Source organism: Acinetobacter venetianus RAG-1 = CIP 110063 (assembly GCF_000368585.1).
Lineage (GTDB): Bacteria > Pseudomonadota > Gammaproteobacteria > Pseudomonadales > Moraxellaceae > Acinetobacter > Acinetobacter venetianus.
Genome location: NZ_KB849556.1, coordinates 258,928 through 313,597, shown reverse-complemented (window position 1 = coordinate 313,597; position 54,670 = coordinate 258,928). Strand labels below are relative to the sequence as shown.

Sequence of the window (54,670 nt, the reverse complement as noted above, 5' to 3'; positions counted from 1 at the left end):
CCCGTCCGCCGCTAGGTCCAGTAGCAAGCTACCTTTCCCCGCTCGACTTGCATGTGTTAAGCCTGCCGCCAGCGTTCAATCTGAGCCATGATCAAACTCTTCAGTTAAAATCATTTTGCACCTTAGTTAAGACAAGGTGCTAATTCTGGCTCATCAATTACTGACAAAAAATTTGCTCAAATAAACTTCGAGAAATTTCTACCAATTATCAATGATAATATATATCGATTGATCAACTAGTAAAAATCCACACAAGTTGTTCTTCTATTCTCTTAATGATCTTCTCAATGGTTCATCACCATCAAGCTAGGTCGGCTATATTACTCTAAATTTCTTCAAAGTCAACAGGTAATTTAGATATTTTATAAACTTATCAACCAACCCAAGAATCTAACCAATCTAGCCAAATCCTTGTTTATCAACAAGTTTTTATCTGCATCACCGCCGATGGATGTGCATTCTACAGCATTCCTCAACGCTTGCAATACCTTTTCCAAAAACAATGTGACGAGCGTCTATTTTTTACACAAAAAAGGCTGTAAATGTGGAGTTTGGTCTATAATTTGATCTGTTTTATCTTTTTCTTGCCAATGCAAAGGACGACAATCGACATATTCACAGTACCCCGTGCCTTGATATGTTTCATTATCCCAAAGCAACTCATAAGTAAAACTTCCTACATACCCTGCTGCCAATCCAAATTTATAATCCCCTCTACTCTGTGCTTGAAGTTGGAAAATGATTTGATCATCTTCGTGATATTGCCAGACAAATACGCGAGGTAAATACATTTCACGTCCATTAGGTGTTTGTATTTTTGGATAAACTCGAGTTACATCAAAAATCACATTATCTTGATAAAGTCGTGTTTCTTTTTCTTTTGACTGAATTTCAATTCTTGAAAAAACAATATTGTTCCATTGGTTTCTTAATTCAGAAAGAATGATTTGCAAATCATTATTAATTTGAATGATTTGATAAGTAAAAAAATGAAATGCAATAAAAGGCAAGTAGATTGCTCTCGCATGCTTCAAAATACCTGAAGCATTTATTTCATACTTTTGTTTTTTATAAGTAACCTCACCCTCACAATGACAATTCACATACCAATAATCCGCTACTCCCCACTGTAAAGCAGAATGACTTTCAATTTCGGTAGAAGTTGTGACTTTAAGCTGACAACTGAGTTCATCATCTTTACGATTAAAATAATAATTCGGAAAATCAACTTGAATATGATCCACATCTAAAAACTGGTAATGATCAATCTCTAATTGACATTGTTCTTTGGCACTATAACTTTTGAGATGTCCAACCGTAGACGGACTAGTTGTAACAAGCACTGTCGCAGTATCAATTGCTGTCGTCGTTATTGCACTCGCGTTATAACAAATTGGAATACGAGGCTGCCCGATAAGGCTGATGAAATTAAGATAATGAAAGGGTTCAGGTAGGTTTGGCAGAATCAGTGCCTGATAAACGATTTTAAATAAGCCTTTAGGTGGATAAAAGGTTAAAGCATCTGATTTATCGAGGTTCAGTTGCTTTAATTGATTGTTACTCATCAATATTGGCATACTGAACCTCCGATTTTTTAACTTATTATTTTAGAATCATTTTTGTGGGCAAGCAGTGTTGTTACGAAACCTGAAAGCACATAGAGAATACAAACTGTCAGTATTCCTACTGGAATGTTGTACGTGATTGCAGCAAAAATCAAGACCACTGGTAACATCACAACAAAAGGTACACGTTTGCGGTCCATCTGTTTAAATGAATAGTATTTGATATTGGAAATCATTAATAAACCAACACCTACCATAATCGCAGCATTGATTATCTGAATCGTAATATCTTGCAAATCAAAAATGAATGGAAAATCACGTCCAACCCAAACAATTGAAATCACAGTGACTGCAGCAAGTGGACTTGCAATACCAATAAAGTAGCGTTTATCAACAACACCAATTTGGACATTAAAGCGAGCCAAACGGAATGCAGCACAAGCCGTGTAAATGAAGCTACAAGCTAGTCCGATACGACCTAAATCGTGCAAGCTCCAGCTGTACATCAATATTGCTGGCGCAACACCAAATGCCAATAAATCAGACAATGAATCATATTGCTCACCAAATGCACTTTGAGCACCAATTGCACGAGCTACACGACCATCTAAACCATCCAATAATGCAGCCAAGAAAATCGCATAAATTGCCTGATTAAAATTACCATTCATACTGGCAATAATTGAGTAAAAACCAGATAAAAGCGCAGCTGTTGTAATCAGGTTCGGCCATAGATAAATACCACGGCGTTTAACTTTTTGCCCTTCGTGCGTGTGCTCTTCTTCTTCTACTTCAAATGTGATTCCATCAAAAGAATGATCCTTTGTATTCAAATCAGAATCTGTTTTTGGAGAATTTGTCATTATTTTCAATTCCTCGAGAATATCTTGAGGTAGATGGGTTACTCACCCACCAACCAACGCACAGCAGCATGACCACCATTTTCACTCATGCGTAAATGAGGGAAAAGCCATTGTAAGGCTTGATCTGCATCTTCTGAAAATTTCCAAGGTGGGTTAATCACGAGTAAACCACAACCATTTAAACCAACTGGAGTATCATCTGGCCATACGCAAATTTCACAAATAAGCTGACGGCGAATACCCGTTTTAAACATTTTCTTTTCAAAACGTTCAATCATGGCACGGTCTTTAATTGGATACCAAACTGCAAAAACGCCAGTCGGCCATTTTTTATAAGCAGCTTGCAACAACTCAACGAGCTGAGGAAAATCTTTACGTTCAATTTCATATGGCGGGTCAATCATGACTAAGCCACGTTTTTCTTTCGGAGGAATTACACCAAGTAATCCTTCATATGCATCACGTTCGTGTAAACCCGCACGTTTATCACGAATGTTAAAATACAATTGCTGAAACACATCACGCTGCATTTCAAAAATAGTCGCTTTGTCAATATCACGCATGCCTTCGAGTGCAAACCAAGGTGAACCTGGATAAGCACCTTTACCTGAAACTGCACGCATATCTTCAACTATTTTAAGATATTGTTTTACGCCTTCAGGCGCATTACGCTTAATCGAATCATCAAGCTTAACCAAACGATGGATACCCGTTAAGAATTCACCTGATTTTTGTGCTTGAGATGTAGATAAATCATATTTACCTGCACCACCATGGGTATCGATATATCGATAAGGTTTATCTTTGGCATTTAAACGAGCGAGCAGTTGAAGCAAAAGTACATGCTTCATAACATCGGCAAAGTTACCCGCATGGAAATGGTGACGGTAATTCATGTTGACAATTATTCCTCAATTCAGAAGATAGTTTAACATGAAAGAAAAAAGTATTCTTTAGCGTTGATGTGATCGTCTAAAATAGTAATGTGAATCAAACAGCTGTTTGATAGGAGCTATATGCAACAAACTTCTTTCTCCCTGGCCTTAAATGCAACCTCATGGAATTTAGATCGCGTCCTAGATGATTTAAATGAGTTTGGCTTTGCTTTTATTGATCATGTCTATTCACCCGAATATGTCACAGCCTTAGCTGATGAATGCATATCGCATCTTGCCGAGTTTAGAGCAGCAGGTATACAAAATGGCGTTGTAAGTCATATTCGTAGCGATCATATTTTATGGATTGATGGACAGCTTCCTATCGCTCAGCAGCACATCCAAACGCTACACAATCTATCTCAAGCATTAAATCAAGCATTTTATCTTGGCATTAAAGAGGTTGAAGCACATTTTGCTTGTTATAACGCTGGCGAGTTTTATGCTTTACACCGCGATAATCCGCAGCAAAAAAATGATCGTATGATTTCAACTGTATTTTATTTACATGAAAGTTGGGAAGACAATTTGGGTGGTGAACTTCGCCTACAAGATAAAAAGGGAAACTGGCACATCATTCAACCTTTGCCAAATCGTCTTGCGATTTTTCAAAGCGATGTATTACATGAAGTCTTGCTTTCAAAACAACAGCGCTTATCGATTACGGCTTGGTTACGCAGTGGCAACTCGATTTGGAACCCTTAAACCCTTTAAATCACTAAAAATAGCCTTATATAGTTAGGCATAACTGATGATTTTGGATCAATACATGTCGAATGAAACTAAACAAGTGATTGCTCGGATTGGTGAAACTGACCAACTGTATTTAGAAAATAATACGCCTGAACTTGCTTTAGAGCGAGCTGACTTGCGCTTGCAATTGGTCATGTTGAGTCATGTTCGTCAGGAACAGCTCCATTTCTTGCAAGAAGCAATTGTATTGCTAGAACAAGCGCGTATTGAATATGACGAGATGCCGCTAAGTTTATATTTAAACTTATCGTTGTATCTAGCCAAAGCATATATGATCTATTTTGAACTAACTAAAGAACAGCGCTTTGCTTTAATTACACAACAAATCTTAAAACCTTTGGCACACTATAACCATTTAGACATTTATTTTTTCCTTGCGTATGCGTCAGCAGCTAAGCAAGAACAAGCAATGACACGCCACTGGTTACAGAAATATGTGTCATGTTTTGAATATGATCTAGAGTTATTACAAGTTCACCCTGCTTTCAAATCAGTACGAATGGAAGACTGGTTTAAAGCCTTAATTCAAAATAAAGCTCACTAATGTGAGCTTTATTTTTTATAAATTATTATTTGGTGCTATCTAAATGTAGTTGTTGATTTAGCTCATCAACTACAATCGCCCATTCATCATCTTTATCTAAATGACTTTTAAGAAAATCACGTTGTCCCGCACTCCAAAACGCTGCTTCATGTAATTTTTGATCTGCACTAAGTTGATGTGCTTTGACAAAATTTTCAATACTCGCCTCATCAGAATCAAGGCCTAACTGTTCAAATAAAAGTTCTAGTGTAGGTTGTTGCTCAAACATTTTTTATTCTCCAAACTCATGCTTTAATTAAATTAATCTAAACATAAACACTTATTCAATACATCTGTATGCCTATATTTTCTTGTAGTTTTTATGTGCACATACATAAAAAAAGCGCCCGAATTCAGGCGCTTTTTCAATTTATCAAAAAAGATAAATTAGTTCACCATGTCAGCAACTGCTGCACGCTCTTCTTCTAACTCGTTAAGAGTGAAGTTGATACGCTCACGGCTAAATTCGTCAATTTCTAAACCTTGAACGATTTTGTATTCACCGTTTTCAGTTGTTACAGGGAAACCGAACATTACGCCTTCAGGAATACCATAAGAACCGTCTGAAGGAATACCCATCGTTACCCATTTGCCGTTTGTACCAAGCGCCCAGTCACGCATATGGTCGATTGCAGCATTTGCAGCAGAAGCAGCAGAAGAAAGACCACGCGCTTCGATAATCGCAGCACCACGCTTACCAACTGTTGGAAGGAATACATCTTTGTTCCAAGCAGCATCGTTGATTTTGTCTTTCAAGCTTTCGCCATTTACATTTGCAAAGCGATAATCAGCATACATTGTTGGAGAGTGGTTGCCCCAAACAGTCATGTTTTCGATATCAGAAACAGCTACACCCGCTTTTTGAGCAAGTTGAGTTAACGCACGGTTGTGGTCAAGACGTAACATTGCTGTAAAGTTCTTCGATGGAAGATCTGGAGCAGATTTCATCGCGATGTAAGCATTTGTATTTGCAGGGTTACCTACAACCAATACTTTAACGTCACGGCTAGCAACTTCGTTTAATGCTTGACCTTGACCAATGAAGATTTCGCCATTTACTTTTAATAAGTCAGCACGTTCCATACCTGGACCACGTGGACGAGAACCTACCAATAAAGCATAGTCAGCATCTTTAAATGCAACTTTAGGATCATCAGTCCCGATCATGCCAGCCAATAAAGGGAAAGCACAGTCATCAAGTTCCATCATCACGCCTTTAAGCGCTTGTTGAGCTTTCTCAAATGGAACTTCAAGCAATTGTAAAATTACAGGTTGATCTTTACCTAACATTTCACCGCTTGCGATACGGAATAATAAGCTATAACCAATTTGACCAGCAGCGCCTGTAACGGCAACACGAACGGGTTGCTTCATGTGATATTCTCCAATGAGATGCGTTAGCACGATTGAAACATATTGTTATTCAATCGAATTATCATAAACGGCAAAGATTGTACTCTAAAGCGAACGCAGATGCATGTAAAAGAGAATGGATTTCAACAAAAGTCTGATAGAAAATACAAATAAAGGGCTAAAAAAGCCTAGTAACTACCTTTAATTGTAAAGTCATTTGGGCAACCCGTCACAATATGACTTGAACATTGCTTGTACTGACCATTCTTCTGATAACACACTCGAATTTCGGTTAAAACTGATTCAAACCGTGAAGACTGGCAAGTAAAACGAATGCCATTTGGTGGTAACGAAGGATTTAATTTTGTGAACTGTTGTCTAAGATTTTCTTTTTGAACATCAATCGTATTGGGACTTGTTAAATCTGATGGAACTTTTAAACGCTCAGCAAAATTAATTATTTTTCTAAAATATTGACTTGCATTCATGGGGACACATCCGCCAACCCCCTGCCAAAGCTGTACGCGAGCATTTTCATCAGGCATCACACGCGCCACGACTTTAGCTTGTAGCGGTGAAAGTTTCGCAGAACTTTTTGTTTCACACTCACGCCCTACTGGAACTTCAGGTAGCAAACTAGAAATGGTAAGCGAGTAACCTTCTAAACACTTACGTTGTTTTTGTCTTGTTGAATCAAACGAACAAACCGCAGGCGTCATTTGAATATGCATGACATAACCTGCTATATCGGCATTGTCGGCTGCATATAATGGCGCACCAAATGAGAGAACGAGATAACAGATCAATGTCTGTAACATGCTACGCATTTGAAACTTGAATGTGTTTATCGCTTTCATCAAATACAAAAACTTCATTGTTTTAAATTCAACATCTTTGTGCCTTAAGGTGTATTACGCACAGGAATTGTGCTCATACGTTTTTCAAGGGATTGCGGCCCCTGCCCAAGTAGCACTCCATAATGTGTTGCATTGGTCATGACATGTTTAACGTAATCACGCGTTTCAAGCAAAGGAATAGACTCTGTGTACTGATCAGCAGCCATCGTTTGAAAATCAGGCTGCCAACGGCGTGCTCGGTTTGGGCCAGCGTTATAGCCTGCTGTTGCAAGTACCGCATTGCCACTTAGCTGACTTTGAATCATTGAAAGATAATATGTTCCATAACGGATATTGGTGTTCATTTCACTTAATGCCGCAGGGTTATAAGTTTCACCCATCTGACGCGCAACAAGTTTTGCCGTATTTGGCATGATTTGCATCAAGCCACCTGCACCTACATGCGAACGTGCAGAAGTAACAAATCGACTTTCTTGGCGCATTAAACCATAAGCCCAAGCGGGATCAATACCCGCATTGTAACTATGACTCGTCACATTACTACGGTGAGGCATCGCGTAGCGATAAGTATCGTTATGCTTTGATGTCGTACGATCCGCAGCATAAATAGCACGATCATACCATCCCATATCATGCGCGCGTTTGGCTGCTGCTAATAGTAGACCATCGTCATGTTGCAAATACGCCTGACGAACAGCCCAGTTCCATTCACGATTGGTATAACTTGCAGGCGCATTAATATCCCTTAATGCAAACGCACGTCTAAAATGGATATTTTGATTTAAGCGCTGAGCATCCTGAGCAGAAGGCTGCTCATTGTAAGGCTGATGGTTATAACGCTCACCAATACGATCTTTGGCAAGTAAGTTATGATAATCATCGCCACTTTGCGCTAGTTTGCGATAAATCTGTTGCGCGGCTTGCTTAGAAGCTGCGTCAGAACGTTGCTCAGATGCACGTGCTAGCCAATATTGCCAACGATCTTCTTGCTTTTGCGTTACCGACATCGCATCAATCGCTCGAATCAGACTTTCCCATGCACCAAAACGAATGGATTGACGAGCATAAATCTCAGCTTCTTCAGGGCTAAATGGATAACCATAACTTTGATCAAATGCATTCAGCACTTCACGATTAAAATTATTCTTCATTACCGTCGTACCACCAACATAACCAACGGTACGATATAAATATTTTTGAACAGCTTGTGGCGTATCTTGTGCTGCTCGCTGCACATTGCCAAGCGCATTGGTTAAGTCGTTATCAGCTATACGACCTAATGCAAAAATCAAATACGCATAATCAGCATCATTAGACTTAGGTGCATTCCAAATATATTCCAATGGATTGGATTGGATCTGATTGAGTTGAGCTAAAGATAAACTCAACCCCATAGTTTGTGCGGTTGCAATTGCTTGTCCAGACTGCCCAGCACGCAATAAAACCCACAAGCGCTGTTGACGATCTTGCGCTGTCATCAACGGACTCGACAACATCATTCGACCTAAACCTGTACAAGATTCTGGCTGTGAGTCAGTCGCTAACCATACATCTTTATATTCAGCATAAACTAAAGCATCACCTGTTTGAGCGCGGACTTGAGCAACGGCACAACTTTCCGCCTGATCAGGATTAGTGACATAAGATAATACGGGCTTTGCTTCACTGAAATTTGCTTGTTTTACTTTTTCCTCAACATAATCAGCCGATAATTTTTCTGCCATTGCTGATTGAGGGTAACGTTGTGCAAAACTAATAATTGAAGCAGCAGGTTGAAATCCAAGATTACTATTCAGTTTCCAATATTCTGGATAATATCCCAACACGTCATTTTGCATTTCATATTGATATTGATCGAGCAATGCCATATTGCTTGAATTTGCTGCACGCAGAGCATCATTGAATTGTTCGTCCAAGGCATAAACAGATGAACATGCAATCACACCACTCGCCGCCAACATACGACGGAAGCTTTTCTTATTATTCAATTTACGGGTAACGCTACTTATAAAATTATGTTGCTTGTTCATCTTCATCAATACATTTGCCTAATTTCGCCCTGCGATTATAGTTTAATAAGTCTAGCTTCTTACAATTGTTGTGTTATGTAACTTGCTGATTCATATTCATTAAAATTCACGTAATTTCATCCACAAAGTGTCCATTTTTGTCAGTTTTTTATTCTCTGCGCACATCAAAAAATACTGCTATAATCCGCGGTTTGTCTCAACCCACCTTGTTTAGGAGCCTGCATGACGGTTCAAACATTCATTCCAAGTGCTACACAAGCTGCCTCAGAAAACACTGTCACCCAGCCAACGCACACCACTGATGTTTCAATGAAAAAGCTATATATTGAAACGCAAGGGTGTCAGATGAATGAGTATGACAGTCATCGTATGGCAGATTTATTAGGCGATTCTCATGGTTACGTACTTACCACGAATCCTAATGAGGCCGACATTTTATTGATGAACACTTGCTCGATCCGTGAGAAAGCACAAGAGAAAGTGTTTAGTGAACTCGGTCGCTGGCGTAAATTAAAAGAACAAAATCCAGAATTAGTCATCGGTGTCGGTGGCTGTGTTGCATCACAAGAAGGTGACAACATTCAAAAACGTGCGCCTTACGTGGATATGGTTTTTGGCCCACAGACTTTGCACCGCTTGCCGCAAATGTTAGATCAACATCATTCACAGGTTGAGAAGCCCAAGAAAGAAAAAATCAAATTAGTTGATATTTCATTCCCTGATATTGAGAAGTTTGACTTCTTACCTGAACCTCGTGTTGAAGGTTTTAAAGCATTCGTTTCGATTATGGAAGGTTGCTCTAAATACTGTTCATTCTGTGTTGTTCCTTACACTCGTGGTGAAGAGGTTTCTCGCCCATTAGATGATGTATTGGCAGAAATCGCGGGTCTTGCTGAAAAAGGTGTTCGTGAAATCAGCTTACTTGGTCAAAACGTAAATGGTTATCGTGGCGAAACTTTTGAAGGTGGTATCTGTACATTCCCTGAATTATTACGTTTAGTTTCGGAAATTCCGGGGATTGGTCGCTTACGTTACACCACATCTCACCCGCTCGAATTTTCTGATGACCTGATTCAATGCTACCGTGATTTGCCACAAATGGTTTCTCACTTGCATTTACCTGTACAAAGTGGTTCAAACGATGTGTTACAGGCAATGAAACGCAACCATACTATTGATGTTTATATTGATAAAATTGCCAAGTTACGCAAAGTACGCCCAGATATGCATTTATCGAGTGACTTTATTATTGGATTCCCAGGTGAAACTGATGCACATTTTGCTGAAACATTACAGTTCATCAAAGATTTAGATTTCGATCATTCTTATAGTTTTGTTTATTCAAAGCGTCCGGGTACACCTGCTTCTGAACTTCCAGATGACACGCCTGAGCAAGTGAAAAAAGACCGCTTAGCTCAAGTACAACAAGTCATTAAACAGTCAAGTATTGATAAAACTGATGCGATGCTTGGTAAGATTGAACGTGTGCTGATTGAGAAAGTATCGGATAAAGATCCGAACGTTTTAATGGGTACAGCTGACAATACACGTTTAGTTACGTTTATCGGTGATGCAGCGTGGGTCGGACGTTTCGCAGAGATTGAGATTACTGAAATCAAAACTTTAAATTTAGTTTATGGAGAACTCTTGAATCTTGAACCTGACGTGGCGTAATGTAAGGGTATTCTTACAAGTCAACAAAAAGGGTTTCTCTTGACTGCAGCGATTCGACGTACAGTAACGTTCCCTGAGATTTCAATGGAACGTTTAAAAAGCATGCTCGGTGCGTATAACGGGCATTTAAAACAAATCGAACAACGTTTAGATGTCAAAATTACTCACCGAGGCGATGCTTTTTATCTAGACGGTGATATGGAAGCGGTCGAAAGAGCCGAAGCTTTGCTGCAGCGGCTCTATCAAGAATCAGAAATTTCATCACAAATCAGTGCGGACTTACTGCACCTAATGATTCAGTCTTCGCAAACTGAACGTAACTTCGAATTGGTTGGCGAAGAAATGGATGAATATGATGCGCCAATTGATGTCTACTTTCAGACGCGCAAAGGGCGCATCAATCCACGCGGCGCAAATCAAAAGCGCTATGTCCAGCGTATTTTGCAAAGTGATATTTCCTTTGGCGTCGGCCCTGCTGGGACAGGTAAAACTTATCTAGCTGTTGCTGCAGCTGTCGATATGTTAGAACGCAATGAAATCCAACGTATTCTACTGGTACGCCCTGCAGTTGAAGCGGGTGAAAAGCTTGGCTTTTTACCAGGTGACTTAACTCAAAAAATTGACCCTTATTTACGTCCTCTCTACGATGCACTCTACGAAATGCTTGGTTTTGAAAAAGTTGCAAAACTGATTGAACGCCAAGTGATCGAGGTTGCACCTCTTGCCTATATGCGTGGTCGTACGTTGAATCATTCTTTCGTTATTCTGGATGAAGCACAAAATACTACACCAGAACAAATGAAAATGTTCCTCACTCGATTGGGCTTTGGCTCACGTGCGGTCATTACTGGAGATGTAACACAAGTCGATTTACCTCGCGGACAACAATCGGGTTTAGCCCATGCGCTACGTGTACTTGAAAACGTACATGAAATTCACATCACACGTTTCCATTCCCGAGATGTTGTACGTCATCAACTGGTTCAAAAAATTGTTGAAGCTTATGAAGGCTGGGATAGCGAGCAGCAACGTATGTCTGCTGAAGCTCGAGCTGAACGTAAAGCAAAACAAGAAGCATTGGTTGCAGAAAATGATTCTGCTGCTGATGCCCAACACTCTTAGAAAACCTCCTCACCCCCCTTTTATGGTGATGCTTTAGTCGCATTTTAGGGGGAAGATTTTAAGGATCTATTTTGAAAATCAATTTAAGTCTACAACAGGACTTTCAAGCATCTGAACTGCCACTCAAACGTGGTCAAATCAAAAAAAATATTGAAACTGCATTACGCCATGTTGGTTTCGATGTGGATTGTGAAATCGGCATTGCTTGTGTTGATCTTGCTGAAAGTCATGAACTCAACTTGCAGTATCGTGAAAAAGATAAACCAACAAATGTATTATCCTTTCCAAGTGATATTCCCGAGGAAATGTTATCGCTGCTTGATGCTGAACCACTGGGTGATTTAGTGATTTGTATTCCTGTTGTCTTACAAGAAGCAATTGAACAGCAAAAAACAGCAACTGATCATTTTACCCATTTATTGGTTCACGGTATTTTGCATCTCTTAGGTTATGACCATGAGACTGGTGAAGCTGATGCAGAAGAAATGGAAGCTTTAGAAATCGAAATCTTAAAGAAACTTGGTGTTGCAAATCCATACCAAGCGGATGAGATCTAGTGGGAATACTATGTATATCGTTATTTTCAAAGCTGAAATCAAAAAATTAGATTCTGATTACATAGAGATGGCTCAGAAATTAAGAGATAAAGCTTTAAATGAATACAATTGTATAAAGTTTGAAGCGTGTAGTGAAAATGGTTTTGAAATCGCGCTTTCTTATTGGAAAGAACTTAATGATATACAACGTTGGCATCTCGATACTGAACATCAAATCGCACAGCGCTTGGGAAAAGAAAAATGGTACCAAAACTTTAGCGTTGAAATCTGTAAATTAGAGCGTGCTTATCATAGTTAATCTAATTGTGAATAAGATCAAACTTATCCACAATTTAATAAAAAAACGGCTTGTATTAAGCCGTTTTTTTATTTCACACGATCTTAAAATTGATAACGTAAAGTGAGTGTTGCATTACGTGGTGAACCTTGGGTGATCTGTCCATACGCAGGGAAAACACCATAATATCCTTTATCAAATACATTATTGACATTCAATTGCGCGGAAAAATCTTTATTAATTTTATATTTTGCCATCAAATTAACTAAAGCATATGAACCTTGCTCAATTCTAGGATTTGCTCCTGCTGGTGCATTACTAGCGATCACATAAGTATCACTTTGCCAATTTACCCCTCCACCAACACTTAGATCACTCCACTTTCCTGGAAGTTGATAGGAAGTATAAGTTTGAATCAATTTACGAGGAAGTTGAGTATTAATATCAGCATCATTAACATCTGTTGCTTTATATTGACTATAACCAGCGGTTACATTCCAGTTTGGTGTCACTTGCCCACTAACTTCTAGCTCAAAGCCTTTACTTTCAGCACCTTTCGCAGCCTTATAATATGTTTCTAAAGTCCCATTTGGTCTTTGTATTTGCCCTACAGCTTGTGCGAGGTTATCTTGTTTAATATCGAATAAAGCTAAAGAGCCATTCAAACGATTATCAAACCAAGATGACTTTAAACCGATTTCGGTACTATTCCCCTTAATCGGATCAAGATAATTATTATTGAAATCTCTTTGATCTTGCGGCTGGAAAATACTCGTATAGCTAGCATAAGCTGAGTAATTCTGATTAATGTCATAAATCAATCCAGCATAAGGAATAAATTCATGTTCATATTTAATCTTACTCGCAGTTGAACCTAAATCTTTCTCATAATCTGTAACACGACCACCAATAATTAACTTTAACGGATCGAGTAAAGATAGTTGAGTTGCTGCAAAAATCGCATTTTGCTTTACGGTATAACTTTCTGAAGGTGTCCATGCACTCCAAATAGGCTCTGGGAGCGAAGCATTCCAATCATAAATACTGCCCACAGCTTCAGTTGTACCAGATCGACCTAATGCATCAAACTCTTGATTTGAATATTGATAACCAACTACAGCTTTATGATCTCGACCAAATAAGTTAAATACCCCATCCGTTTGCAAGGTGATATTGTCTTGATCGACATTCACCTTATACGAACCAGCAAAGCCAGATAAACCTAAGCCTGTGGTTTTGTCAGGATTGCCAGAAACATAAAATAATTTTGACTCAGCCTCTCTTTTGCCATGAGCATAAGAAAGCTTCACATTCCAATCATCATTAATTTTTTGAGTTAAATCTGCAAACCAATTGGTGTACTTCACATTCCAACGTGTCCAATCCTGCGTTGTTGTTGCACTTTTCGATAAATGAGTTCGCGAACCATCACTAAAGAAAACAGGTAAGCCTCCCCACATTGGACCACGAGGGTCATCCTCTTGATAACTGACTCCTGCTGAAAGTAAAGTTGACTCAGTTAAGTCAGCCTCTCCTGTCAGTAACAGCGTTAAACGCTCTTTACTTAATAAATCGGTAAAACTGTCACCTTGCTCATATTGTGCAACCGCACGCCCACGTAGTGATCCCGAATCATTCAAACTATTCGCAATATCCCCCATGACACGATAATTATTCCAACTTCCTCCACTTACTTCGATATTTGCAGCAGGCTCTTTACTCGCAGCACGCTTACGAGCCATATTTATCGCAGCAGAAGGATTCCCAGCACCAGTCGTTAATCCTGTTGCTCCACGTACTACCTCAATATGATCATAAATTGCCGTACTAGAAAAAATCTCTCCAGAAGACCAAGGTAAGGAATATGTTGTAGGGATTCCATCAATAATATAGTTATCAACAACAAAACCACGCGAATACAAACCACCACGATTTGTTTCATAACGGTTTACCGTAATACCCGTTACATTTTCAGCGACCTCAACTAAAGTTGTTAACCCTTGATCTTGCATACGTTGTTGGGTTACAACCGAAACAGATTGAGGAATTTCTTTTAAAGTCAAATTTAAAGGTAATGCAGTCGACGATTTTTCTACTGTATATGCTTGTTTTAAATTTTCACTTTCCGCTTGTATTTTAATGGTTGGCAACTGAGCAGTGCTTTCTGTACTTGACTCAGCGTAAGCAAATGATGGTAAAAGTACAGCCATAGCCAATACCAGTGGATGTGTTTTAAATACTTGTCTCGATGGATGTTTATGCATGTAGATAGATCCTTATCGCAAGGTCAAAAGATTTGAAAGCCACCACACCTCGCTCCCCCACAAGAAAAACTCTAAAAAGCAGGATGTACAGATTCCAAAGGAGATTGAACAAAAAATACATTGCAAATGATAATTATTTTTATTATCAATTCAAGTTAATAAGATTAAAAATAATTCATTGTTTTTTAATTATTAAAATTTAATCTCACTAATATTAAAAATTATATTTATGATTTTTAATGTTTTTTATTTATAAAATTCACAATAGCAAATTCCAATAAGCAAATTAATGTACTTCAAATTCAGCATCAACAGGATCAAAACGCCATGTACGAATAATTCGCAATTCAGAAATGTCTTTCATATTGGCATCAAAATGTCCAAACGGTGCACCACGACGAACAGAAGCTTTAGCTGCTTCATCTAAAATAGAATGACCCGAACTTTCAATTAAGCGAATCGCTCGAATTCCACCTTGCGCATTTAGAATCACCATTAAGCGAACTTCACCAGCGAGTCGTTGCTGTTTCGCCTCATCTGGATAATAACGGTTACCATATAGTTCTACTTTTTGGCGGAATTTATCAAGATAAGCGGCTGAAGCATCTTGTTTAGCCTGAATGCCATCCACTGTTTTAATGCGTTGCTTACGGCTAAAATTTTGCTGACGTTGTAAATACTGCGCTTCTAAACTTGCGACCATCGAAGCTTTTGCTTGAAACTGGCTTTGTAAATCATCCAAAGCTTTTTTACGTTCAGTTTCTTCGGACTGCTTTTGCCAGCTGAGCACAGTCATTAAAACTTTTTCTTCAAATTTTAATTCACGTTTCTGCTGTATCTTTTCCAAACTTTCTAGCTCAGTCTCACCTGTAGTCGCATCTGCTTGCATTGGTGAAGGCATATCACTCGACATCCGATGTGCTTCACGGAAATCACCCGAACCTTTTTGATCGGCTTGTGCAAGAAAATCAGCATCTTTCACTTTGTCTTGACTTGTACGGACGGTGACTGCAATTTCTTTAGTCGAGGTATCAGACGGCGATGGCATACCAAACTGAATCGCCAGCACAGCTCCATGCAGCAGCATTGCAACCGTAACAGCTCCGACAAAGATTGGATCTTGCCACCAATGAGGAGATAGTTCAGAACGAAAATTTATTTTATTCCACATGCGATTTAAGCGACAAAAATGTCCCTTCCCCAACGGTGGCAACCGTATAAAAACCAAACCAATATTCAAAAAATTACAAAAATGTGATCCACTTATATTTACAGTGTGTCCATACCATCATTTTATGAAAATGTAGCAATTAATTTTGCTACACTGCAAGTCAGAAATTTATTTTTATTTTTTAGTGAATACAAAGATCGTGACGCCGTTATCTAAAACACTTCACTTTCTGGAACAACTTTTATGCAAACGCTAATTTCATCTGTTGTTAAACGTCTACGAAAAGTTTACCTAAAAGCAGAAGAATTCATCGAAGAAGAAAGAGAATTTTCGCTTTCACAAGTTTTTGTGAACGCAACGATGGAACGCTATGTCGTTGAGAAAGTTGAGATCATCAAAGATCTACATGCTGACCTTTATGATGGCTGGTTACGCCTTTACGCTACAATTGATGTAAAAGGTTTACACACCACTTTATCTGTTGATTTAAAACTTCTTCAGATGGAAATGAACAAAGATGTGCAATTGATGGTCTTTGAACAAATCAGCAACACCCAAGTCATCGAAGCTGAATTCAAAAACATTTTTCAAAAATGGGGCTTTTATATTGCGATTTGGTATTTTCAAAAGTTTAAAGATGAAGATCCTTTAGGCAAAATTCTAGAACATTTTGAAGTTGTCACAGTAAAAGATGAATTGCTCTATCTTGATCTCAATCGCTGGTTTAGCAAGAAACCAAGCATTATTGAGACTTTAAGCAAAGTTCATGTTAATCGTGCCCGAGTACGCCCTGCTGAATTAATCGTTTGGGGGAATGTCAACCTTGCGGCTATTTTATCCCCCTCAAATCACGAGTATGACGATGATGAATTAGATGACACCGTTGTCACCCCAATTCAGCAAAAAGACCCCAAAAAATAATTTTCCAAGTTTTGAGTGGCTTTTAAGTTTCCAATTCATGCCACTCAACTCATCATCTTCATGATTTATACGAAAAATTAACAAGCGCTTAGTAAAAAACCTGATCTTTTCTTCATAATCTACAGGCATAATAACCAATAATCGTAATGATAAATGAATGATTTATTTGAATGGTCGTTCAAAGGATATAGTGTTATGACAAAGAATTTATCAAAAGCTCTAGGTATTACTACAGCGACTTCTGCTGTAATTTTATGTGCAAGTTTATCTAGTCATGCATTTGCAATGGCGCCGTTCCAAGCGAGCTACCAATTTAGCTATAATAATAAAAACCTAGGTTCAGCGACACGTACGCTTTCTCAGCAAGGAAATAATTGGACATACAAGTTTGCTGCAAAAGCAGGTGGTATTGCCTCGGCAACAGAAACCAGCCAATTTAATTTTGCCAATAACAAAATTACGTCGCAGAAATTTACACGTAGTAGCAAAATCTTAATTCACAACAACACGATGAATATCAACTTCAATCCAAGCAATAAAACGATTAGTACGCAAAAAGATGATCAGAAACGTTCATTTGCTTGGCAAGCTGGTGTTTTGGATGAGCTTAATGCAGAGCTACAAGTTCGTGAAGATTTGAAAAATGGAAATACGCTGCAAACCCGCTATTTTATTGCGGATGCGAAAGCAGTAGACGAGCGTCGTTTCGTCAAACAAGGCACTGAGAACGTTAAAACTAGTTATGGGACATTTAGTACCATTAAAGTTGTTCTTTTACACGACAAACCTGAACGCAATACAATTTTCTGGTTAGCGCCAAAACTTGATTATTTACCTGTCAAAGTGACACATAATGATGGTAAATCTTCATATGGTTTATTGTTGACTGGCTATTCAGGCAAAACAAACTAAGCATCTGGTCAATTTTGGCTTGCAATTTTTCGGATGCTTTTTAAAATATGCCTTTGCTTAAACAAGCATCCGATTAGAGGATTCTCCCGTGTACGCTTTAGAACAGAAAATCTTAAATGAAGGTATCGTTCTATCAGATCAGGTTTTGAAAGTTGATGCTTTCCTAAACCACCAAATTGACCCTGTATTAATGCAACAGATCGGCAAAGAGTTTGCTGCTCGCTTTAAGGACGCAGGGATCACTAAAATTATTACAATCGAAGCTTCAGGCATCGCTCCAGCAATTATGGCTGGTTTAGAGCTTGGTGTTCCTGTAATTTTTGCTCGTAAATATCAGTCATTGACACTGAAAGATGATCTTTACCGTTCTAAAGTGTTCTCGTTTACTAAACAAACTGAAAGTACGATTGCAATTTCTAACAAGCATATCAACTCAAGCGACAAAGCACTTGTGATTGATGACTTCTTAGCAAATGGTCAAGCTGCTTTAGGCTTAATTGACTTGATTCATCAAGCTCAGGCTGAAGTGGTTGGTGTTGGTATTGTGATTGAAAAATCGTTCCAACCAGGTCGCGATGTATTACTTGAAAAAGGTTACCGCGTTGAATCTTTAGCACGTGTTAAATCTTTAACTGATGGCAAAGTAACATTTGTGACTGAATAAAAATCTGAGTTTAGTCTCAAAAAGCGGATGATCATTTCATCCGCTTTTTTATTGAAAATTAACAACAATCCCAATTATATAAAACCTTAGAAAAGTCTCGCTTCTTTAAATCCTCTGGATGAATAAAGAAATTTCCTACTCCCGAATCGCCCCACATAATCTCATTCTTAGCATCATCCGTATCCAATTGGAAAAGTAAAATATAATCTTGCACCTTTTCATTATAGTGACGAGGATCTGTCTGGGTAAAATAAGGATACCCACCTAAACGATGGCCAGTTGCGGAAACAAACTCATTATAGGGTTCAATAAAATCATCTTCGAAATCGCCACCTTCAAATTGCTCTTCAAAATCGTAAAGCTCATCAACACCCAAGACTTTCTTTCCAAAAGCAAAATCCTCAAGACTAATTAATTGCTCAGTACGCTGGAATTCAATCGAGTATTGTCCTGCAAAAGGCAAATAATCAGCTTCGCTCAACTTGATATCAGAAAAATCTTGCTTTAATTGTTTCACATCTTTAATCACCTGATCAAAATATAAAACCTTAAAACCAGACTGCTGTTGCTGATCATCAAAGTTCATCCCATACAAATCATCAGTCGCAATATAAAACTGCAAAATGCCCTGACTTGGGAAATTAGGTAAGTTCGGAATTTCAGCAAAATTAAACTGTGCCAATAACGCCAGTGGATTGCCATTCGAGTCGATAGGATAAGTAGTATCCAAAGGTAAATACGGTTTTCCCCCAATCTTACTTTGCCATACAGTCAAAGCATCGTTTGGACTGAGCTGTAGGGATACCGTTGGCAAAATTGTGGCTGTAATTTTTTCTAGATATGGATGTAAAGTAGTCGGTAAATTCTCAGGTTGAAGATTCATTTTGTTGGTTGTCCATGTACTTATTTATAGAACTTAATATAAAACAACTAGCTAAACTAAAATAGAGAACAAAGTCTGTGCTACGACAGTTAGTGTCGCTCAATTGCCACATTATTTATCACATAAATTCTGATAAGATTAGCCCGATAAAAATTTGCGATTAGGAATCACGATGCGCACTTACTTAGACCTTTTACAACATATCCTAGACAACGGCGGCGACAAAGGCGACCGTACTGGTACAGGAACACGTTCAGTATTTGGTCATCAAATGCGTTTTGATTTATCTAACGGCTTCCCACTACTCACCACAAAAAAAGTACATTTCCGCTCAATCGTCATTGAGCTACTTTGGTTTCTTAAAGGTGATACCAATGTTCAATACTTAAAAGACAATAAAGTGACGATTTGGGATGAATGGTCTACAGCAGAACAAACTGCTCGCTTTGGTCGCCCTGAAGGCGAACTTGGACCTGTGTATGGCCATCAATGGCGTAATTTTGGCGCGACACAAAATGAAGACGGCAGCTATCAACAAAATGGCTTCGATCAAATCAAATGGCTCGTCAATGAAATCAAGACCAATCCCAATTCACGTCGTCTAATCGTTTCTGGTTGGAACCCAAATGAAGCAGGTAAAGTGGCATTACCGCCTTGCCATACGTTGTTCCAATTCTTCGTACAAGACAATAAACTTTCATGCCAACTGTATCAACGAAGTGCTGATGTATTCCTAGGTGTTCCATTTAATATTGCGAGTTATGCCCTACTTACACATATGATTGCGCAAGTATGTGGTTTGGGTGTTGGTGACTTTGTCTGGACAGGTGGTGATACACATTTATATGCCAACCATTTTGAACAGGCACAATTACAACTTAGCCGTGAGCCGCTACCGTTGTGTCAATTAAAATTAAATCCTGAGATCACTGATATTTTCGACTTTAAATTTGAAGATATTGAAATCGTAGGATATGAATCACACCCAGCGATCAAAGCACCTGTTGCAGTTTAAGTAGATTAGAGAGAAAACATATGACATGGCAAGGCACTGAAGTTGTTCACGTAGTTGCGATGGATAAAAATCGCTGTATCGGCAAGGGAAATGCATTGCCGTGGCATATCTCTGCTGACTTAAAACACTTCAAAGCCATTACCCAAGGTGGCGTAGTAATCATGGGTCGTAAAACTCTCGAATCAATGGGACGTGCTCTGCCGAATCGCGTGAATTGGATAATTACTCGTGACACAGAATGGCAGTTTGATGGTGTTAAAGTTGCACATACAATCGAAGATGCAATGAATGGTGCACTTACAGACGCACAACACGCAGAGAAAGCGTCATTATTTATTATTGGTGGTGGAGAGATTTTCACACAAACCCTTGCGATTGCAGATCGACTTGAATTAACGCATGTTGACCTAGATGTACAAGGCGATGCGCATTACCCACAAATCTCTGAGGATTTCAAGAAAGTAAACTCAGAACAGCAGATTGATGAAAAATCGAATGTAAGCTTTGAGTTTGCGACCTACCAAAAATAAAAATGGATCGCGCATCATCATGCATAACATTGGATCACGAGAGTTTTTTATTGCTTTAGGTATCGGGCTTTTACATAGTCTATTTACCTTGTTCGTGGTCCTTTCAAGCTTTTGGTTATGTCTTGCTCTATGGATTCAACAACCACTTGGTTCTCTTCTCAGCCGTATTACAATTATTCTTTGGGGCTTATTTGCACTCAGCCTAATTGGTGTTTACGTCAGTGGACACCTGATTAGTCGGCGTACAGACATCATTATTTATTGCTGTGCTTTTGCTCTTGCATTGATTTGGTATTTTTCTTTAGATGCAAGACAAGATCGAGACTGGGATCCAGAAGTTGCAGAACAGCTCAGTTATGAAAAGCATGGCGATACAGTAACACTTCACAATGTCCGCAATTTTAACTGGCATGCCGATGGCAGCTATGACATCCGCTGGGAAGATCGTACTGTTGATTTAAATAAAATCACAGGGGTGAATGTCATTACCTCCTACTGGATGGGACCACAAATTGCACACACGTTGGTCAGTTTTGATTTTTCGGATCAAAAACCATTAGTATTTTCTATTGAGATACGTAAAGAAAAAGGTGAAGCGTTTTCGGCAATCGGTGGCTTTTTTCGAAAGTATGAACTGAGCTTAGTTGCATCGGACGAAAAAGATATCGTCTATACACGTAGCAATATTCGACATGAACAAGTCTATTTATTTCCAATAAAAATGCCTGCAACAGAACGCAAAGCATTATTTATTGAGTATTTACACCAAGCCGATGAGTTACGAGCAGAAGCGAAATGGTACAACACTCTGACCAGTAACTGTACAACGCTTGTTTTCGACATGGTACAAGCCATCAACCCTCAACGTCTACCAAAAGACTATCGCCTCCTTGCTTCGGGTTATTTACCTAATTATCTATACGACCTTCAGGCACTTAATCAAAGTGTGAGTATGAAAGAATGGTATCGCTTAGCGCATATCAATCCCCGTGCAGAAAAATATGATCAGCAGTCCAATCAAAGTAGTGAATATTTTTCAAAAACGATTCGTGTTGGATTGCTAAAAACTGAGTGAAATTTCCACTAATTTAATTAAAATCATCTTAAATTTTACAAAAGGATACTGAAAGTTCTACTCGAGTTCATGCTTTTTTATTTAAATAATAATCATAGAAACACAACAATTTGGATTTTAGATCTTATGTTAAAAACATTATTAACATCTTGTACTTTAGCGGTTGCAGTTGTCATGACAGGTTGTGCGACAACCGATTCCCTTCAGACCTCACCACAAGCGTCTCAAAAAGAAAGTATTGATCTGTACAATCGTACTTGGATTGCAACACAGATTAATGGCGTTGAAGTAAAAAGTAATGATCTTTCAGGTAAACGACCTGCTATTCAATTTGATGCAAAAGAAAAACGTTTCTTTGGTGCAGATGGTTGTAACCAAATCCGTGGTAGCTTTGAAAGCCAAGGCTCTATCTTACGTCTAGGGCCAATTGCATCAACCATGATGGCATGTATCGGTAATGATAACAGTACGCTTTCTCGCCAGTATGCAAATGCTTTAGCAAGTACGACAAATTATGAGCTTAAAGGTCATGAACTGAAATTCCTTGATGCTTCAGGTCGTGTTTTAGTCACTTTTGTGACAGTCATTCAACCTTTGCCTTAATTTCTTAACCAAAGTAAAAGCTCGTTTCAAACACGGGCTTTTACTTTGTTAGGACTTCGTTTACTTTATTAGTATTCTTAAAATTAAAAATTGGGGAGTTTTATGCAACAAGCATTATTTGGTGGTGGTTGTTTTTGGTGTGTAGAGGCTGTATTTCTACAACTTAAAGGCGTTGAAAAAGTCGTAAGCGGTTATGCTGGTGGCATTAATCAAAACCCGACCTATGAACAAGTTTGCCAAGGTACCACTCAACATGCTGAGGTTGTCTTAATTGATTTTGATGAGCAGCAGATTAGTTACACTCAACTGTTGAATGTATTTTTTACAACACATGATCCAACAACACTAAACCGCCAAGGCAATGATATTGGTACCCAATATCGATCAGTTGTTTATTACTTCAATGAAGAACAAAAGCAACAAGCTGAGCAAATCATTCACAGCTTAGAAGATGAAGGGCTCAATATCGTAACGGAACTTAGCCCTGTACCAACCTTCTACCCTGCTGAAGAATATCACCAAAACTTTTATGCGCGGAATCCTTCACAAGGTTACTGTAACTTCAGCATTCCACCAAAGCTTTCAAAATTGCGCTCTAAATACCTTGATCTACTCAAAGCAGATTAAGCATAAAAAAAGCAACTCGCATCGAGTTGCTTTTCCTTTGTATTTCTTAATGTTAGTTTTCACTAACAAAAGCAATATCACTTAAACCAGCTTCACTGGCGCGAGACATCACTTGTGCAACCGTATCATATTTTGATTCTTTATCTGCACGTAATTGCACAGTCGGCTTATTCTCTGCTTGACCCGCTTCTTGAAAACGCTTTTCTAGCTCTTCTAAGCTAATAATCTTCGCATCCCAAGCAACCTCACCATTTTGATTAATACTAATCGTAATCGCTTTTGGTGGTGGATCAACAATTTCAGCAGTGGTTTTTGGCAAACTTAATGGAATTGATGGGTTAGCAACCGTTGCTGTGACTAAAAAGATAATCATCAATACCAACATAATGTCGATCAGAGGAATGAGATTCATCTCATTCATGCCACTGTCGTGGTCTTCACCCAATTGAAAGCCCATTTTAAGCTTGACCTCCAACTAAACTTTGTTGAGTTGCTTTAGTTTCTGTCTTTGCCGTTGTTTCTTGCTGCAACATAGTATCAATTAACAAGCTATGTGCTTGGTCTTGCAAGTCATGCGCTAAACCACGATTGAAACGTACACAAATGTTGTAAGCCAATACTGCTGGAATCGCAACTGACAAACCTAAACCCGTCATGATCAATGCTTCACCAACAGGTGTTGCAACTTGAGCTAAACCTGCCTGACCACTCGTACCTACAGCGACAAGGGCATGGAAAATACCCCAAACTGTACCAAACAACCCGACAAATGGTGCAAGCGAGGCAATTGTTCCAAGAACCGAAACACCTTTTTCTGCTTGAGATTTTTCAGCAGAGATTTGACGAAGAAGTGCTTGTTCAGCAACTGCTTTACGCTGCTCAAAAGTCAACGGCTGCAACTTAGCTTTTAATCCAGCCAAAGCTTGAGCAAGTTGAGCATAAGCCTGTTGTTTTAATTGGCGAGTTCCTAATAAGCGCAGAACAAAAATCGTCCATGTCGCAATCGACATTGCTAGAAGGATGAAATACAGCGTTTTACTTACTGCATCTGCGTGTTGCCAATAAACTGAAAAGTTCATATACGAACTCCTACTTAATAATAAAATTCAATCTGCTGATGCCTTTACTTTTTGACAACGCTTGCGTCAAATCCTTGTCGGATCACAAATGGAGTAATAATGCCATCTAGCTTATATGGTTTAAACCTAGCAGCATAAGTCTGCTTAACCACATAAGCATCAAACTTCTCATTACCAGTTGAGTTTATGATCTTCACATCAGTTATCTTTCCAGTACCATCTGATGTAATTTCGAGCACAATTACTTTCAGCCCATCTTCTGGCTTAAAGTAATACGCAACTTTATCGTCAGAAATTTTTGGTGATCTGCTCCAAGAAACATCCCCAGAGCTCACCTTTCTAGGTTTATTGCGATTTGCCTGATCTCTTAAAGCTTGCTCACGCGCTTGCTGTTCTCTCAATGCCTGTTCGCGAGCTTGCTGATCTTTTAAAGCCTGTTCACGCTGCAGTTGCTCAAGTCTTTGCTTTTCTAAATCTTGCTGTTTCTTTAACTTCTCTTGAGTATCATCCTGCTGTACCACTTTCGGCTCAATTTTTTGCACTTTCTGAGAAATAACTTTTGGTTTTTCTACAGGAGTTGGCTCAACCTTCTTTTCAATAGGTTTAGGTTCAACTTTTGGCTTAATTGGCTCTATTTTCGCAGGTGGCGGCGGAGGCGGTGCCTCTTCTGGTTTAATCTTGACGAATTTAACCTTTAACGGCTCTTTCTCGATTGGTTTTAGCTCAATCGGCTTCATGTGGCTAACAGCCCACAAAACTCCTACATGTCCAATCACAACCGCAACTAGGGCAGTGATGATTTTCTTTTTCATCGAGTGTGGTGTGTTGAATGTCGCAGGAGATTGACTCATAAGAATCTAAGTACCTATATAGATGGTGACGTTCCTATAAAGTAAAAAACGATTTCACTCATCGGATAGAACAATGAAAGTGCCGTAATAATAAATGAGAAGTGTTTTCATTTGCAACTATTTTTTGTGATGGTGACTAAATTTATTGCTCAAACCACACTCAGCATAAGCAAATGTTATAACATAACAATAATAGCATAAAAAAAGCATGCTGATTTAGCATGCTTTTTCATCGAGTATTTATTTGTTAGAAAACTACTGTTTTATTGCCATCAACAATAATACGGTCTTCTAAATGCCATTTCACAGCGCGTGCTAACACATTACGCTCAACATCTTCACCAAGCTCACGTAATTGCTCGACGTTATAATCATGGCTTACACGCTCAACGTCCTGCTCAATAATTGGGCCTTGATCTAGATCAGCAGTGACATAATGCGCAGTTGCACCAATCAGCTTCACACCTTTTTCATAAGCTTGCTTATAAGGATTTGCACCAACAAAAGCAGGCAAGAATGAATGGTGAATATTAATAATCTTCATTTCCCATTGCGAAACGAAATCTTCACTTAGAATCTGCATATAACGCGCAAGGATCAACAAATCATTACCTTGCATCATGTCATTGATTTGTGCATAAGCTTCGACTTTGTTGTCTTTATTCACAGGTACAACATGGAACGGTATACCAAAGTTCTCAACCGCTTCACGTAAATCAGGATGGTTAGAAACAACCTGTGTAATCTCACATGGCAATGAACCACGCGCATGACGCCATAACAACTCTAAAAGTGCATGATCGACTTTAGAAACTAAAATACCGACTTTTTTCAGTTCATTAACGAAAGTCAATTTCCATTGCATCTCATAACGTTCAGCAACATTTGCGGCAAATGTTTGCATCAACGCTTCTTTACGAGACTGCAAATGATCAAGTTCAAATTCAACACGCATGAAGTAACGTCCGCCTTGAGCTTCTGTCGCGTATTGATCAAGTGCGGTAATGTTTGCTCCCTGATGATACAAAAAGCTCGATACAGCTTGCACGATCCCCGGCTTGTCTTCACAAGTAATCAGTAATCGTGCTGTATTGGCAGTAGTCGTGTTCATGTGGTTAATATCACTTATTCAAATCAAATTAAAATCAAGCCGAGCATTCTAGCCCTTTTTTGCCTCAGACTAAATAGCTAAGGGCTACTCGTCGTCATTTTTAAGATTAGATAAGCTTGCAAATAACTCTGATGGGCCAAGCGACTTCAATAATTGTTCATAAGTTTGACGGCTTTCACCCATCAAATATGGGCCCTCTAAGAACACCATTTGACGCAACGCCTGCCAAACCCACTTTTCCTCTAAGCGATTATTATCGCTAATATGACCTGACATATACAAAAAGTTAGTCCAGTTGGTTAAGACGATCCACAAGTTGATGATCAATGCTTCGATTTCAGAATCTGTCATTTTCATCAAACCCGCATCAACGAAAGCACGATAAATACGTTGACCTTGTTGCATCACTTGCCCAGCAAAACGTGGGTAAATTTTTCTAAAGTCTTCATTATTTTCAACTAGATGATAAACATCACGATGAATGAAGCGATAAGCCCATAATTGATTACTCAATACTTGGAAATAACTAATTTTATCGTTGGCATTCAATGGGCGATCAGTAGGTAATGCCAGCATTTCCAGTGTTTCCGCCTGATACTGCTGCGCCAACTCTTTAATAATTTCTTGCTTGTTACGAAAGTGATAATACAAATTGCCAGGGCTAATACCTAACTCAGCAGCAATATGATTTGTCGTGACTGAGCGTTCACCTCGCTCATTAAACAACTGCAAACTGATCTGCAAAATTCTATCTTTTGTTTTGTTTGGCTTAGCTTGTGACATTGAATTAACCATCTATAACATTATCAATAGGTTATAAAACAAACCTATAAAGCGACTTGACACTTTAGAGTATTTACTCTAAAAATTAAAAAATAATAAGCTTTCTTTTGGTCCACTCCTATGAACAGTCAAACAAAAACAACCGCTATGACACCTCATGTTGATGTGAAACGGCTACATGATTTGCTTGAGCAGCAAAAAGCGGCTTACCAACGCCATCCTGTACCGAGCGCAAAAGAACGTATTGAACGCTTAGCTCGACTTAAAAATATCTTGGTAAAGTATCAAGATCAATTTGCTAACGCAATTAGTCAAGATTATGGCAATCGTGCAGTGATGGAAACCAAAATTGGTGAAGTTCTTACTTGTTTAGAGCATATCAAATACTATAGCAAGAACTTAACCGAATGGATGAAACCATCTAAACGCCATATCAGCATGTTACACCAACCAGCAAAAGGCTGGGTAGAATATCAACCACTCGGTGTTATTGGTGTGATTGCACCTTGGAATTATCCATTGTTGCTTTCTGTTGGGCCATTGATTTGTGCATTGGCTGCGGGTAACCATGCCATGATTAAAATCTCAAGCGCATCATCGAACTTTGGTTATGTACTTGAAAATGCACTTTCTGAAGCATTTCCTCAAGAACTCGTTGCCGTTGTAAATGGTGGTGGTGCAATTTCAGACGCATTTAGCCATCTTGCTTTCGATAAAATGATTTTTACAGGCTCTACCTCTGTTGGTAAAACAGTGATGGCCGCTGCTGCTCAAAATCTTGTTCCTGTCATTTTAGAACTAGGTGGAAAATCACCTGCTCTCGTTCATTCTGCAATGAACATTCGTGATGTTGCACAACGTATCGCTGTGGGTAAACTTTGGAATGCAGGTCAAACATGTGTTGCACCTGACTATATGTTCCTACCTAAAGGTAAAACTGCTGAGTTCACTAAGCACTATAATGACTTTGTGAATACGATGTACCCAACGCTACGTGACAATAAAGACTATACCTCTATTGTTAATGACAAGCAGTACAATCGCTTACAAGGTTATTTAGAGGATGCTCAAGCTCAAGGTGCAAATATTGTTGAGCTAAATAACAAAAAAGAGTCATTGACTGACGTTCGTAAGATTGCCCCAACCTTATTAACAGATGTAACGACTGACATGGAAATCATGAAGAATGAAATCTTCGGTCCTATTCTGCCAATTTTAGAATACGAACATATCGAAGATGCAATTCAATTCATCAATAGTCGTCCTCGTCCGTTAGCATTCTATTATTTTGATATCGACAGCGCGCGTGCAGAATATGTTGCAAGCCGCACTCATTCAGGTCACTTCGGGATTAACCAAACATTGACCCACGTCGCGCAAGACGATCTTCCATTTGGCGGTATCGGTGCATCTGGAATGGGTAAATATCACGGTAAAGAAGGTTTCTTTAGCTTCTCACACGAACGCTCAATGATGTCAAATCCTGTAAGTCCTAAACTTTACAGTTTAAAATTCATCCTTCCGCCGTATAATAAAGCGATGCATAAAGTGCTTTTAAAAACACTATTCCGCTAAGCTGATCAAGGCATGATCTATCACACTAGATCATGCCCTGTTTTTACCAAATTCGCTTGTCTTTTAATCGTATTTTTGGTATAAAACGCCCCTTGAATGATTTCATCCGTTTACTTGAATGGCTAGTTGCACGAATCAGTGCTATATGAACTAGCAATGGAGTTCACCATGTCTAAGGTTTGCCAAGTTACCGGCAAGCGTCCTATCGTTGGTAACAACGTATCGCACGCAAACAACAAAACCAAACGCCGGTTCGAGCCGAACCTGCACCACCACCGTTTTTGGTTAGAAAGCGAAAAGCGTTTTGTACGTCTTCGTTTAACCACTAAAGGTATGCGTATTATTGATAAATTGGGTATCGAGAAAGTTGTTGCTGATCTCCGTGCTCAAGGTCAAAAGATCTAAGGAGTCTGAACAATGCGTGATAAGATTCGCCTCGTTTCTACAGCTGGTACTGGTTACTTCTATACCACTACTAAGAACAAACGTACTATGCCGGAAAAAATGGAAATCAAAAAATTTGATCCAAAAATCCGTCAACACGTAATTTTCAAAGAAGCTAAAATTAAATAATTTTAGTTCTTTAAAAAAACGACTTCTTTTGAGGTCGTTTTTTTTTGCCCGATAGAAAGCTCAAACCCACTATAAAAGATTTACATAATTTTTTTTGATGATTAAAAAAAATATCATCAACAAATCCGATTTTAGTTGTTAAAATTTTAATCTATCCACTTTGGCATTTTTTATGCTTATTTACTTTGACCTTAACCGCAACGATTAAGGAGCTTCAATGCCACATGATGTTAATTTAATTATATTACTTGCTGTTGGTTTTGGTATGGCCCTCATTTTTGGCTATATCGCAGCACGTCTACGTTTACCCCCTTTAATCGGCTATTTAATTGCGGGCATTATTATTAGCCCAAATACACCGGGAGTCGTCGGTGATATTCAACTTGCCAATCAGCTTGCTGAACTGGGTGTTATGTTTTTGATGTTTGGCGTAGGTATGCATTTCTCCCTGAGCGACCTACTCCAAGTTCGCCGTATTGCTTTACCGGGTGCGATTCTACAAATTGCTGTTGCGACACTACTGGGTATGGTCGTTTCTATGTTCTGGGGATGGAGTTTTGGTTCAGCCTTAATCTTTGGTTTAAGTCTGTCATGTGCCAGTACCGTTGTATTACTTAAAGCACTCGGTGATCGCGGTTTACTTGATTCCGTGAATGGTAAAATTGCCGTCGGTTGGCTACTGGTTGAAGATCTTGTCATGGTCTTAGCGCTAGTTTTACTTCCTGCCACCGCAGTGTTGCTCGGTGGTCATGCCCTCCCTGGCACAGATACCTCACAAAGTATCTGGATCACCATTGGACTAACACTACTTAAAGTAACAGGATTTATCGCCTTTATGCTCATTATTGGTAAACGACTTGTGCCAATGATCATGCAATTTGTCGCTCGTTTAGGTTCTCGCGAACTTTTCACACTCACAGTCGTTGCTGCCGCCGTATCGATTGCCTATGGCTCATACGCTGTATTTGGCGTTTCTATGGCGCTTGGCGCGTTCTTTGCTGGAATGGTGGTAAAAGAGTCTGACTTTAGCCATCGTGCCGAAGAGGAGACCCTACCGTTACGTGAAATCTTTGCAATCTTATTCTTCGTTTCAGTCGGTATGCTGTTTGATCCAAGAATATTGGTCGAAGAGCCACTCCATATCTTAGCTGTCGTGGCAATCATCATGGTTGGTAAAACATTAGCTGCCATGGCGTTAGTTTTATTCTTCCGTTATCCAATCAATACAGCCTTGACTGTTGGTGCAAGTTTGGCACAAATCGGAGAATTCTCTTTCATTTTAGCGACACTAGGTTTAGCTCTTGGATTACTCACACCTGAAGCGCAAAATCTGATTCTCGCAGGCGCATTATTTTCTATTACGCTTAACTCTTTTATTTTCTCAGCAATCGAACCTGTTCAACGCTGGATTCGCGAACGCTCTCATTTGGCGCGCCTACTGGAACGTAGTGGTGACCCACTTGCCATGCTTCCAGATGAAGTTGATCAAGAATATCTACGCGATCAAGTGGTCATTATTGGTTACGGCGGTGTTGGCCGACGAATCAGCGAGAACCTCATGGAACAAAACATCAAAGTGGTTATTGCTGAGGAAAACCGTGAGATTGTTGAAAAATTACGTACGCAAGGCATTGCTGCGGTCAGCGGTGAAGCGACTGAACCGAATGTTTTGATTCAGGCACATATTCAACATGCCCGCTTACTGGTGATCTCACCTATGGATATTTTGGATATTCATCGTATTGTCGATATTTCTAAACAGTTAAATCCTGAAATCCAAGTACTGATTTGCGCTGAAAGTAAGGAAGAAGCAGCTGTCATCAGAGAAGAAAATATTGGTGAAGTGTTCTATGCAAAAGAAGAAATGGCGAAGAATATGAGTCATCATATTTTGAATCAGATCGAACTTGCGCACCAGTCGCCAGCACATTAAGCCTTTTCGATATAATAAAAAAGCGTACTGTAGTACGCTTTTTTTATGCAATTAACTTAAGTGAGCTGGCTGCTCATCCAGCACTTCTGCTTGCCATTGATTCATTTGTTTTTCCAACAAACCAAATAAAGCAGCTTGAATCATATGCTGAGCAACTGATGGAGTTTGATCTCCTAAGATTTCTTTAACTTCATCGCTAAACTGAATTTTCACCAATGGCTCTTTTTCAGAGTCAGCATTACGCAAAGCAAGCTCACCACCTTCGAGTTGAACAAGCTCTAAAACGGCTTCTTGATTACCAAACAATTCTTTTAACTGTTGCATTGACATATATTCTCTCCATGTTTCAACATGGTGGCAAAGCACGTTTGTACTTTGCGATCTCACGTCTTATTTATATGTGTACTGCTTGCTTAAATTTCAAGTGGTTGAATTGTTCAACTTAGAACTCGACCATTTCATTACGGAAACCATCAATCAGATGGCTCAATTCACGATGCCATTCACGTAGAATTTTGGCATCTGGCAACCACGCTTGTGGACTCTGAGTAACCTTAATAATGAGATTTGAAGACGTTTCACTTTCTGGTTCAGGTGCAGTCGGCTCAGGTGCATATTGACACATACGATAAGCACGTTTCAACTCTGCCACAAAACCATCTTTCGCTAACTGCTGTAAAACAACGATTTCAGGCGAAACCTGTCCTTTATCTGCCATATGCTCTTCAACCGATTTAAATGTCGGTTGTAAGTCATTTAAGCGGTAATAACGGACTAACTCCTGCAAGAACGCTAAGATTGCGCCATGCAAATGAAATACAGCTGCTTCACGGTATGCTTGAGCCTGTTGAATATGCTCAGTCTGCTCCGCTTGTTGACATGCGAGTCGAGCAAAATAGAGTTTTTGATTGGTACGATCGGCATGGTAGCGAGCAACACGAGACATAATAAATCCCTTTTTTCATTTCATTTAAATCTTGATTGATTGTAAAGCGAATTAGCGATGAAACAAATAGCACTTAGAGCTTCAATTCAAGACGATAAAGTTTTCTTTTCGCTATGGTTTCGATTGGCTGTGAAAATGGTCGTACATTGCTGATTACCCAAGCAAAATATCCCACTGCCCAAGATGAAGCACATGCTGCATTCACTTCATCTTCTGTCCAAAGATGTACGGACTCAATATCCACCAAAGCAACAGCTCGACCGATTTCCTCTTCACCATCTGCTAACAAGAAACTCTGATTTTCTACAATTACAAGATTTTTAAGTGGTAGATATTCAGGTTGCCATGAGCGAATTTCAAGCGTCTTTAAACCTTGTGCAATTCGCCCACCATTTGGCGCAACAATTGATAAAGCTTGATATTGCTTTAACATAAAAAATTAGGCTTTATCTTCCGCAATTTTTACACGGATACCAGCGCCTTTAACTTTCAAAGTATTTAAACCTTTTACAGCCTTAACCGCCTCACGCGGATTCGACATTTCAACAAAGCCAAAACCTTTAGACTTACCCGTATCAGCATCTTTTACGACAACGCAAGAATCAACTTTCCCATAGGTCTTAAATAAGTCGAGCACTTCTGCTTCGGTCACGCTACGATCTAAATTACGAACTAAAATTTTCATACTAAAACCTAAAAAGGATTCACGAACTTGTCTGTGAATCAACAACGATTGAATTGAACTAGTTTAATCGAAATCTATCCCAAAACCTAAATTGATTGTCGTCGAACGAGAACGATTAGCTTGTCCATAAGCACGAGGAATATCTCGATGAATCTGAACATCAACCAAATGCTGAGGCAAATCATTTAAAAAATAACTTTCTATTTTTCGCCCTAACTCATCGTATTGATCCTGTGACCATACATTCAGATTCTGCTTGGTCAAAATTAATTCATTTTCAGCGCGAGTTAATGCAACATACAGGACGCGTCGCTCCTCCTCTACGTCATCAAAATCACCTTGTGCTCTGGCATGTGGGTACTGATTTGGAGAGACATGAGGAACATAGCAAACTTTCTGCTCCGCACCTTTGGCTGAATGAATGGTAATCAGTGTGACAAGGTCTTGATCAGGTGTTTTATCAATTTCCGAAATAGAAATTGGATCAAGTACATACTCTTCTAAAAATTCACCTAAAGCACTATGTTTACGCGCCAATTGTTTGACCAAATCGAAGTCTTTAACACGACGAGACCAATCTTTGGTTTTATAATTATTTTCCAATTGCTCAGCCAATGCATCTAAGGCCAAGCCAATACAAGCTTCGACATGCTGTTGTAACACATCCAATTGCATCAAGATCAAAATGGCTTGTTGTGGTACTTTGCCATGTCGTTCTAAACGCTGACAACGCGCCTCTATATCAGGTAGCTGAATCAATTCTTGTGCTAACTTACTTGCACCGACATCCCCCACCCCATCCCAAAGCGTGAGAAAACGCATCCAAGCCAAATCATCCTGTGGATTGACGCTGACACGCAACAGACTCAAAACATCTTTAACATGCGCCGACTCAAGTAGTTTCACACCACCAATGAAGCGATAGGGAATATTTGCTGCAATCAGCGCACCTTCCAAATATCGCCCACTAAAGCCCGAACGCAATAACACCATGTGTTCAGCCCAAGCTGCCCCTTGTAGATGACGACGATTTAGATCTTGAATAATCCAATTTGCCTCTTCAAACTCATTACTCAAGATATGCAGTTGAGGTTTTAAGCCTTTACCACGATAGGCTTGTAAATGTTTGTCATAACCAATTTGGCTTTGATCAAGCAACCAATTGGATAAGTCTAAAATACCTTGAGTTGAGCGATAGTTCATTTCCAATGTAAGCACTTCGGCATCAGGAACACGCGCTTTGAAATGATGAATATTTTCAAAGTCAGCACCACGAAACCCATAGATTGACTGTGCATCATCACCTACACAAAACAATTTAACCTTCCCGACTAAAGGCTGTAACAACGCCCATTGCAATGGATTGGTATCCTGCATTTCATCGACTAAAAGTGCTGAACAAAAACCAGTGACCCATTTCACTAACTCAGATGAATTTTGTAGGTGTACGGCAACGATCGCTAAGATATCATCATAATCTAGAAAATTACGCTCTTGCTTACGCTGCTCATAAGCTTTCATCAGTTCAGTAATTTGTGCTTTATACTCTACTGCCTGTGGCAGTTGTTCAACTAAAGCATCCGAGAGTTTGGTTTTAGTGTTACGTGCATACGAATACAAATCACATAGCTCTGCTGCTTTAGGCAGCACATTACCTTTATCTTTACCACGTAATAATCGGAACATCAGCAATTGATCATCACGATCAATGATACTAAATTGTGTAAGACCAAAAGCGCGTGGATTACGACGTAGCAGATACATACAAAAAGTATGAAAAGTGGATGCACGCAAGCCCTTAGCCTGCTCACCCATATGTTGCTCAACACGCGTAATGATTTCACTCGCTGCACGGCGGGTAAATGTCAGAATTTGAATCTGTTGCGCAGGTAGTCCCTGATCAATTAAATACGCTGCTCTTGCCACAATCGTTTTGGTTTTACCACAACCTGCTCCTGCTAAGACCAAGCAGTTTTGCACAGTGGTTGTTGCAGCCTGTTTCTGTTGTGGATTCAGTTCATCAATTAGCTTGGCAAGCGTCATAAAATCGATCAGTTATAAACGAAACGTTATTTTAACAGACTCAGACACTCGATATGTTTCGGAGTACCTAAAAACAAAAAGAGCATGTAAACACATACTCTGAGGCGATCTGAATATTTAAAATATTTAAATAGTAGTAGAACTATGAGGAAGCTGCTTAATGGCACTAGCAAAGGTCAAATAATTAATCCCTTGGAATAAAATATCAATCGCAAGAAACATACCCAATACCCAGAAAGGTGAATCTGGCGATGACAGAATTAAAATACCTGTTAGTAGCGTCAAGATACCTGAAAATAACACCCAACCCCATCCAGAAATCGGTCTGAGAATAAAAGCATTCACCGTACGAATGATACCCGCGATAATCAAAGCAACGGCCAAAAAGCTGGTAAGTACGACCGCGGTAATCACAGGCGTAGTAAACGCAAAATAACCCGCCACGATGTATAAAACACCAAACAAGGCCCATAACCAACGTGTACCGCCTTTAAACACCATAAATGCAGCGACAAAATGTAAAATACCACCCAACATCATCAGTACACCGAATAAAAGTACGGCAGATAATGTTGCAAATGGCAGCGCCGCTAAAAGAACCAAACCAAAAACGACCAATAAGACACCTAATAACAGATACCACTTACGATCAGCATGTAGCTGATTACGAATGAGGTCATTACCCACAGTTTTCATCATTATTTACTCTTTTATCATCAATGTTATATTTATATATTGAGCGCCTTTTACGGTGAATTCTGTATAAGGCATGTTGAGAATTAATGACGGAATGTCAGAAAAATCTGTGTTTTATTTCAGTTTTTTTATTTTGTAGCAATCATTTTAAATAATATGGATAAGTCCAGATTTATCCACAGTTCATTTAATCCAGCCTACTTCTTGTGCAGTTATTACGCTGATCACGGTCTGCTCTAAGTTCTGCGGCATTTTGCTTTTTTGCGCTGATAATGGGATACGTCCACCCATGATTTCAGCTTCAGTCTGCGGATACAAAGGCTGTTTATCCGCTTGAGCATAGCCAATTGGAAAAATAGGTTCACCCGTATTTAAATTATATTTATCCGTTGCGCCAAAACCATGGAGCAGCTCATGTACCAAAACGACATTGTTCTGCTCGACTTGTTTTTGTGATGCGAATAAATTGACTGATCCAATTCGTCCTCTTTCTAATGCCGTAGAGTGTTTTAATTCTCTTGTTTGCTTCGGATCATAATAATTGAGATATAAGGTTAAACTCGGCGATCCATCAATAGATTGATGTTGCTTCCAAGCATAATAGCGAAACTTGAGACTCCATAAGATATTTTTCAAAATGCTTGGTTGTTCGGACATTCGTGGGGGCACTGTGTGTAGCTCTCGCCCAATTTGAATCATGAAATAACTACTTTGCCCACGATACTGTCGACTATTTTCTTCTAAATATTGTTTTACATCAGCAAAGTCAGCTGACTGTAATTGTTGAATATATTGTTGTGTTGAAGCCAAACCATCTGCATTGATCGGGTGTAAAAGAATATTAATGGGTTGATTCCAGTTTTGATTTTGATCGCGATATGCATTTACTGCAACGATCAAAAGCACGACCAATAGACATGCTACTCGGATATTTTTCCACATTTTTAAATTCCCCACCCAACACTTGATTTTTTAATTTTGTTCTATAAAAAATGCTAGCAAGTTGCTAGCATTTTTTGAATATTTCTACTTTAGCCTTCCACCCATTTTCCATCTTGGAAAACTAAGCTCCACTTGGTTTGCTTACCTTCTGCTGTTTCAGAACCTACATATTGTGCTTGGTTCTTACGACTAAATTTCACTACAGTTGCATTTCCTTCTGGGTCAACATCAGGCGCTTGCAATAAGAATTGATATTTAGGATCGAGCTGATCTGCAACACTGCGCAGCTCCGCAACTTTTGGTGCACGCGTCTCTCGAATTTTCGGGAATTTACTTGCCGCCAAGAATAGACCCGCTGCGCCATCACGTAAAACGAAGAAATCATCATGCTTGGTTGAGCGCAGGTGTTCCATTTTGATTGGGTCAACACGCGGCGGCGCAGGCTGACCATTTTTCAATACCTTACGCGTGTTATCACAGCTAGAACAAGCGAAGTATGGACCAAAACGACCTGTTTTCAACTGCATCTCACCATCACATTTATCACATGGAATGGTTGGGCCATCATAACCCTTGATTTTGAATTCGCCTTCTTCAAGCTCGTAGCCATCACAATCAGGGTTATTACCACAGACATGAAGTTTACGACCACCATCAACCACATAGCTATCCATTGCCGTCCCACACTTAGGACAACGATGTTTGGACATTAAGTCTGCAGTTTCTGCACCATCATCATCTGATAATGCTGCTAAAGATTCTACAGGGGTTAAATTGAGCGTACCTTTACAACGTTCTTTTGGTGGCAAGTTATAACCAGAACATCCTAAAAACACACCTGTCGTTCCTGTACGGACTTGCATTGGACGCGAACATTCAGGACATGGCACATCTGCAACTTCAACAGGCTGATTACGGCGCATACCGTTTTCCCCCTGTGCATTGGTCAAACGCTTTTTAAAATCACCGTAGAATGTATCGAGTAACTCTTTCCAATTACGTTCACCTGTCGCAACGCGGTCTAACTGTCCTTCTAAATCTGCTGTAAAAGCATAATTCATCAGGTTGTTAAAACTTTCATCCAAACGATCAGTAACGATCTCACCCATCTTTTCTGCAAACAGACGACGGTTTTCAAGCTTTACATAACCCCGTTCTTGAATCGTCGAGATAATCGCAGCGTAAGTCGATGGACGACCAATGCCTTTTTTCTCTAACTCTTTCACCAAAGATGCTTCAGTAAAGCGTGCAGGTGGTTTAGTAAAATGTTGACTCGGATCAAGCTTCTCTAGCTTAAGCACTTCACCCACTTTTACCGCAGGCAATAAAATATCATCATCAGATTTATTGGCACCACGAACGCGGGTAAAGCCATCAAACACTAAAGTACGACCTTTGGCTTTCAATTCAACATTTGCCGCTTCAACTGTTAAAGTTGATGATAAATATTCAGCTGGTGTCATTTGACACGCAACGAATTGACGCCAAATTAAATCATATAAACGCTGAGCATCACGTTCTACGCCTGCAAGCTTGTCACCCGTCAAAACTACATCTGATGGACGGATTGCTTCGTGGGCTTCTTGTGCGCCTGCTTTATTGCCATAACGATTTGGTTTCGCCGGTAGGTATTTGTCACCAAAGCTTTGTTGAATATGATTACGTACCATATTCACAGCGTCATCACTCAAAAAGGTTGAGTCAGTACGCATATAAGTAATAAAACCGCCTTCATACAAGCGTTGCGCAAGCATCATGGTTTTCTTTACAGAGAAACCTAAGCGTGTACTGGCTGCTTGTTGTAAGGTTGAAGTGATATAAGGTGCGCTTGGGTTTACCTTAGTCGGTTTATCTTCGCGTAACGCAACTTTATATTCTGCGTCTTTTAATACATTGAGTAATGCATCAGTTTCAGCTTTATTTTTAAGCTTAAGCGTTTTACCTGCTTGTCGAACGGCTTCTAAACGAATGTCATCTTTCTTAGACAAGGTGTCTGCAAAGACTTGCCAATATTCTTCTGGAATAAATGCACGAATTTCACGTTCACGCTCAACGACCAGTTTCACCGCAACAGACTGAACACGTCCTGCTGAAAGTCCACGCGCAATTTTTTCCCACAATAGTGGTGACACCATGAAACCAACAACACGGTCAAGGAATCGACGTGCTTGTTGTGCGTTTACACGGTTTAAATCAAGACGTGTTGGCTGTTTAAACGCTTCTTGAATCGCATTTTTGGTAATTTCGTTAAATACAACACGATGGTAACGACTGTCATCACCGCCAATCACTTCACGCAAATGCCAAGCGATTGCTTCCCCTTCTCTATCCAAATCCGTTGCGAGATAGATGGCATCGGCATCTTTAGCGAGCTTTTTTAATTCAGCAACAACATTTTCTTTACCTGGAAGCACTTCATAATGTGCAATCCAATCATGTTCAGGATCAACCCCCATACGGTTGATCAATGCACTTTGAGCTTTCTCAGCTTTTTGTTCTTCTGTGAGCTTGGTTCGTGTAGCTGGCTTCTTTTCTGTTGATTTTGCACCGCCACCTGTAGGTAAATCACGTACGTGACCGACCGATGACTTCACAACAAATTGTGAGCCTAAATATTTATTAATGGTTTTCGCTTTTGCAGGCGACTCCACAATCACTAAGGCACGTTTATTTGCAGCAGATGTTGAAGCTGCTGTGCTTTTTGAAGCAGAGCGTGGGGTATTCGCCATAATTAAAAAAAATTCCTATGATCAATCAAAGAATTAGCGCTTCGCCAATTCATGTAAATAAGCTTTCATATCGTCAAGCTGTGTCGCTCTCAGGTCTGTTTCTTCATCCCAATAAAGCCCGACACAGTTAGCCTGCATATCAATAGCATAAACTCCTGTTAATGCAATGGGTAAATCATTAAATTTCTGATCACCTTGCACCACTTGTAGCTTGCCATCAACCACTCTTGCTCGCATCAGCGCTAAGCGTGCATCTGGAATTAGCACACTATAATAAGCCACCATGCTGGCACGTTTTTCTGAAGCCATTGGAACTTTTGTCCATTCTGGAGCAACAATTAAACGCGGATGTAGTCCCATTTTTCGTGCTTGATCACGCATTAATCCTAGTGCCTTTTCTCTCGGACTTACACGCAAGCCAAAAATTGAACCCAGTACAAAAAGTACAATCGCAACCGTTATCCAAATTCCAATATTACTCATAATGTCGCCCAAAACATCCTTTTATTAGCGTTACATAAGTTGAATAAAAAAGGCAAGTTACAACCTAAAAATATTACTCAATTCATTTATAAACTAGAAATCGATCTATTTATATAAAATGATACTTCATCATCTATAACTACTTCGATTTATTTTATTCAACTGAAGTTATTTTACCGAACTGATCAATATGAGCATCTCCCCAACTTTTTAGAGCCAATAAAATATGCTCTAAACTATGGCCAAAATCAGTTAAACAATATTCAACTTTAGGGGGAACCTGAGGATAGACCTCACGGTGAATAATGCCATCTTGTTCTAACTCACGAAGTTGATTGGTCAACATTCTCTGTGTAATAGAAGGAATACGTTTTCGAATTTCGTTAAACCGTAATGTACCTTCATTTAATAAATGCCAGAGAATAACGCATTTCCACTTTCCATCAATCAAGCTAATGGCGGCTTCAACAGAACAACCAGGTGAGCAATCAAAACTCGAATGTCGTGCTTTTGCCATACAACAGTATCCTTTTTGACACTATGAGCGTTATTTGTGTGTAGTCACATAATCTAAGCTTACGCTAAGCTCAAATTCCGAACAAGAGGAATCACCATCATGAAAGCTGTGGCATATCAAAAAGCAAGTCCTATCTCATCTACAAGTGCGCTCATTGATATTGAAATTGATGCACCAACCGCACAAGGTCATGACTTACTCATTCGCGTTCAAGCAGTTTCTGTAAATCCAGTTGATACCAAAATTCGTCACAACGTAAATCCTGAACACAATCAATGGAAAGTTTTAGGGTGGGATGCTGTCGGTGTCGTCAAAGCTATCGGCGAGGAAGTAACATTATTTAAAGTTGGAGATATTGTTTGGTATGCAGGCGCACTGAATCGTCAAGGTAGCAACAGCGAATTGCATTTAGTGGATGAACGTATTGTTGGTCATAAACCAAAGTCGATCGATACTATTGAAGCAGCGGCCTTACCTTTGACGGCAATCACTGCATGGGAAATGTTGTTTGATCGTTTAAAAGTACCGACTTCATCACCTTTAAATACTACTATCTTGGTGATTGGTGGTGCTGGTGGTGTAGGTTCAATGGCTATCCAACTGCTCAAGCAATTAACTAATTTAACAATTATAAGTACTGCCTCTCGTCCTGAAACAGCCGAATGGGTCAAACAGCTCGGTGCAGATTTTGTTTTAGACCACCGTCAACCCTTAGCAGAGCAAATAACCAAGCTCGGTCTAAATGCACCAACGTATGTATTTTCAACCACTCAAACCGATCAACATTTACCTGATATTGCACAACTGATCGCCCCTCAAGGGCATTTCGGCTTGATTGATGACCCTGAGCAATTAGACATTAAGCCCTTTAAATCAAAGTCAGTGTCGATTCATTGGGAATTTATGTTCACACGCTCAATGTATCAAACTGAAGATATGATCAAACAAAGTGAGCTGCTTAATCAAATTTCAACACTTGTAGATGCTGGTAAAATTAAAACCACAGTAACCCAAGTTTTATCTCCAATTAATGCAGAGAACCTCAAACAAGCACATCTACAAATCGAAAGTGGCTCAACGAAAGGTAAAATCGTACTGCATGGTTTTTAATATTAAACTGTCAAATAAAAGACAAAATATGGCAAGTTTCACGCTTGCCATATATTAATAATGCGGTGGTTTATTACTCATCGGATCAAAAGGTACAATTCCTTCAGATAAATCGGATGCTTCAACACGTTGATACAAAATTTGCATTTGTTTTTTTAAATCAGCTATTTCTTTGGTCTGAATTGCCAATTGTTGATTTAACTGTTCAACTAAATCATCTAAAAATGCAATTCGGACTTGCAAATCTTCAATGGGTGCGGAAAATGACGCGTGATCATCAAAATTATGTTGTTTAGTCATTTCAGACCTCATCTGAACTTTTAGGAAACATTATGGCCTATATTACTTTAAGGGATGTCCATCTCGCATTTGGCGGACCTGCCCTACTCGACGGCGCGCACTTTAATCTAGAACGTGGCGAGCGAGTCTGTTTGATTGGCCGTAATGGTGAAGGTAAGTCTACTTTATTAAAACTGATTGAGGGAAGTTTATTGCCCGATACGGGTGAAGTTTCGATTCAAAATGGCTTAACTGTTTCAATGTTAGCCCAAGATGTGCCAATGGATTCAGGCAAAGTAGCTGATATTGTTGCTGACGGCGCAGGCGAAGCTGCAACAGTACTCAAAGAATACCATGAAGCAAGTGATGCCTGCGTACTCGGCGATATGGAAGCCTGCGATCGTATGGGTATGTTGCAACATAAACTCGATCAGCTTGATGGTTGGGCGCTTGAAAACAAAGTGAATACCATCTTAGGTAAAATGGGACTTGACCCAAATGCCGATTTAGCAGACCTTTCAGGTGGTCGTAAGCGCCGTGTACTACTTGCACGCGCCCTGTTGACTCAACCAGATGTATTACTACTCGATGAGCCAACCAACCATTTAGACGTTGAAAGTATCGAATGGTTAGAAAAATTCTTACTCGATCAAAACAATCTCACATTACTATTCATTTCGCATGACCGTTCATTTGTTGACAGCATCGCAACACGTATTGTGGAGCTTGACCGAGGTATTTTGCGTGGTTACGAAGGTAACTATTCACGCTATCTCGAACTTAAAGCACAACAAATGGAAGCAGAAGAAAAACAAAATGCTTTATTTGATAAAAAGCTAGCAGAAGAAGAAGCATGGATTCGTCAAGGCATTAAAGCGCGCCGTACTCGTAATGAGGGACGTGTTCGCGCATTAAAAGACCTACGTGAACAATCTAAAGCTCGTCGTTCGCAGCAAGGCAAAGTAACGATGGCGGCACAAGAAGCCAATCGTTCAGGAAAACTCGTTTTTGAAATAGAACACTTAAGTGTCAGCTATGATCATAAACCATTGATTAAAGACTTCTCTGCAATTGTACTTCGTGGCGATCGTATTGGCTTAGTTGGTGATAACGGTGTCGGTAAAACCACCTTGATCAAAGCGATCTTAGGTGAAATTGAGCACGGTGGATCAGTAAAAACAGGCACACAACTTGAAGTCGCCTATTTCGATCAATTACGTAATGCACTTGACCTTGAAAAAAGTGTCATGGCAAACGTTTCGGAAGGTTCTGATTACGTTGATGTGAATGGAAACCGCCGCCATATTTACAGTTATTTGCAAGACTTTCTATTCTCACCTGAGCGTGCGCGTACACCTGTTAAAGCACTTTCAGGTGGCGAACGAAATCGTATTTTATTGGCGAAACTGTTACTTAAACCATCAAACTTAATCGTGATGGATGAGCCAACCAATGATCTCGACATGGTGACTTTAGAGCTGCTTGAAGAATTACTTTCAGAATACAAAGGTACGCTATTACTGATCTCGCATGACCGTGCATTTATGGATAATGTCGTGACTTCAACATGGGTATTCGATGGTAAAGGCAACATTGACGAGTACATCGGTGGTTACCAAGATTACTTGGAGCAACGCCCAGATCAGAAAGTCGTAGATCAAAAAAGTGATGTAAAAAAAGCACAAGCCAAAGCTGAAGCTGCGGCAGCAACAGCTGCACCGAAAAAAGTAAAACTCAGTTATAAGGATCAGCGTGAGTTAGAACAACTTCCAGCTGAGATTGAAAAACTAGAAACTGAACAAACTGAACTATCAGAAAAATTAGCAGATGGTTCATGGTTTGTTTCGGATGCGAATGCCGCAACTTCAGCAAGTCAACGTTTAGCAGAAATCGAAGAATTATTGCTAGAAAAATTAGAGCGTTGGGATGAGTTAGAAAACGCATCTAAAGGATAATTAAATCATCAGGCACCTATCATTGAGATAGGTGCTCGATTTAAATTACTGCAATGTCATCTAATTTCAGTGCATTTTTGATTACTTGATACATATTAAAATTCTCATCATCAAAACAAACAAATATAACCTCTTCTACACTTCGTCCATTTCTAAGCTCATCAGCAATGCTTGTAAATGCAATCTGTGCGGCAAGCTGTTTAGGAAAACGATATATACCTGTTGAAATATTTGGAAAAGCGATAGATTTAAGTTCCAAGCTTTCAGCCAATCTAAAACTATTCAAATAAGCATTTTCCAATAATAAAGCCTCATCGTGCTGTCCATCGACCCAAGTCGGTCCAGCGGTATGAATGACATATTTCGCAGGCAAATTTCCCGCTGTCGTCATCACCGCTTCACCAACAGCACAACCTCCCTGCTTTGCTCTTATTTTTTGACAATCTGCCAAAATCGCTGCGCCACCTTTACGATGAATGGCACCATCCACACCGCCACCGCCTAAGAGAGAAGTATTGGCTGCATTCACAATCGCCTCCACAGCAATTTGAGTAATATCACATTTGATTATTTTTATCGTTTTCAAGATTTGCTCCCGTTTTGTAGTCATTGATCTATCGACAAAAAGCATGCGCTTTATCTTTTTAGATTTAAAAAGTGTAAGTACAACTTGATCTCAGATTCAATTTGCAAAAGATAAATCCTCACAGAGAGTGAGATTATTCAAAGCAAAGCGAACTTTGATTATCGCGTTGCAGAATAAAAAAATAGGGCTGAGCTTGCTGTTTTAGATCCATCCAGCCTAATACGGTATTCTCATCTATTTTTCGAAACACATCGTGAATGGGCTTTTCATCATAAATCATTGTCGCCGATATTGTCCCTCGAAACTCAGTCATCCTTAAACGTGCTTTACTGTCTTTGGTTTTTAATAGTTTCAAAGCACCAGCTAGATACTTACTGTTATTTTTCAGAAGGCTAAAATCAATATTTAGAGGCAACCATTTCGGATCAAGGAAAAATAATGCTGTTTTCTTCGTATTGAGTATCACTAGCGGATATACCGTTTCCTGATCAATAAATAGCTTCCCATACCAGCTTGCCAGCTCCAATAGTCCATTCATCGGATGACCTGTTTCTACCTCAAATCCTTTCCAGCGACCATACATAAATGAACAGTCAACCCCATCTAATTGATCATAAAACTCGATCATTTTCTGAACATCGACTTTCTTTCCTTGTGATATTTCCTGAATATTCATCATCCCTTCCCTTTTTTGTTTTATTGATCCTCAACTCAATCTGGATTGAGTCTGGTGTGATCTGCATTGTATTACAGCTAAAATAAAGGCAAAGAACTTATCATTCAATTTCCGCCGAGTAGCAGCCGAACAAAAACTTGTTGGCATATTCTCAGGCTCACTTCATGCTACACTGCTGCAAAATTTAACATCATCCACGCATCTAAGTTTATGAGTCAAAAACAGCCTTATATTCCTGGCGAATTTCAATGGGAGTTTTTACTTCCTAAGTATTGGAAAATTTGGATCGCCATTACTTTTCTTATGTTATTGGCAATTTTGCCATGGGCTATTCAATGGCGATTGGCACATGGTTTGGCAACATTATGCTGGCATTTACTTAAATCGCGCCGCAAAACGACACTACGAAATTTAGAGCTTTGCTTTCCTGAATGGTCAACTGCTGAAGTTGAAGCACAAGCAAAGCAAGTCTTTGTCGATATGATGTTAGGTGTATTTGAAACATTAAATGCTTGGTATTGTCCAAAATGGTTTAAAGGACGGCATAGCATTGAAGGTTTGGAACATATCACTCAAGCCAAAGCACAAGGCAAAGGCATATTACTGTTAGGGACACACAGTACGCTGCTCGATGCAGGAGGTTATATATGCGCACAATATTTTGACCCTGATGTGGTTTATCGTCCGCAAAATAATCCGATGTTGGATATGCTGATTTATCGTTGTCGTGCCACGATATACCAACAACAAATTGATCACGATGATATGCGTGGCTTAGTCCGTCGTTTAAAAGATGGAGGCGCGATTTGGTATAGTCCAGATCAAGACTTTGGTTTGAAACAAGGAGTGATGGCTCCATTTTTTGGTGTTCCTGCGGCAACCGTTACCGCACATCGCCGTTTATTAAAAATCTCAAAAGCCGTTGCGATCCCACTGTATTTTTATCGATATGGTGATATTCGCAATCCAAAATACAAAGTACTGATTGAGCCTATGGTTGAGAACATGCCAAGCGAAGATGAGGTTGAAGATGCCATTCGCGTCAATAAAATCATTGAAGCGCAGTTACGTATCGCACCAACACAATGGATGTGGTTTCACCGTCGTTTTAAAACACGACCTGCGGGTTATGAAAAGATCTATTAAAAAATTAAAACCCGAGTTTCGCATCCTACGAAACTCGGGCAAATGAGGTTGTGCTTTCACATTTTTTATTATCTTGCGTCCATCGCATGCATCATATCCATAATGCTTTTCCATCTCAGCGCTAGCTATCCTTAGATCGGAATTCCATTCCTGCTTCCCTGTGCTGATGTATTTAGAATAAACCTTTTGGTCTTACTGGACTATTCGCTGTAGGACTAAATCCATGTACGATATTGCTTACATCAAGGCCGTTTAATCAACCAGCTTATTTATAAGGTTGCGCTAGCTCATCAACAACCATTTTTTCTTCCTTTTCGGCCTTTTCAATCCCTTCCTGAATAGCATCTTCAGCTTCTTCAGCATCAGATGGTGTTTCGTCTAGTGATTGCTGTTGTTGTTCAAAAACCCGACCTGTTTGCAGTACCACATAAATCGGAAAGTGATCTGAACCAATATGAGACAAACGTTTCATTTCAACTAAACCAAAATCGGTACTATGAAAAATATGATCTAAAGACCATCTTAGTAAAGGATAATCAGCATGAAAGGTATTCATAAAATACCGACCAACACGTGGGTCAAGTAAGCCGCTGATGCGTTGAAATAATCGCGTTGTCCTAGACCAAGCCACGTCATTCAAATCCCCCATCACGATACAACTTTCATCTAAATCTTTAATTTGATCCCCAACGATTAATAATTCAGCATCTCGCAAAGTTGAATCTTTCGCTTCAGTGGGACTCGGTGGTTTAGGATGTAAACAATAAAGTTGAACTTGTACACCTGAACGCAACTCTAAGCAGGCATGTATTGACGGAATTTCATCGCTTAAAATAAATTTAATTTCTGATTCCAACAAAGGAAGCCGACTATATAAATGCATTCCATATAAATTATTTAATGGGACTGCAACTTTATAGCGATACTCTTGTTCTATAGGCTGCAATGCTTTCTGCCACAATTCATCTGATTCAAGCGTTAATACAATATCTGGTTGTAACTGGTAAATATGCTGGAGCAGCAATTCATACTTGTCATTTGGTGTAAGCACATTCGCAACCAACAATGAAATCTGCTGTGATTCATTTAACTGCTGTCTAGCAACGTGTTTAACTTGTTTCCTCCAGATCGGCGTATAAGGCAAGACCATTTTTAATTGGTAAGCAACAGCCGCAATTAACCCAACTAATAATAGCTCTCTGAATAATGTCCACTCGGACTTAATCAACAACAAGCCAAGTAATGTGACTAAACCCACTGCTAATATTTGTAATCTTGGAAAATCAGCTCCTCGAAACCACCATTCATCTCTAGGAATCAGTGACCATAAACTCAGCCAAATAACTACTACTGCACAAATCTCAATCCATATCATGTTAATTTTACTCTTGAGGATAGAGGGAATTTATTAATAAAGTTATGGCTTTATCAATTTTGTATCTAATACAAACAAGTTATTCCACTCAATTAAATTATCGTTTTATTTACGTAAAGCTTGCAGTTGTGGTCGCTTTTGATACACTCAAACCCCTTTAAAGTTTTTTACATACCGAGGCACAATGACATGAAAGTAGGTCTGGTCGGTTGGCGTGGGATGGTTGGTTCTGTCCTTATGCAACGTATGGTTGAAGAGAATGATTTTGCTCATATTGAGCCATTCTATTTTTCTACCAGTAATGCAGGTGGCGAAGCACCTTCATTTGGTGGTAAGACTGCCCCAGCACTTATGGATGCAACAGATATTAAAAGTCTGAAGCAAATGGATGTCATTTTAACCTGTCAAGGTGGCGACTACACATCTGAAGTTTTTCCAAAACTTAAAGCAGAAGGTTGGGATGGTTACTGGATTGATGCTGCATCTACATTACGTATGGATGATGAAGCAATTATCGTTCTTGACCCTGTCAACCTAAATGTCATCAAAGATGGTTTAGTGAATGGCACTAAAACTTTTGTTGGTGGTAACTGCACAGTTTCATTGATGCTGATGGGCTTAGGTTCTCTATTCCAAAACAATTTAGTGGAATGGGCAACTTCGATGACATATCAAGCAGCTTCAGGTGCAGGCGCGCAAAACATGCGTGAACTCATCACAGGTATGGGCTACTTGTACAACAATACTAAAGAATTACTAGATGATCCAAAGTCTGCAATTCTTGATATTGACCGTCAAATCGCAGATTTGCAACGCGGTGAAGGCTTCCCTAAAGCGAACTTTGGCGTGCCATTGGCAGGCTCGTTGATTCCTTATATCGACAAGCAACTCGAAAGCGGTCAGTCTAAGGAAGAATGGAAAGGTCAAGTTGAAACCAATAAAATTTTGGGCAATCAACAGATCGTTCCTATCGATGGTCACTGTGTTCGAATTGGTGCGATGCGCTGTCACTCTCAAGCAATTACATTAAAATTGAAAAAAGATGTAGCACTTGATGAAATCGAAGACATGATTCGTAGCTCTAGCCAATGGGCTAAAGTTGTACCGAATACACGTGAAGCATCGATGACCGATCTTACTCCTGTTGCCGTTACTGGTACTTTAACTGTACCTGTAGGCCGTTTACGCAAGTTAAATATGGGTAAAGAATATTTAGGTGCATTCACAGTGGGTGACCAACTGCTTTGGGGCGCTGCAGAACCTTTACGCCGTATGTTACGCATTTTGGTTGAATACAAGAACGCGTAAGCAAAAAACGATAGAAATCAAAAGCCGATCACATTTGATCGGCTTTTTTTATGTAATCAAACATGAAGAATTTACAATTCATTTACATCGCGGTAATGTATACTTTTGAACTGACTATAACATCACTTTTTCATGGATCGAGATGACTGTTTATAACAAATTAAAAATTGCCATTTTAACCATCTTATCTTCGCAACATCTTTATGCAATTACGCTCGATCCTTTACAAATCCAGTCTGCACCTGGCGAATTACTTTATGCTGAAATGAGTTTTCATCAGGCAGATCCAAATGCAAAATTAGAAGTCAGCCTTGCAACACCAGAAGACCTCGTTATGATTGGGGCAGCTCACCAGCCACCATCAGCACTGAATTTCTTTACCCGTCGAAATAACCGAGGCGAAGGTGTCATCGTCATTACCTCTTCTCGTCCTATGACAGATGCTGAACTCAATATTATTATTAAAATACAAGAAGATGGTGCATCACATTTAAAGCACATTAGACAACCAATTCGATCAAACATACAAAAAGTTCAAGCAGCGGCAGTAAGTAATGAAAAAGCGTTAACGCCTAAGTTTATTGTGAGTGAAAAAGATATTGCTCTCGATTTACCTGAAAGTACTCGCTTTAATACAGCATCTATACCCAAAGAGCCAACTCTAAAACAAGAGAAACTTTTAAATGCTCCGTATGAACTCCCGCCAGCTTTAGATATTGCAACTGATAAAGTATCTGTTTCTGCAGCTATCTCAGTTGTACCATCTCAAGTAGAACAAAGTGTCAGCGCTCCAGTTGCAAACAACGATACACAGCCAATAACGGCTAAAACAGCAACAGCTGGACAAAATTCTACAATCCCAACAACCAAAACAGAACTTAAAGAAACTGCTGTTACACAGACCGCAAAAAACGAACCAGTAAATGAAAGTCTTCTTGGTAAAAACCAAGATCAAGATAACCCAGAAAAACTTATTGAGAATAAAGAAGATACTATCGCTGCATATCGTGCTAAAAATAAAGAGCAACCTGTTAAGCAAAAAGCACCTCAAAACACTATACCCTCAGTTTCAGGTGAAAATACTCAACAACAGCATGTCGTAGCACGTAATGAATCTTTGTGGAGTATCGCTCATCGTATTGCGAGTCAAACACATAAACCTGTGTCGCAAGTGATGAACCAAATTAAGGCACAGAATGAACATGCATTTATTGGTGGAAATGCAAACCGACTTAGACAAGGTTCTCAATTAAATTTCAATCTAGGTAATATCCCGAGTCGTCAAAATCAAAATGTGAATCAGATTGCAGCGCAAACACCTCAACCAGCATCTGGAAAAACAAAATATCGCCTACAACAAGCTGAGATGTCGCTTGTTGCTGAAAGCAATCAAGATTCAAGTACAGGAAGTGCGAAAAAAGACACATTACAGCAAAAAACCAGTACTGACTTATCATTAAAAGTTATGACAGCTCGGGAAAAAACCGTTACATTACAACGAAACGTAACACAGTTAGAGTTGGCACTACGTCAGAAGGAACAGCGAATTCAACTCCTAAATGCTCGACTTGCCGAGCTACAAGAACGGTTGAAAGCGCAGCAGGAAACTAAAAAGCCAACACACTGAATTACGAGAAGATTCTCATAAATTTGCAAAAGCGGCTCTATCTTTAAGGGGTATAGATCATGTCAACTATAATAATTGTACTACTCGTCATCGTATTGGTAGTCGCAATCGTTTTAAAGAAACGTGGTGACAATCAAAATACAGCAGCACCTAAGAAAGGGACTGCTGCTGGAAAAGCAACGAAAAAAGCAACTGCCAAAAAGACATCACGCACAACCTTAGCACGTGAAGAGCAAGAAGCCGCTCCACTCGTAACAACTGCAATATCTGACAGTTTACGTGAAAAAATTGAACAACAGATTCAAGAACGAAACTTTCAAGCTGCAGAGGCTCAAATTAATCAAGCGTTAAAGCAAGATAACTCTCAACATGAATTATATTTATTTCTTTTAGATATCCATCTAGCCCAAAAAGATGATTTTGCGATTGATCAATTAATCAAGCATGTTCATGCTTTAAAGCTTGAAGATATTGCTCATGCAGCTGAAGCTAAAAAAAGTGAATACGAAAAAAATAAACAACCAGACTCAATTGATTTTCATTCAAATACCAACAACTTTAATCAACGTCCAACAACGACGGAAGCAGCTGCACCGCAAAATAATACAGCAGACTTTGATGCCTTAGTTCAAGCACCATCAAATCAATCTTTTGATGACTTACAAACTGAATACGTCGCGCCAGTCGAAGAAGAAAAACCTGCTGAACCTACACCAGAGGTTCAACCTTTAGACTTTAATTTCTCTTTTGAACAGAAAGAGACGCAAGTTCCTGAGGCATCTCCTACCCCTGTAGAATCTGAAACTACAGAAGTTAAAGAACAAACCCCTCTTGAATTTTCTTTCAGTCTAGAGCCAAATACAGCGACTCCAGAAGAAACCAAAGTTGAAGAAGAAGCTAAGACTGAACCAGATTTCAACTTTTCTTTAGAAACCTCGCCTGAGCCAGCAGAAGCACCTAGTCTAGACTTTAGTTTTGAACCAACGACTCAAACACCAGTAGATCAACCAGAAACTCTTGCAGAGAAAACAGAATTTTCGTTTGACCTTGCTGAACCAACGCCAGTTGCTGCGGAACAGACTACAGAGCTCACAACATCAGAACCCGCAACACAAGTCTCGTCTGTTGTTAGCAACGATCCGCTTGTTCAATCATTCCCTGACTTGCAACAACTGAATGAAGCTCAACTGAATTTGGATTTAGCTGAGCAATATATCGAATTAGGCGCTTACGAATCTGCTCGAACTTTATTACAAAACAGTCAGTCTATTTTTGATGCTGATCAACAACAAAGCTCAGAAAAGTTACTGAATAAAATAGCTTCCTGAATTTGATCAGTCTAATATAAGCAGTCTCTAAGACTGCTTTTTTTATGATGAAAAAAATCGCTTTAATCTACATGGGTGGAACTTTTGGCTGTGTTGGCGAACCACTCATGCCAATGCCTGAACAGCATTTTTTACCTTTACTCGAAAAGGTTATTCCGCCACATTTAAATGTAGACTGCTTTGCAGCACCAAGTATCAAAGACAGTAGTGCTTGTACAGCTGTAGATTGGCTTCCTCTCATACAACAAATACAACAACTGCAATTGCAGGATTATCAACATTTTGTGATTATTCACGGTACAGATACGCTCAGTTATGCAGCAGCGACCCTTGCGCGCTTCTTAGGTCAATCTTGCCATGCCATCATCACAGGTAGCCAATATCCTCTACTTAATATCGATGGTAACGATACCAGAGAATTCACTGATGCAACTAGCAACCTATATTTAGCGTTAGAACAGGTGCAAGTACTTCCAGCAGGAGTATATCTTGGATTCAATAACCAAGTTTTCCATGCTCAAACCACTCTTAAAGTTCATACTACCGATTTAAATGCATTTGCTGGAGTTGATGCAAACCTAGATTGTAAGACCGCGACCAAAATGCTCGTTGTACAGAATGAACATATTGAAAAAGTCGCTCATTTAAGTGTATTCAATCTAATGCTTCAACCGATTGGACAACTCCAATTACAACAACAACTTGAAAATATCTTATCCAATCCTCCTCACTTTTTAATCTTACAAGGATTTGGTACAGGCAATATCGCAATCAATGATCAACTCATTACATTATTTGAAGCTCTATTTAGCAAAGGATGTATTTGTATCATTAGTTCTCAAGTGACTTTTGGACAATTAGATCAACGTTATGCGATTAGTTCTTGGGTAAATACAGCGAAAGTTTTGGTCAATGATTGTCTAAGCCATGCTGATTTATATGCAAAAGCGCTGCAAATGTATTTAAAATACCCATCCCCTGATCAACGTTTTGATCAATGGAATCAGCATTTATCTTGAGGTTTAAATATGCAACGTTATGCAATCGGTATTGAATTTTGCGGTACTCAATACCGTGGTTGGCAAACTCAACAAGCTGGCGTTGTAAGTGTCCAAGAAACCATTGAGAAAGTCCTCAGTAAAATTGCCAATGAACCGATTATTGTTCATGCTGCTGGACGTACCGATGCTGGGGTTCATGCGACCAACATGGTTGCTCATTTTGATACAGAGGCAATTCGACCAGAGCGCGGCTGGATGATGGGCGCAAACAGTCAGTTACCGAAAGATATTTCAATCCAATGGATCAAATGTATGGATGAAAATTTCCATGCACGATTTAAAGCGACTGCTCGACGTTATCGATATATTGTTTATAACGCACCTCATCGCCCTGCTCTGCTACATAAACAGGTTACACACATCTATTCTGAACTTGATATTGATAAAATGATTGCAGCCGCATCTAAGTTTGAAGGTACACATAACTTCGAGTCATTCAGAGCTGCTGCATGTCAATCAAATCAGCCCGTTCGCCATGTTAAGCACTGCCGCTTATTCCAACATGGTCGTTATTTGGTCTTAGACATACAAGCAGATGGCTTCTTACATCACATGGTTCGCAATATCATGGGATGTTTGCTTGAAATTGGCCAAGGCATGTATGAAATTGAACACATTGATACCATGTTTGCAGCGCAAGATCGTAAAGCTGCTGGCGTTACTGCACCACCTGATGGCTTATACTTCATCCAGTGCTATTACCCTGATCAATTTGAATTGCCTCAGCCACCCCTTGGGCCACAATGGTTAAATTTACCAGAATAAAAAAAGCCTTATCAATAACGATAAGGCTTTAAAATTCCTCACACCATTAACGTTGTTTACGCTTCCGATACTCAACTGGTGTTTCATTCGTCCAACGTTTAAATGCTCGATAGAACGTACTTGGTTCAGAGAAACCCGTTAAATACACAATACGCTCTACGCTTTCATTGGTATTTGCCAATAACTTTTTCGCTAAACGACAACGATAGTCCGATAAAATTTGCTGAAAACTAGTATTCGCTTCGCTTAACTGTGTTCTTAAACGGCGTGGCGTAATACTAAGTTGTGCAGCCACTGTTTCTAACGTTGTCTCACCACTTTCAAGTGTTGAGCCGATTGCACGGCGTACTTCACCGACTAAATCATAACGAGCAAGTTCTTGCAGCTTTTCAATTGCAAGCTGCTCATGTAATTGTAGTAATTCAGGTTCAGCCTGCCATAAAGGATAGTCCAAAACTGCCATATCAAAATATAAGCGCGTTTCTCTCTGACCTAAACTAACTGAGCATCCATAAACACGGAAATACTCGTCATCATCCGCACCCTCATTGAAATTAAAATCAATGAAAATCGGTTGAAACTGACCTTCCGTAATAAATTTAAAAAAACGTAAGATTCCTGACATCGCACATTCAGAAAAATGGCGATTCACTAAATTATCAGACCAATACTGTTCGCCGTTACTTAAGTAACAACGCCCATCTTCAATCACCAACTTAGCGTCAAAAGCATCACTAATTAAACGCTGATAAGCCAAAGCTCGCTTGAGCCCCTCACCAAAAGTCTCACTACTGATAAACAAATGCTCGATCACTTGACCACGATACAGTGGTAAATGCTCACCTAAATGCAAACCGATATCTGGGTCATTGCTCACTTCCTGTGCCGCAATCCAGAATGCATTTTGTGCACTCAGTGGGGTTCTTGCATTTGTATCAACTTGATTTAGTGCTACACCTGCTTTTGTTAGAATCTCTTCAGTTGGTAATCCTGCTTTACGAATTGCCTGATAACCAAAGCGCAATACAACCGATGCATCTGTTAACTGACCCACGCAGTGCCCTTCCCTGTAGATACGTTATTGTGACAATAAACAATAATTTTAGATTAACGTTGATTGACCAAACTGACAACACTATTCTGCTTCTTTTGTTAAAAAAAAATGAGGATTGTCTGACAGTTTTTTCCAATTCATCTGTACAAGCTTTGCTAAGAGAGCGTCTTGTAAATTTCAAATAAATTGACTATAATTTGCGCCTTTCCAATTTGATCAT

General features: G+C 39.4%; 56 protein-coding genes and 1 rRNA gene. 26 read left to right on the top strand and 31 right to left on the bottom strand.

Going from position 1 to position 54,670, the window contains the following annotated elements; translation table 11 throughout:
- The 4 genes from F959_RS01535 to F959_RS01520 form a co-directional block, all read right to left on the bottom strand.
- Positions 1 to 107, bottom strand: a 16S ribosomal RNA gene (locus F959_RS01535); the annotation flags it as partial.
- 408 nt (positions 108 to 515) lie between these two features.
- Positions 516 to 1,577: a DUF6670 family protein gene (locus tag F959_RS01530; RefSeq protein ID WP_004876771.1), complete on the bottom strand. Its 1,062-nt coding sequence runs from the start codon at positions 1,575 to 1,577 to the stop codon at positions 516 to 518.
- A gap of 17 nt (positions 1,578 to 1,594) precedes the next feature.
- The gene (gene pssA, locus F959_RS01525) at positions 1,595 to 2,428 is read right to left on the bottom strand and encodes a CDP-diacylglycerol--serine O-phosphatidyltransferase (RefSeq protein WP_004876769.1); all 834 of its coding nucleotides are present in this window, start codon (positions 2,426 to 2,428) and stop codon (positions 1,595 to 1,597) included.
- Between the two features lie 38 nt (positions 2,429 to 2,466).
- The gene (locus F959_RS01520) at positions 2,467 to 3,324 is read right to left on the bottom strand and encodes a 23S rRNA (adenine(2030)-N(6))-methyltransferase RlmJ (protein WP_004876766.1); all 858 of its coding nucleotides are present in this window, start codon (positions 3,322 to 3,324) and stop codon (positions 2,467 to 2,469) included.
- A 120-nt stretch (positions 3,325 to 3,444) separates the two neighbouring features.
- Here F959_RS01520 and F959_RS01515 point away from each other — a divergent pair, with 120 nt between their 5' ends.
- Positions 3,445 to 4,068 carry a 2OG-Fe(II) oxygenase gene (locus F959_RS01515; protein ID WP_004876763.1) on the top strand — a complete coding sequence of 208 codons (624 nt, stop codon included), beginning with the start codon at positions 3,445 to 3,447 and terminating at the stop codon, positions 4,066 to 4,068.
- Positions 4,069 to 4,132: 64 nt separating this feature from the next.
- Positions 4,133 to 4,660 carry a hypothetical protein gene (locus F959_RS01510; protein ID WP_029424874.1) on the top strand — a complete coding sequence of 176 codons (528 nt, stop codon included), beginning with the start codon at positions 4,133 to 4,135 and terminating at the stop codon, positions 4,658 to 4,660.
- Between the two features lie 25 nt (positions 4,661 to 4,685).
- Here the strand turns inward: F959_RS01510 and F959_RS01505 are convergent, their stop codons facing one another.
- The 4 genes from F959_RS01505 to F959_RS01490 form a co-directional block, all read right to left on the bottom strand.
- Entirely contained in the window at positions 4,686 to 4,928 is a 243-nt protein-coding gene (locus F959_RS01505) for a DUF2789 family protein (RefSeq protein ID WP_004876759.1), read from the bottom strand.
- 158 nt (positions 4,929 to 5,086) lie between these two features.
- Positions 5,087 to 6,073, bottom strand: a complete 987-nt coding sequence (locus tag F959_RS01500; protein ID WP_004876757.1) for a malate dehydrogenase — start codon at positions 6,071 to 6,073, stop codon at positions 5,087 to 5,089.
- Positions 6,074 to 6,240: 167 nt separating this feature from the next.
- The gene (locus F959_RS01495; RefSeq protein ID WP_017196823.1) at positions 6,241 to 6,927 is read right to left on the bottom strand and encodes a ribonuclease T2 family protein; all 687 of its coding nucleotides are present in this window, start codon (positions 6,925 to 6,927) and stop codon (positions 6,241 to 6,243) included.
- A gap of 26 nt (positions 6,928 to 6,953) precedes the next feature.
- Complete coding sequence (locus tag F959_RS01490) at positions 6,954 to 8,870, bottom strand: lytic transglycosylase domain-containing protein (protein ID WP_171056588.1); 1,917 nt, start codon at positions 8,868 to 8,870, stop codon at positions 6,954 to 6,956.
- 291 nt (positions 8,871 to 9,161) lie between these two features.
- Between F959_RS01490 and miaB the strand changes: the two genes are divergently transcribed.
- The 4 genes from miaB to F959_RS01470 all read left to right on the top strand — a co-directional run bounded on the left by miaB (position 9,162) and on the right by F959_RS01470 (position 12,590).
- Positions 9,162 to 10,613: a tRNA (N6-isopentenyl adenosine(37)-C2)-methylthiotransferase MiaB gene (gene miaB, locus F959_RS01485; protein ID WP_004876749.1), complete on the top strand. Its 1,452-nt coding sequence runs from the start codon at positions 9,162 to 9,164 to the stop codon at positions 10,611 to 10,613.
- A gap of 39 nt (positions 10,614 to 10,652) precedes the next feature.
- The gene (locus F959_RS01480) at positions 10,653 to 11,735 is read left to right on the top strand and encodes a PhoH family protein (RefSeq protein WP_004876747.1); all 1,083 of its coding nucleotides are present in this window, start codon (positions 10,653 to 10,655) and stop codon (positions 11,733 to 11,735) included.
- 71 nt (positions 11,736 to 11,806) lie between these two features.
- Positions 11,807 to 12,292: an rRNA maturation RNase YbeY gene (gene ybeY / locus F959_RS01475; RefSeq protein ID WP_004876745.1), complete on the top strand. Its 486-nt coding sequence runs from the start codon at positions 11,807 to 11,809 to the stop codon at positions 12,290 to 12,292.
- Positions 12,293 to 12,302: 10 nt separating this feature from the next.
- On the top strand, positions 12,303 to 12,590 hold the full coding sequence (locus F959_RS01470) for an antibiotic biosynthesis monooxygenase family protein (RefSeq protein ID WP_004876744.1): 288 nt from the start codon (positions 12,303 to 12,305) through the stop codon (positions 12,588 to 12,590).
- A gap of 83 nt (positions 12,591 to 12,673) precedes the next feature.
- On the opposite strand, the gene fhuE is transcribed toward F959_RS01470, so the two are convergent.
- Both fhuE and F959_RS01460 read right to left on the bottom strand, forming a co-directional pair.
- Positions 12,674 to 14,833, bottom strand: a complete 2,160-nt coding sequence (fhuE, locus tag F959_RS01465; RefSeq protein ID WP_004876743.1) for a ferric-rhodotorulic acid/ferric-coprogen receptor FhuE — start codon at positions 14,831 to 14,833, stop codon at positions 12,674 to 12,676.
- A gap of 286 nt (positions 14,834 to 15,119) precedes the next feature.
- Complete coding sequence (locus tag F959_RS01460) at positions 15,120 to 16,004, bottom strand: energy transducer TonB (protein ID WP_004876742.1); 885 nt, start codon at positions 16,002 to 16,004, stop codon at positions 15,120 to 15,122.
- Between the two features lie 243 nt (positions 16,005 to 16,247).
- Between F959_RS01460 and F959_RS01455 the strand changes: the two genes are divergently transcribed.
- The 3 genes from F959_RS01455 to F959_RS01445 all read left to right on the top strand — a co-directional run bounded on the left by F959_RS01455 (position 16,248) and on the right by F959_RS01445 (position 18,501).
- A complete protein-coding gene (locus tag F959_RS01455; protein ID WP_004876741.1) occupies positions 16,248 to 16,925 on the top strand; it encodes a hypothetical protein in 678 nt (225 codons plus the stop codon).
- A gap of 195 nt (positions 16,926 to 17,120) precedes the next feature.
- Complete coding sequence (locus F959_RS01450) at positions 17,121 to 17,837, top strand: DUF3108 domain-containing protein (RefSeq protein ID WP_004876740.1); 717 nt, start codon at positions 17,121 to 17,123, stop codon at positions 17,835 to 17,837.
- 88 nt (positions 17,838 to 17,925) lie between these two features.
- Positions 17,926 to 18,501, top strand: coding sequence for a xanthine phosphoribosyltransferase (locus F959_RS01445; protein ID WP_004876738.1), 576 nt, complete (start codon positions 17,926 to 17,928; stop codon positions 18,499 to 18,501).
- Positions 18,502 to 18,559: 58 nt separating this feature from the next.
- On the opposite strand, the gene F959_RS01440 is transcribed toward F959_RS01445, so the two are convergent.
- Positions 18,560 to 19,384 carry a YwqG family protein gene (locus tag F959_RS01440; RefSeq protein ID WP_004876737.1) on the bottom strand — a complete coding sequence of 275 codons (825 nt, stop codon included), beginning with the start codon at positions 19,382 to 19,384 and terminating at the stop codon, positions 18,560 to 18,562.
- A 172-nt stretch (positions 19,385 to 19,556) separates the two neighbouring features.
- On the opposite strand from F959_RS01440, the gene thyA reads away from it, so the two are divergent.
- The 5 genes from thyA (at position 19,557) to msrA (ending at position 23,234) form a co-directional block, all read left to right on the top strand.
- Positions 19,557 to 20,399 (top strand): thymidylate synthase, encoded by an 843-nt coding sequence (thyA, locus tag F959_RS01435; RefSeq protein WP_004876734.1) that lies wholly within the window; start codon positions 19,557 to 19,559, stop codon positions 20,397 to 20,399.
- 20 nt (positions 20,400 to 20,419) lie between these two features.
- Positions 20,420 to 20,929 carry a dihydrofolate reductase gene (locus F959_RS01430; protein WP_004876733.1) on the top strand — a complete coding sequence of 170 codons (510 nt, stop codon included), beginning with the start codon at positions 20,420 to 20,422 and terminating at the stop codon, positions 20,927 to 20,929.
- Positions 20,930 to 20,948: 19 nt separating this feature from the next.
- Complete coding sequence (locus F959_RS01425; RefSeq protein WP_004876731.1) at positions 20,949 to 22,004, top strand: DUF4105 domain-containing protein; 1,056 nt, start codon at positions 20,949 to 20,951, stop codon at positions 22,002 to 22,004.
- Positions 22,005 to 22,130: 126 nt separating this feature from the next.
- A complete protein-coding gene (locus tag F959_RS01420) occupies positions 22,131 to 22,607 on the top strand; it encodes an META domain-containing protein (RefSeq protein WP_004876730.1) in 477 nt (158 codons plus the stop codon).
- Positions 22,608 to 22,709: 102 nt separating this feature from the next.
- Positions 22,710 to 23,234, top strand: coding sequence for a peptide-methionine (S)-S-oxide reductase MsrA (gene msrA / locus F959_RS01415; RefSeq protein ID WP_004876728.1), 525 nt, complete (start codon positions 22,710 to 22,712; stop codon positions 23,232 to 23,234).
- A gap of 52 nt (positions 23,235 to 23,286) precedes the next feature.
- On the opposite strand, the gene F959_RS01410 is transcribed toward msrA, so the two are convergent.
- The 5 genes from F959_RS01410 to F959_RS01390 all read right to left on the bottom strand — a co-directional run bounded on the left by F959_RS01410 (position 23,287) and on the right by F959_RS01390 (position 27,058).
- Positions 23,287 to 23,691 carry an ExbD/TolR family protein gene (locus F959_RS01410; protein WP_004876726.1) on the bottom strand — a complete coding sequence of 135 codons (405 nt, stop codon included), beginning with the start codon at positions 23,689 to 23,691 and terminating at the stop codon, positions 23,287 to 23,289.
- 1 nt (position 23,692) lies between these two features.
- The gene (locus F959_RS01405; RefSeq protein ID WP_004876724.1) at positions 23,693 to 24,313 is read right to left on the bottom strand and encodes a MotA/TolQ/ExbB proton channel family protein; all 621 of its coding nucleotides are present in this window, start codon (positions 24,311 to 24,313) and stop codon (positions 23,693 to 23,695) included.
- Positions 24,314 to 24,357: 44 nt separating this feature from the next.
- The gene (locus F959_RS01400; RefSeq protein WP_004876722.1) at positions 24,358 to 25,164 is read right to left on the bottom strand and encodes an energy transducer TonB; all 807 of its coding nucleotides are present in this window, start codon (positions 25,162 to 25,164) and stop codon (positions 24,358 to 24,360) included.
- Positions 25,165 to 25,411: 247 nt separating this feature from the next.
- Positions 25,412 to 26,275: a formyltetrahydrofolate deformylase gene (purU, locus tag F959_RS01395; RefSeq protein WP_004876720.1), complete on the bottom strand. Its 864-nt coding sequence runs from the start codon at positions 26,273 to 26,275 to the stop codon at positions 25,412 to 25,414.
- A gap of 84 nt (positions 26,276 to 26,359) precedes the next feature.
- A complete protein-coding gene (locus F959_RS01390; RefSeq protein ID WP_004876718.1) occupies positions 26,360 to 27,058 on the bottom strand; it encodes a TetR/AcrR family transcriptional regulator in 699 nt (232 codons plus the stop codon).
- Between the two features lie 120 nt (positions 27,059 to 27,178).
- On the opposite strand from F959_RS01390, the gene F959_RS01385 reads away from it, so the two are divergent.
- The 4 genes from F959_RS01385 to F959_RS01370 all read left to right on the top strand — a co-directional run bounded on the left by F959_RS01385 (position 27,179) and on the right by F959_RS01370 (position 31,139).
- Positions 27,179 to 28,633: a coniferyl aldehyde dehydrogenase gene (locus F959_RS01385; protein WP_004876716.1), complete on the top strand. Its 1,455-nt coding sequence runs from the start codon at positions 27,179 to 27,181 to the stop codon at positions 28,631 to 28,633.
- A gap of 168 nt (positions 28,634 to 28,801) precedes the next feature.
- On the top strand, positions 28,802 to 29,038 hold the full coding sequence (gene rpmB / locus F959_RS01380) for a 50S ribosomal protein L28 (protein WP_004649871.1): 237 nt from the start codon (positions 28,802 to 28,804) through the stop codon (positions 29,036 to 29,038).
- Positions 29,039 to 29,050: 12 nt separating this feature from the next.
- Positions 29,051 to 29,206, top strand: a complete 156-nt coding sequence (gene rpmG, locus F959_RS01375) for a 50S ribosomal protein L33 (RefSeq protein ID WP_003654787.1) — start codon at positions 29,051 to 29,053, stop codon at positions 29,204 to 29,206.
- 217 nt (positions 29,207 to 29,423) lie between these two features.
- Positions 29,424 to 31,139, top strand: coding sequence for a cation:proton antiporter (locus tag F959_RS01370; RefSeq protein ID WP_004876714.1), 1,716 nt, complete (start codon positions 29,424 to 29,426; stop codon positions 31,137 to 31,139).
- A gap of 51 nt (positions 31,140 to 31,190) precedes the next feature.
- On the opposite strand, the gene F959_RS01365 is transcribed toward F959_RS01370, so the two are convergent.
- The 10 genes from F959_RS01365 to F959_RS01320 all read right to left on the bottom strand — a co-directional run bounded on the left by F959_RS01365 (position 31,191) and on the right by F959_RS01320 (position 40,180).
- Positions 31,191 to 31,469: a hypothetical protein gene (locus F959_RS01365; protein ID WP_004876712.1), complete on the bottom strand. Its 279-nt coding sequence runs from the start codon at positions 31,467 to 31,469 to the stop codon at positions 31,191 to 31,193.
- Between the two features lie 112 nt (positions 31,470 to 31,581).
- The gene (locus F959_RS01360) at positions 31,582 to 32,085 is read right to left on the bottom strand and encodes a DUF6586 family protein (RefSeq protein ID WP_004876710.1); all 504 of its coding nucleotides are present in this window, start codon (positions 32,083 to 32,085) and stop codon (positions 31,582 to 31,584) included.
- A gap of 73 nt (positions 32,086 to 32,158) precedes the next feature.
- Positions 32,159 to 32,518 (bottom strand): ASCH domain-containing protein, encoded by a 360-nt coding sequence (locus F959_RS01355; RefSeq protein ID WP_004876707.1) that lies wholly within the window; start codon positions 32,516 to 32,518, stop codon positions 32,159 to 32,161.
- A gap of 6 nt (positions 32,519 to 32,524) precedes the next feature.
- Complete coding sequence (locus F959_RS01350) at positions 32,525 to 32,770, bottom strand: RNA recognition motif domain-containing protein (RefSeq protein ID WP_004876705.1); 246 nt, start codon at positions 32,768 to 32,770, stop codon at positions 32,525 to 32,527.
- A gap of 63 nt (positions 32,771 to 32,833) precedes the next feature.
- Positions 32,834 to 34,813, bottom strand: coding sequence for an ATP-dependent helicase (locus tag F959_RS01345; protein WP_004876703.1), 1,980 nt, complete (start codon positions 34,811 to 34,813; stop codon positions 32,834 to 32,836).
- A gap of 126 nt (positions 34,814 to 34,939) precedes the next feature.
- Positions 34,940 to 35,512, bottom strand: coding sequence for an HdeD family acid-resistance protein (locus F959_RS01340; RefSeq protein ID WP_007478960.1), 573 nt, complete (start codon positions 35,510 to 35,512; stop codon positions 34,940 to 34,942).
- Between the two features lie 180 nt (positions 35,513 to 35,692).
- Positions 35,693 to 36,451, bottom strand: a complete 759-nt coding sequence (locus F959_RS01335; protein WP_004876699.1) for a hypothetical protein — start codon at positions 36,449 to 36,451, stop codon at positions 35,693 to 35,695.
- A gap of 89 nt (positions 36,452 to 36,540) precedes the next feature.
- The gene (gene topA, locus F959_RS01330; protein ID WP_004876697.1) at positions 36,541 to 39,180 is read right to left on the bottom strand and encodes a type I DNA topoisomerase; all 2,640 of its coding nucleotides are present in this window, start codon (positions 39,178 to 39,180) and stop codon (positions 36,541 to 36,543) included.
- A gap of 33 nt (positions 39,181 to 39,213) precedes the next feature.
- Positions 39,214 to 39,663, bottom strand: a complete 450-nt coding sequence (locus F959_RS01325) for a hypothetical protein (protein ID WP_004876695.1) — start codon at positions 39,661 to 39,663, stop codon at positions 39,214 to 39,216.
- Positions 39,664 to 39,817: 154 nt separating this feature from the next.
- Positions 39,818 to 40,180: a winged helix-turn-helix transcriptional regulator gene (locus tag F959_RS01320; protein ID WP_004876693.1), complete on the bottom strand. Its 363-nt coding sequence runs from the start codon at positions 40,178 to 40,180 to the stop codon at positions 39,818 to 39,820.
- Between the two features lie 99 nt (positions 40,181 to 40,279).
- Here F959_RS01320 and F959_RS01315 point away from each other — a divergent pair, with 99 nt between their 5' ends.
- Positions 40,280 to 41,290, top strand: a complete 1,011-nt coding sequence (locus F959_RS01315) for a zinc-binding alcohol dehydrogenase family protein (RefSeq protein WP_004876691.1) — start codon at positions 40,280 to 40,282, stop codon at positions 41,288 to 41,290.
- Between the two features lie 54 nt (positions 41,291 to 41,344).
- On the opposite strand, the gene F959_RS01310 is transcribed toward F959_RS01315, so the two are convergent.
- Complete coding sequence (locus F959_RS01310) at positions 41,345 to 41,590, bottom strand: SlyX family protein (protein WP_004876688.1); 246 nt, start codon at positions 41,588 to 41,590, stop codon at positions 41,345 to 41,347.
- Between the two features lie 32 nt (positions 41,591 to 41,622).
- Between F959_RS01310 and F959_RS01305 the strand changes: the two genes are divergently transcribed.
- Positions 41,623 to 43,524: an ATP-binding cassette domain-containing protein gene (locus F959_RS01305; protein ID WP_004876685.1), complete on the top strand. Its 1,902-nt coding sequence runs from the start codon at positions 41,623 to 41,625 to the stop codon at positions 43,522 to 43,524.
- A 40-nt stretch (positions 43,525 to 43,564) separates the two neighbouring features.
- On the opposite strand, the gene F959_RS01300 is transcribed toward F959_RS01305, so the two are convergent.
- The gene (locus F959_RS01300; RefSeq protein WP_004876683.1) at positions 43,565 to 44,134 is read right to left on the bottom strand and encodes an O-acetyl-ADP-ribose deacetylase; all 570 of its coding nucleotides are present in this window, start codon (positions 44,132 to 44,134) and stop codon (positions 43,565 to 43,567) included.
- Between the two features lie 109 nt (positions 44,135 to 44,243).
- Positions 44,244 to 44,786, bottom strand: coding sequence for a DUF4334 domain-containing protein (locus F959_RS01295; RefSeq protein ID WP_004876680.1), 543 nt, complete (start codon positions 44,784 to 44,786; stop codon positions 44,244 to 44,246).
- A gap of 210 nt (positions 44,787 to 44,996) precedes the next feature.
- Here F959_RS01295 and F959_RS01290 point away from each other — a divergent pair, with 210 nt between their 5' ends.
- Positions 44,997 to 45,932: an LpxL/LpxP family acyltransferase gene (locus F959_RS01290; RefSeq protein WP_004876678.1), complete on the top strand. Its 936-nt coding sequence runs from the start codon at positions 44,997 to 44,999 to the stop codon at positions 45,930 to 45,932.
- Between the two features lie 265 nt (positions 45,933 to 46,197).
- Here F959_RS01290 and F959_RS01285 read toward each other — a convergent pair whose 3' ends face one another.
- Positions 46,198 to 47,307: an endonuclease/exonuclease/phosphatase family protein gene (locus tag F959_RS01285; protein ID WP_004876677.1), complete on the bottom strand. Its 1,110-nt coding sequence runs from the start codon at positions 47,305 to 47,307 to the stop codon at positions 46,198 to 46,200.
- A gap of 189 nt (positions 47,308 to 47,496) precedes the next feature.
- Here F959_RS01285 and asd point away from each other — a divergent pair, with 189 nt between their 5' ends.
- The 5 genes from asd (at position 47,497) to truA (ending at position 53,396) form a co-directional block, all read left to right on the top strand.
- Complete coding sequence (gene asd / locus F959_RS01280) at positions 47,497 to 48,615, top strand: aspartate-semialdehyde dehydrogenase (protein ID WP_004876674.1); 1,119 nt, start codon at positions 47,497 to 47,499, stop codon at positions 48,613 to 48,615.
- 142 nt (positions 48,616 to 48,757) lie between these two features.
- A complete protein-coding gene (locus tag F959_RS01275; protein WP_004876672.1) occupies positions 48,758 to 50,242 on the top strand; it encodes a type IV pilus assembly protein FimV in 1,485 nt (494 codons plus the stop codon).
- Between the two features lie 59 nt (positions 50,243 to 50,301).
- Positions 50,302 to 51,570, top strand: coding sequence for a FimV/HubP family polar landmark protein (locus tag F959_RS01270; protein ID WP_004876670.1), 1,269 nt, complete (start codon positions 50,302 to 50,304; stop codon positions 51,568 to 51,570).
- A 47-nt stretch (positions 51,571 to 51,617) separates the two neighbouring features.
- Positions 51,618 to 52,589 (top strand): asparaginase domain-containing protein, encoded by a 972-nt coding sequence (locus F959_RS01265; protein ID WP_017196819.1) that lies wholly within the window; start codon positions 51,618 to 51,620, stop codon positions 52,587 to 52,589.
- Between the two features lie 9 nt (positions 52,590 to 52,598).
- Positions 52,599 to 53,396, top strand: a complete 798-nt coding sequence (gene truA, locus F959_RS01260) for a tRNA pseudouridine(38-40) synthase TruA (RefSeq protein WP_004876668.1) — start codon at positions 52,599 to 52,601, stop codon at positions 53,394 to 53,396.
- A gap of 46 nt (positions 53,397 to 53,442) precedes the next feature.
- Here truA and F959_RS01255 read toward each other — a convergent pair whose 3' ends face one another.
- Positions 53,443 to 54,450, bottom strand: coding sequence for an AraC family transcriptional regulator (locus F959_RS01255; protein WP_004876667.1), 1,008 nt, complete (start codon positions 54,448 to 54,450; stop codon positions 53,443 to 53,445).
- Between the last annotated feature and the right edge of the window lie 220 nt (positions 54,451 to 54,670).

What these genes read in the sequence shown, in the direction of transcription:
- F959_RS01400 (WP_004876722.1), bottom strand. Translation starts at nt 25,164, where the DNA reads ATGAGTCAATCTCCTGCGACATTCAACACACCACACTCGATGAAAAAG.
- msrA (WP_004876728.1), top strand. Translation starts at nt 22,710, where the DNA reads ATGCAACAAGCATTATTTGGTGGTGGTTGTTTTTGGTGTGTAGAGGCT.
- F959_RS01460 (WP_004876742.1), bottom strand. Translation starts at nt 16,004, where the DNA reads ATGTGGAATAAAATAAATTTTCGTTCTGAACTATCTCCTCATTGGTGG.
- F959_RS01345 (WP_004876703.1), bottom strand. Translation starts at nt 34,813, where the DNA reads ATGACGCTTGCCAAGCTAATTGATGAACTGAATCCACAACAGAAACAG.
- F959_RS01440 (WP_004876737.1), bottom strand. Translation starts at nt 19,384, where the DNA reads ATGAATCTTCAACCTGAGAATTTACCGACTACTTTACATCCATATCTA.
- F959_RS01315 (WP_004876691.1), top strand. Translation starts at nt 40,280, where the DNA reads ATGAAAGCTGTGGCATATCAAAAAGCAAGTCCTATCTCATCTACAAGT.
- F959_RS01450 (WP_004876740.1), top strand. Translation starts at nt 17,121, where the DNA reads ATGACAAAGAATTTATCAAAAGCTCTAGGTATTACTACAGCGACTTCT.
- F959_RS01420 (WP_004876730.1), top strand. Translation starts at nt 22,131, where the DNA reads ATGTTAAAAACATTATTAACATCTTGTACTTTAGCGGTTGCAGTTGTC.
- F959_RS01505 (WP_004876759.1), bottom strand. Translation starts at nt 4,928, where the DNA reads ATGTTTGAGCAACAACCTACACTAGAACTTTTATTTGAACAGTTAGGC.
- F959_RS01425 (WP_004876731.1), top strand. Translation starts at nt 20,949, where the DNA reads ATGCATAACATTGGATCACGAGAGTTTTTTATTGCTTTAGGTATCGGG.
- F959_RS01305 (WP_004876685.1), top strand. Translation starts at nt 41,623, where the DNA reads ATGGCCTATATTACTTTAAGGGATGTCCATCTCGCATTTGGCGGACCT.
- topA (WP_004876697.1), bottom strand. Translation starts at nt 39,180, where the DNA reads ATGGCGAATACCCCACGCTCTGCTTCAAAAAGCACAGCAGCTTCAACA.
- F959_RS01510 (WP_029424874.1), top strand. Translation starts at nt 4,133, where the DNA reads ATGTCGAATGAAACTAAACAAGTGATTGCTCGGATTGGTGAAACTGAC.
- F959_RS01325 (WP_004876695.1), bottom strand. Translation starts at nt 39,663, where the DNA reads ATGAGTAATATTGGAATTTGGATAACGGTTGCGATTGTACTTTTTGTA.
- F959_RS01285 (WP_004876677.1), bottom strand. Translation starts at nt 47,307, where the DNA reads ATGATATGGATTGAGATTTGTGCAGTAGTAGTTATTTGGCTGAGTTTA.
- F959_RS01490 (WP_171056588.1), bottom strand. Translation starts at nt 8,870, where the DNA reads ATGTTGGCGGCGAGTGGTGTGATTGCATGTTCATCTGTTTATGCCTTG.
- F959_RS01360 (WP_004876710.1), bottom strand. Translation starts at nt 32,085, where the DNA reads ATGTCTCGTGTTGCTCGCTACCATGCCGATCGTACCAATCAAAAACTC.
- F959_RS01495 (WP_017196823.1), bottom strand. Translation starts at nt 6,927, where the DNA reads ATGAAGTTTTTGTATTTGATGAAAGCGATAAACACATTCAAGTTTCAA.
- asd (WP_004876674.1), top strand. Translation starts at nt 47,497, where the DNA reads ATGAAAGTAGGTCTGGTCGGTTGGCGTGGGATGGTTGGTTCTGTCCTT.
- F959_RS01320 (WP_004876693.1), bottom strand. Translation starts at nt 40,180, where the DNA reads ATGGCAAAAGCACGACATTCGAGTTTTGATTGCTCACCTGGTTGTTCT.
- F959_RS01275 (WP_004876672.1), top strand. Translation starts at nt 48,758, where the DNA reads ATGACTGTTTATAACAAATTAAAAATTGCCATTTTAACCATCTTATCT.
- fhuE (WP_004876743.1), bottom strand. Translation starts at nt 14,833, where the DNA reads ATGCATAAACATCCATCGAGACAAGTATTTAAAACACATCCACTGGTA.
- F959_RS01500 (WP_004876757.1), bottom strand. Translation starts at nt 6,073, where the DNA reads ATGAAGCAACCCGTTCGTGTTGCCGTTACAGGCGCTGCTGGTCAAATT.
- F959_RS01310 (WP_004876688.1), bottom strand. Translation starts at nt 41,590, where the DNA reads ATGACTAAACAACATAATTTTGATGATCACGCGTCATTTTCCGCACCC.
- F959_RS01365 (WP_004876712.1), bottom strand. Translation starts at nt 31,469, where the DNA reads ATGTCAATGCAACAGTTAAAAGAATTGTTTGGTAATCAAGAAGCCGTT.
- F959_RS01340 (WP_007478960.1), bottom strand. Translation starts at nt 35,512, where the DNA reads ATGATGAAAACTGTGGGTAATGACCTCATTCGTAATCAGCTACATGCT.
- F959_RS01410 (WP_004876726.1), bottom strand. Translation starts at nt 23,691, where the DNA reads ATGGGCTTTCAATTGGGTGAAGACCACGACAGTGGCATGAATGAGATG.
- F959_RS01390 (WP_004876718.1), bottom strand. Translation starts at nt 27,058, where the DNA reads ATGTCACAAGCTAAGCCAAACAAAACAAAAGATAGAATTTTGCAGATC.
- F959_RS01455 (WP_004876741.1), top strand. Translation starts at nt 16,248, where the DNA reads ATGCAAACGCTAATTTCATCTGTTGTTAAACGTCTACGAAAAGTTTAC.
- pssA (WP_004876769.1), bottom strand. Translation starts at nt 2,428, where the DNA reads ATGACAAATTCTCCAAAAACAGATTCTGATTTGAATACAAAGGATCAT.
- F959_RS01470 (WP_004876744.1), top strand. Translation starts at nt 12,303, where the DNA reads ATGTATATCGTTATTTTCAAAGCTGAAATCAAAAAATTAGATTCTGAT.
- F959_RS01405 (WP_004876724.1), bottom strand. Translation starts at nt 24,313, where the DNA reads ATGAACTTTTCAGTTTATTGGCAACACGCAGATGCAGTAAGTAAAACG.
- F959_RS01515 (WP_004876763.1), top strand. Translation starts at nt 3,445, where the DNA reads ATGCAACAAACTTCTTTCTCCCTGGCCTTAAATGCAACCTCATGGAAT.
- thyA (WP_004876734.1), top strand. Translation starts at nt 19,557, where the DNA reads ATGCGCACTTACTTAGACCTTTTACAACATATCCTAGACAACGGCGGC.
- F959_RS01355 (WP_004876707.1), bottom strand. Translation starts at nt 32,518, where the DNA reads ATGTTAAAGCAATATCAAGCTTTATCAATTGTTGCGCCAAATGGTGGG.
- F959_RS01295 (WP_004876680.1), bottom strand. Translation starts at nt 44,786, where the DNA reads ATGAATATTCAGGAAATATCACAAGGAAAGAAAGTCGATGTTCAGAAA.
- miaB (WP_004876749.1), top strand. Translation starts at nt 9,162, where the DNA reads ATGACGGTTCAAACATTCATTCCAAGTGCTACACAAGCTGCCTCAGAA.
- F959_RS01265 (WP_017196819.1), top strand. Translation starts at nt 51,618, where the DNA reads ATGAAAAAAATCGCTTTAATCTACATGGGTGGAACTTTTGGCTGTGTT.
- F959_RS01300 (WP_004876683.1), bottom strand. Translation starts at nt 44,134, where the DNA reads ATGACTACAAAACGGGAGCAAATCTTGAAAACGATAAAAATAATCAAA.
- rpmG (WP_003654787.1), top strand. Translation starts at nt 29,051, where the DNA reads ATGCGTGATAAGATTCGCCTCGTTTCTACAGCTGGTACTGGTTACTTC.
- rpmB (WP_004649871.1), top strand. Translation starts at nt 28,802, where the DNA reads ATGTCTAAGGTTTGCCAAGTTACCGGCAAGCGTCCTATCGTTGGTAAC.
- F959_RS01270 (WP_004876670.1), top strand. Translation starts at nt 50,302, where the DNA reads ATGTCAACTATAATAATTGTACTACTCGTCATCGTATTGGTAGTCGCA.
- F959_RS01370 (WP_004876714.1), top strand. Translation starts at nt 29,424, where the DNA reads ATGCCACATGATGTTAATTTAATTATATTACTTGCTGTTGGTTTTGGT.
- F959_RS01385 (WP_004876716.1), top strand. Translation starts at nt 27,179, where the DNA reads ATGAACAGTCAAACAAAAACAACCGCTATGACACCTCATGTTGATGTG.
- truA (WP_004876668.1), top strand. Translation starts at nt 52,599, where the DNA reads ATGCAACGTTATGCAATCGGTATTGAATTTTGCGGTACTCAATACCGT.
- F959_RS01350 (WP_004876705.1), bottom strand. Translation starts at nt 32,770, where the DNA reads ATGAAAATTTTAGTTCGTAATTTAGATCGTAGCGTGACCGAAGCAGAA.
- F959_RS01290 (WP_004876678.1), top strand. Translation starts at nt 44,997, where the DNA reads ATGAGTCAAAAACAGCCTTATATTCCTGGCGAATTTCAATGGGAGTTT.
- purU (WP_004876720.1), bottom strand. Translation starts at nt 26,275, where the DNA reads ATGAACACGACTACTGCCAATACAGCACGATTACTGATTACTTGTGAA.
- F959_RS01430 (WP_004876733.1), top strand. Translation starts at nt 20,420, where the DNA reads ATGACATGGCAAGGCACTGAAGTTGTTCACGTAGTTGCGATGGATAAA.
- F959_RS01520 (WP_004876766.1), bottom strand. Translation starts at nt 3,324, where the DNA reads ATGAATTACCGTCACCATTTCCATGCGGGTAACTTTGCCGATGTTATG.
- F959_RS01530 (WP_004876771.1), bottom strand. Translation starts at nt 1,577, where the DNA reads ATGCCAATATTGATGAGTAACAATCAATTAAAGCAACTGAACCTCGAT.
- F959_RS01335 (WP_004876699.1), bottom strand. Translation starts at nt 36,451, where the DNA reads ATGTGGAAAAATATCCGAGTAGCATGTCTATTGGTCGTGCTTTTGATC.